The organism is Paenibacillus pedocola (assembly GCF_031599675.1).
GTDB lineage: Bacteria > Bacillota > Bacilli > Paenibacillales > Paenibacillaceae > Paenibacillus_AQ > Paenibacillus_AQ pedocola.
Map to the genome: position 1 here is coordinate 4,724,157 of NZ_CP134223.1, position 57,671 is coordinate 4,781,827.

The following is a 57,671-nucleotide window of genomic DNA, read 5'->3' on the forward strand; positions in this document are numbered from 1 at the left end:
GCTATTTCGCCTTCCCGGACCGTGTCGTCAAAATAATTCCCTGTCGGATGCTGGAGATTTACCGTTGTCCTCCATGTCCTGGCAAACGGATGAAAGTCCGTTAACATCAACCGGCCATTTGCGCCTAATCTTCTGCTGACCAAAGCAAAAATATCATTTAGATCTGTAAAATAATGCAAAATCCCAAACTCCATTAATACAATATCAAATTGGCCCAGCGTCTCTTCATCAGGGATATGCAATACATCTGAGCAGATATAGTTCAAAGGAATCCCCGCAGCAGCCGCAACCTCACCGGCATACTTACAGTTTTCCTCTGAAATATCGACCACGGTAACCTCAGCGCCCAACAGGGCTAACGCGATCGCCTTCTTGCCATGGGAACCCAGCAGATTGATTATTTTCTTTCCTGATGGATTACCAAGGTACTTTAACCAATAACGCAAAGGGTGCTGCGGGTCCATTTTTAATTTACTAGCCTGCTCTTCCGGAGATCCGTGATGCTCTACCCAAGCCTGATATGCCTTCGATTCCCAAGCCACCTTATTCGCACGTGCCAGTTGTTCCTGCATATAGTCCCCCTTGATAAAATATGGAATTATTTCCAGGCTACTAAGTTTACTACATTTTAGAGTCTTCATCCACAATCCCAAATCTGCTTAATATCACATCGTCTTATTTATACCATAAAAAAAGGCCAGCCCCGTAAGGATGACCTTGCCTGTTTCCATACTATTTTTACTTCACAGATCTTATTTCAAAAAAGTCCCCTGCCGGTACTCACTGAACGCCACCGTAATCTCTCTTTCCGTATTCATAACGAACGGTCCTCTGGCGACTACCGGTTCGCGGACAGGTTCACCTGCATATAACAGCACTCGCAGCTTCTCTCCCGCCGTAATTTCCACTTCACTTTCTCCGCTGCCGCCTTCACCAAGCCATAAGACATGGCCTTTAGAAGCCGCTGCTTTGTTGTTTCCAAAGGTTCCGTCGCCTTCAAGAACATAGATGAACCCGTTGTAGCTGCCCGGCAAATCCTGCGTGACTGTATAACCCGGCTCAATGGTCATCTCCACCATCGTTACCGGAACATAGTTGCGGGTTGGACCAGCCACTCCCTTGGAAGATCCGGAGAAAACTTTTATGGCTGCGCCAGCTTCCTGCCGTACAGGCATATCCCCGCTTTTCAAATTCTGATAACGCGGCGTAGTCATCTTGTGCACCTTCGGCAGATTCACCCAAAGCTGCAGGGAATGCGCAGTCATCCCTTCAGAGGGCACTTCATTATGCTCAACTCCGCTGCCTGCCGTCATCCACTGCACATCCCCCGGCCCGAGCACCCCGCCTTCCCCGCTGTGAGTGTCGTAATGTTCAATCTGTCCAGAGATCACATACGTTACCGTCTCCATTCCACGGTGCGGGTGGATGTCAAAGGATCCCTTCTGAAACTTATCCTCCATCATCAGCAGAAAAGGATCATGCTTCGCCCAATTTCCCGGTTCAAGTACCGGCCCTGCCGAATGGATTGCACTCACCTGGTTTAGAACAACCTTTCTGACTTCACTTATATCTCTTTTAACTGCAGATTGTTCCATAATGCTCTCCTCCTTAACGAGTTGTAGTTCAGCTCTATTCTTAACTATTATTTTTATATTTACTATATTTTATATAGTTAATTTAACACTTCTCTTTTTGTTTGTCAATTTCCCGGAAACAAAATGTGACCAAATCCCGTTCTTAATGGTGTTATAGGTAAAGGAGGGCAGAGCATCATGCAGCGATTCATGTCCCGGCCGGGGAATGATGTGATAAAGAGTTATGAAACCTACTCAAAAATGCTGTTCCGGATTGCCCTGGTTCATCTGGGCAGCCGCCAGGATGCCGAGGAAGCCACTCAGGACACCTTCATCAAGCTTATGGAGAAAGCGCCGGAGTTCAAGGATGCCGAACATCAAAAGGCATGGCTGATCCGTGTACTCACCAACACTTGCAAAACATCGCTGGGCAGAGGCTGGCGTAAGCGCGAGATTAAGCTGGAGGGTGCCGAGCCGCTTACAGCGGACAGCCCCGAGGATTTGGCAATGCTACAGCTGGTGCTGGCCCTGCCCGTAAAGTATAAGACTGTTATCCATCTGTATTATTACGAGGATTATCCCGTCCAGGAGATCAGCAAAATACTGCAGATCAGTGAGTCCGCCGTGAAGATGAGGTTAAAGCGAGGACGGCAGCTGTTAAAACTGGAGCTGGAAGGAGCGGAACCGCAGTGAACGAGGATCAGTTTCGATCAACCTATAAGAAAGCGGTGGATTCAATGAACCCCAGCGAAGAGATGAAAAAAGGACTGCTCGCCAAAATGGAGCAGCATCAGGAGACAAAACGTCCGCGTAAGACAATATTTATCGCAGCAAGCATCGTACTCGCCGCCGGAATCGGTCTGGCTTCACCTACTATTTGGAACCAGTTAAACGGGCCTGCGTCACCTGCAGAAGTGGCACAGGTGGACCCGGGGACATCAGGCACAGGCGGAGCCGCTTCGGCCGGCAGTGTCGTCATTCCCAAGCTGAAGCTGCCGGATTCAAGCTCGGGTGTTAAGGCAAGCATGATTGCGCTGGTTGTGTATAAGGGGAATATTTATACACAGTCTGCTACACGTATCGAAGCCGCTGATGCAGCCGCGCTGCGCGGTGACCGTCTGGGACGGACGACAGGCGGCATCGACGAATTGAGCGGTAAAGACGAATACACCGAGCTGTCCTCCAATATCGGTGAGACAGATATCTATACCGTGAAGGGATACGATTCCGGCTTCCTGATTATGTCCTATTCGGAAATCGACGGTCAGGTATTCGCTGAGCTGTATGAGCATACGAACGGCATAACTGTAAACAGCGGAGCCGATCTGATCGGCAAGCTGAATCTTGAAGGCCGGATCGCTTCCGCCCAGTGGGAGAGCTTCGACAGCTGGAATAACGGACTGCAACAGTACGCGCCGCTCAGCGGAAGTGAAACGCTTGACGGCTTCCTGTCAGCACTCCTGGCAGCGAAACCGCTCGCAGCAGAACCGCTGATCGCACAGGGCATCTATGACAGCGAAGACCGCAAGGTCATCTATCTGGAGCTCCAAGATAAGACTAGGGTTCAGCTGGTACTCTTTGGTCAAGGACTCGTTCGTTATGGCGATGCGCCGGTATTTTTCGAAGTCGAATCCGGTGCGTTCCAAGCGCTGTGGAACAGCATGGAACAGTAAAAAAGAAACCGGACCACCGCATGCCCCTCCGGGAGTGACCTTTTAACACAAAAATACAGCCCTGCCTTGTTGAGGCGGGGCTGTATTTTTACTTCACCAGCATTTTCACAGCAGCATTCACCCGTTTGATCGTCTCCGTGCCCACCCAGCCGCCTGCGCTTGCCAGAATAAAATTATGAAATATCTTATTCGCCAGAGCATATGTCACTGTCCCGATTATGATCTCTATCACAAAGAACCGCATAATATCGCCAGTGGTTATAATATACACTTTGAATTCCTGATGATGAAGCACAGGCTTAGCTCACTCCCCTTCGAAGGGTTATTATTAACCTTTATGCTTCGGGCGGATTGTCTAATGCCATTTCGAGCAACGATTTGCGTGACACATTAACGTATTTCAGCTGCTTCATACCACCCAGAAATTCGGGCTTCCGTTCGATCAGACACATACCGATATCCAGGAATTGCAGGTTCTTCAGCTGCTCCAGTTCAGGCGGCAGTTCACGGATCGAGGTGTATTGAATCGTCAGCTGCTCAAGATGTTCCAGTTCCCCGATCTCCGGCGGGATGCGGTTTAGGCCGATCTCCTCCCTGGGCTTGGCCTGATACCCGGGAGCCGGCCGGTCCGAACTTGCACACCGGATAGACAGCTCTTTCAGATTCTTTAGCTTGCCTATAGCTGCAGGAATGCCCCCCAGATCAGCAGATAAAATTTTCAGACATTCCAGCTTGCTTAATTCGAACAACCCTTCGGGCAGACGATATAGATCCTGTTCAAAAATCTCCAGCTCCCGCAGCTCGGTAAGCTCCCGGATTCGTTCAGGCAGCTCCGTCAGCCTATGTCCGCTTATATACAGCCAGTCGGTTTTATGCTTAATGGCATCGTCCAGCAGATGATCCAGATCACGGTGTGCTTTTAATTCCAAAAAGAGTCCCGTAACCTGCTCCATCAGCTCACCTGCTTCTTCCTCAGTAACATCCATCCCATACATATGTTCATGTACCACCGAGTACAGGTAATCTCCGCCGCCTTTTCTCAAGAAACACAAGTCCTCCGGCAGATTAGGGTACATCCAGTCCGACAACCGGTTTGCCATTTGCTTCAGCAGCTTCCCGCTTTCTTCACAGCATCGGTATAAATAATACGTCCCTGCGCTATAGAAGGCATGACTGTTATAGGTCTTCCTGATTCGCATACATTCATCCAAATTATTGTCCGGGATTATGATGGTCTTCAACAGATAAGGCTCCAGCGTCTCCAAAACACTTGTGTACCGGTCCCGCATTGCCATATCGGCTGGAATCTTCTCCCCCAGCACAAAACGTTCCGAATTCGATATCGCCAGATCAATTACCTGCTCATATGCTTCGCCTCTAGGGTCGGTATACATTCTCATCGTGTCCAGTCTCCATTTCCGTTCGGAGTAAATGCGGCCGCTGACATTAGCGTAGTGTTTTCACCATCTTAAAATTCACTAACTCGACACCTTTACGTTCAACCACCTGCTGCTGGATAACCCGGTATCCTAAACGTTCAAAAAATGGCCTGGCAGTTATACTTGCCTCTGTATCCATTTCATTAAGTCCTAACCGCCTTGCTTCAGCTTCAAGTGTGTTCACCAAAGCAGAAGCAACCCCCTGCCGCAGAAAATCCTTATCAACAAAAAGTCTTTCTAAATGCCCCTCTTGAGTCATATCAGAGAACCCAACGATTTCACCTTTGATTTCCGCAACATAGGTAAAATTGTGACTCAGCGCGTCTTTCCAAGTCTTCAGCTTGAGCGGCTCTTCATCTTTGGGTGCCCAGGCATGAAGCTGCTCCCCGGTGTAATCCCGTTTGTTCACGGAATGCACTGTTTCGTAGAATATAGAGACGATCTGATTAATATCCTCTTCCGTAAACTTTCTTAACTCCATTATGCATCCTCCCCTACACCCAGAGGGTATTTTGATAGCAAAAAACCGTCTGATCTAAGACGGCCTGCAGTTGCAATATGGGAAAAACGCTACCCTAACATCGTTTTCAAATCTATGATTAGAAATACGCCAGCTAAGATAAAAGAAAATACCGCAAGTCTTCTTAGTTTATTCCAATCCCGAACCCCAACAGCTACAAACAAAACAAATAACAACCCCGTCATTATTTCGTCATTCCGGCGGAAGACCATTAACAGAATGTAAGTCAGCATAATAAATGACCAGATTAATGTGAACCAGCGCGGATTTCCATTCCAAACTTTTTTAAGCATGTCCTGCCTCTATTCCCTTTAAGATTTGTATAGACTACATTCTCCTTACATGGGAGGAATTCCTTCCCAACAACCCTAAACATAGCAAAAACCCCTTGCTAGGCAAGGGGTTTAGTGAAGTGGGCCCTACAGGACTCGAACCTGTGACCAATCGGTTATGAGCCGACCGCTCTAACCAACTGAGCTAAGGGCCCGGATCTAAAGTATCCGAATGTACGATGGCTGTAGGAAAATAAATTGGTTGCGGGGGCAGGATTTGAACCTGCGGCCTTCGGGTTATGAGCCCGACGAGCTACCGGGCTGCTCCACCCCGCGTCAGTAATCATATTCAAACAGCGACAATAGTTAATATACATTAAATAAGGCCCTAAAGTCAAGGATGAAATTGTTAATTCGTCAGGGTAAGAATCGCACCCCGTAACGGCCTTTCCGTGAACGGTAAATCTCTACAAACCGCGGGTCATGATAGCCGTAAATCCAGCCGTCCTGCTCCAGTCTTTTTGCTAGGCAGCCTGCTTGAAATCTCGTCCTGAACAGCTTTGCAAAGTATATCCAGTTCATGATGGATGTCTCCCTTGAGGTTGTTGTTCAACGCTGCAATTATAGGATACCCCACTATGATAAAAAAATATGCGCGACTTCCGGATTTCATAACTGAAAAACCGGAACTCCCGCATGTTATGTACTCCCGGCGGCCAGTTGGGCACGCCGGACTCAAGCTTGTGTTAACTTAATCAGCCGTGCCTAGACTTACACTCCAAACGATGCCGGATCTTTACGCCACGATTGCAGCAGGGCTACATCGCCCTCGGCGATCTTTCCTTGGCTCAGGGCCACATCTATGAGGGTGGTGTAGTTGGACAGGCTTTGCAGGGGCACTCCGGCTGCAGCGAAGCCTTCAGTGGCACGGTCCAGCTCATAGCTGAAAATCGCCAATACTGCCAGCACTTCTCCGCCTGCTTCCTCTACTGCCTGCGCGGCTTTGATCGAGCTGCCACCGGTGGAGATCAGGTCCTCGATCACAATCACCTTTTGGCCGGGAGAGATGATGCCTTCGATCTGGTTCTGTTTGCCGTGGCCCTTGGCCTTGTCACGGATGTAAGCCATCGGCAGGTCCAGCTTGTCGGCCACCCAGGCCGCATGCGGAATACCCGCAGTCGCTGTACCCGCGATCACCTGAGCTTCGGGATAGCTGGATTTAATCAGCTCTGCGAAGCCATTTGCGATATAGTTACGCACTTCCGGGAAAGACAGGGTCAGACGATTGTCGCAATAGATCGGTGATTTGATGCCGGAAGTCCAGGTGAACGGTTCCTGCGGGCGCAGTGCAACCGCTCCAATCTCCAATAGATAAGCAGCGACCTGTTCGCTTGTATTCGATAATGTACTCATGCTTGAGTCATCTCCTCAATGATTGATAGTGCAGCTGCGCGCGGATCGGCTGCTGCGGTAATCGGGCGGCCCACTACAAGGAAGTGGCTGCCTTGCCGGATAGCTTGTCCCGGCGTCATAACCCGGGATTGATCGTCTAGAGAGGCGCCTGCCGGACGGATACCCGGAGTCACAGTAACGAACTCCGGACCGCAGGCGGCAGCGATTGCTGCAGACTCCTGCGGGGAAGCAACGACGCCGTGCAGGCCGGCTTCTGCCGCCAGACGGGCGTAGCGCACCACGGTATCCTCTACGTTCCCGGCAATGCCAATTTCTCCATTCATGACTTCCTGGCTGGTACTCGTAAGCTGTGTCACCGCGATAATCAGCGGAATATGCAGTGAAGGATGCAGGCTGACTGCCTTCGCTGCCCCCTCAAGAGCTGCTGTCATCATCGCCTTGCCGCCGGAAGCATGGACATTGAACATATCCACGCCGAGCCTTGTGATGCTCTCCGCTCCACCCCGGACGGTGTTCGGGATATCATGCATTTTGACATCAAGGAACACGGAATACCCGCGGTCCTTCAGCTCCCGGATAAAGTCCGGTCCAGCTGCATAGAACAGCTGCATGCCAACTTTCAGGTAGCACGGGATGCCTTCCAGCTTATCGATCAGTACCCTGGCCTCGGCTGCATCAGGATAGTCAAGGGGAATCATCAGCCTTCCGGCCATTTCATCCCGTTTGGTGATATGACCGATACTCTCATGTTGGGCCTGTTCTGGGGTCTGCTCCATACGTTGTTATCCATCTCCTCTATTTATCATTTACGGCTCCCGCCGTCATTAACGCTTTCTTGTCCAACTCCCGGGCACAGTTGAACGGTCTGCGATAACGCAAACCGTCCTCTGTAGAACCGCCAGCAGGCAGCCCTCTAAGTTTTATATTATTGTCCAACAAAGGCAGGCATCGACTGTGACGAGAAGTTGATCGTCTGCAGCATTCTCAGCAGCGCCGTTACTGTATCAAGCGATGTCATACATACGACCCCGTTCTCTACCGCTTCACGGCGGATACGGAAGCCGTCGCGCTCCGGCGTCTTGCCTTTGGTCAGCGTATTGAAGACGAAGTTCGCTTGACCGCTGCGGATCAGGTCGAGGATGGTAGGCTCGCCTTCATCCAGCTTGTTGACATTCATCACGTTCAGGCCCGCTTGCTCAAGCGCCTGTGCCGTGCCGCCGGTTGCAATGATTTTGTAACCCATGGCGTGGAAGCCCTTCATCAGCTCTACAGCCTCAGCTTTGTCTTTGTCAGCTACTGTAACGATGATCGCACCTGTTGCCGGGATTTTCATACCCGCACCGATCAGCCCTTTATACAGCGCCTTAGCGTACAGCTTGTCGCGACCCATGACTTCACCGGTTGATTTCATTTCAGGTCCCAGTGTAGGCTCTACTCTGCGCAGCTTGGCGAAGGAGAACACCGGCACTTTAACCGACACATAGTCGCTTTCCGGCCACAGGCCTTCTGTGTAACCATCTTCCTTCAGCTTGCCGCCGAGGATGATTTTGGTTGCCAGATTAGCCATCGGAATGCCGGTTACCTTGCTCAGGAAAGGAACCGTACGCGAGGAGCGCGGATTCACTTCGATAACATATACTTCATTCTGGTAAATAACAAACTGGATGTTGACCAGTCCGATTGTTTTCAGCTCTTTGGCAATCTTGATCGTAATTTCGCTAATCTTCTGCTTCAGGCCTTCATCCAGGTACTGCGGAGGGTATACGGCGATGGAGTCGCCGGAGTGAACGCCTGCACGCTCCACATGCTCCATGATGCCCGGAATAACAACCGTTTCGCCGTCGCAGATCGCATCAACCTCGACCTCTTTACCCAGCATATAACGGTCGATCAGCACCGGGTGCTCCGGATTAACCTTCACCGCTTCAACCATATAGCTCATCAGCTCGGCATCATTGTAGACAATTTCCATTGCGCGTCCGCCCAGTACATAAGAAGGACGTACAAGCACCGGATAGCCAAGAGATTGTGCAGTTTCTACAGCCTGACTGGCATCAGTTACCGTCTTGCCTTTCGGCTGGGCGATATCGAGACGGGCCAGCAGCGCTTCGAACCGCTTGCGGTCCTCAGCTTCATCAATGCTCTCCAGGCTCGTGCCGAGAATATTGACACCGGCTGCAGCCAGCGGCGCAGCAAGGTTAATAGCCGTTTGTCCGCCGAACTGGACGATTACCCCGATCGGATTCTCCTGTTCGATAACGTTCATTACATCTTCAAAGAACAGCGGTTCAAAATACAGCCGGTCAGAGGTATTAAAGTCCGTCGATACGGTCTCCGGATTGTTATTGATAATGACAGCTTCGTAGCCGGCGTTTTGAATGGCCCACACCGCATGCACGGTGGAGTAGTCAAATTCAATCCCCTGGCCGATCCGGATCGGACCGGATCCGAGCACTATTACTTTTTGCTTATCGGAATGGGTCACTTCATTTTCTGTCTCATAGGTTGAGTAGTAGTAAGGCGTTGAAGCTTCGAACTCAGCCGCACAGGTATCTACCATCTTGAAGACTGGCGTCAGGCCCTGCTGCAGGCGCATAATACGGACATCGGCTTCCTTTGTCTGTGCCCCGCCCGGACGCCCTTCTGCACGAATTTCGGCGATGGCCCGGTCAGTAAAGCCTTTGCGTTTGGCCTGGTAGAGTGTTTCTGCACTTAACGTTTCTTCACTGCGCAGCACATCCTCGAAGTTAATCAAGCCTTCAATCTTGGACAGGAACCACCAGTCTACGTTCGTAATATCCTGAATTTCCTGCAATCCGTAGCCGCGGCGGAACGCTTCTGCGATCAGGAACAATCGCTCGTCATCAGGCTTCGCGAGGCGGGTGCGCAGCACGCTGTCTTCCAGCAGCTCTGCGCCCGGCAGACGGAAGCGGTGTACACCGATTTCCAGGGAACGGATCGCTTTATGGATCGACTCTTCAAAGGTACGGCCAATCGCCATAACTTCTCCAGTCGCTTTCATCTGTGTGCCCAGCTTGCGGTTCGCGTAAATGAACTTGTCGAACGGCCAGCGCGGGATTTTGCTGACGATGTAATCCAGTGTCGGTTCGAAGCAGGCATATGTCTGTCCGGTAACCGGATTGACGATTTCATCCAGCGTGTAGCCGAGGGCGATTTTGGCCGCCATTTTGGCAATCGGATAACCGGTCGCCTTCGAGGCCAGTGCCGAGGAACGGCTTACCCGCGGGTTTACTTCAATGACATAATATTGGTAGCTCTGCGGATCAAGCGCGAACTGCACATTACAGCCGCCTTCGATATTGAGCGCACGGATAATCTTCAGCGAAGCGCTGCGCAGCATCTGGTATTCACGGTCAGAGAGTGTCTGGCTCGGTGCTACGACGATACTGTCTCCTGTATGCACACCAACAGGATCAAAGTTCTCCATGTTGCATACTACGATACAGTTGTCATTCGCATCACGCATTACTTCATATTCTACTTCCTTCATGCCGGCGATACTCTTCTCCACCAGACATTGGCCGATCGGGCTGTAACGGATCCCCGCTTTGACCGTCTCACGCAGCTCTTCCGCGTTGTCGCAAATTCCGCCGCCTGTCCCGCCCAGGGTATAAGCCGGACGGACAATCAGCGGAAAGCCGATTTCCTCTGCAAAGCTCATAGCTTCCTCAACCGTTGTAATGATCGTGCTTTCCGGTACCGGCTGTTCCAGCTCACGCATCAGCTCCCGGAACAAGTCGCGGTCTTCCGCTTTCTCGATGGATTCCAGCTGGGTACCCAGCAGCTTAACGTTCTCCGATTCAAGCACGCCGGCACGGGCCAGCTCAACTGCCATGTTCAGGCCGGTCTGGCCGCCCAGTGTCGGCAGCAGGCCGTCCGGACGCTCCTGGCGGATAATGGCCGTTACGAATTCAAGTGTAATCGGCTCGATGTAGACCTTATCAGCCATATTGGTATCCGTCATAATCGTAGCCGGGTTACTGTTGATCAGTACAACCTCAACACCTTCTTCTTTCAGCGCCTGGCAGGCCTGAGTTCCCGCATAGTCAAACTCAGCGGCTTGCCCGATCACGATCGGGCCGGAGCCGATGACGAGGATTTTTTTAAGCTTATCGTTCTTTGGCATGTTATAGAGCTCCTTTCACGGCTTCAAGCTTAGTAGTAGGTTTCGGTGCCGTGATTCTGGCATTTGCCGCAAGCTGGGCCTGGCGTGAGCCGGCAGGTGTCTTCGCTTTGTGGTCGGCAATCATTTGCAGGAAACGGTCGAACAAATAACTGCTGTCATGCGGTCCCGGCGCTGCTTCCGGATGGTATTGCACCGAAAATGCAGGGTAACGGGTATGTTTTAAACCTTCAATGGTCTTATCATTGTTGTTGATGTGTGTCACTTCCAGCTCCGTGCTCTGTACGGATTCTTCATTAACAGTATAGCCATGGTTCTGTGAAGTGATGAAGCAGCGTCCGCTTTCCAGCTCCTTGACCGGATGGTTCCCGCCGCGGTGGCCGAATTTCAGCTTCTCGGTGTCTGCACCGCAAGCCAGAGCGAACAATTGGTGGCCCAGGCAAATGCCGAAGATCGGATATTCACCGAGCAGCTCGGAGATCGTCTTCACCGCATAAGGCACATCCTTAGGGTCCCCAGGGCCGTTCGACAGCTGGATACCATCCGGGTTAAGACGGCGGATTTCGTCCGCTGTCACATCATGCGGCACCACAACCACGTCGCAGCCGCGGCTGTTCAGCTCGCGCAGGATACCGGTCTTTGCGCCGTAATCAACCAGCACGATCCGTTCTTTGGTTCCCGGACTGCTGTAAGTCTTAGTTGTAGAAGTACGGGCAACCTGGTTGCGCAGCTCTTCAATCGTTGTATCTCCCATCATTTCCATCAGTTCTTCCACACGTTTATTCGATGTGGTCAGGATGGCTTTCATGGTGCCGTAGTGGCGGATAATGCGGGTCAGCATCCGGGTGTCGATCTCGCTGATGCCGGGAATGCCATATTCCTTCAGCAGGTCGTCTACACTGTATTCAGCACGCCAGTTGCTTGGCACTTCCTCATGGCGGCGCACAACAAAGCCATGTACAAACGGACGCACAGATTCGAAATCATCGCGGGTGATGCCGTAGTTTCCGATCAGCGGATAGGTCATGGTTACGATCTGTCCACAATACGAAGGATCCGACAGCACCTCCTGATATCCTGTAATCCCTGTGTTAAATACAACCTCGCCTGTCATTTCGCCTTCAGCGCCAAATGCGGTGCCTGTAAAAAGCGTTCCGTCCTGTAGCAGCAATCTCGCCTGCATTCCCTTCCACTCCTTCTTGTTTCTGTAGTCTGATTCTATGCCTTGCATCACTAGCGGAGTGTACGCGCCAAAATGCCGCCGTAGGTTCACCTGCTCCATACAGCCGGCATTTTCGTCCCACCAGTTCGTTAATTACGCTTTAGTCCATACCTCTTTGCCGTCAACCCAAGTCTTAACCGGCCAGCCCTTCAGCTTCCAGCCGGTGAAAGGAGTATTGCGTCCTTTGCTGGCAAAAGCAGCCGGGTCTACCACTTGCTCTTCGTTCAGATCAATCAGTGTTAAATCAGCAGGTGCTCCTACCGCAAGACTGCCTGTATTCAGCCGGAACACGCGGGCCGGATCAGCAGTCATCCGCTGTACCAGCAGTGACAGATCCCATTTGCCTGTAGCCACAAAAGCGGTATACAGCAGCGGGAAGGCTGTCTCGAAGCCGACGATGCCAAACGGGGCAAGCTGCATGCCCTTTGCCTTCTCTTCTTCACTGTGCGGCGCATGGTCGGTTACGATGATATCCAGTGTGCCGTCCAGTAACCCTTCAATGCAGGCTTCCACATCGCGGCGCGAGCGTAGCGGCGGGTTCATTTTCCAGTTGGCATCAAGCCCTGGAATATCTTCCTCTGAGAGCAGCAAATGATGCGGACACACCTCAGCGGTCACTTTGATGCCGATTTGCTTAGCCTGGCGGATCAGCCGCACCGATTGCTCCGTGCTGACATGGCACACATGGTAGTGAACCCCTGTCGCTTCGGCGAGCAGAATATCGCGTCCGACATGAATGGCTTCCGACTCATTGGGAATCCCCTTCAGTCCGTGCTTCGTTGCGAAGGTGCCTTCGTTGACCGCACATCCTTCTACCAGTGAATCATCCTCACAGTGGGCGATGACCGGCATATCTAAGTCTGCTGCCAGCTTCATTGCATTCTTCATCATTTGGGCAGTCTGTACGCCTACACCGTCATCGGTAAAGCCAATCGCTCCGGCTTCCTTCAATGCGGCAAAGTCCGTCAGCTCGCGGCCAAGCTCATTTTTGGTGATCGCCGCATAAGGCAGCACTTTAACGAGTCCGGCTTCGCGCGCTTTGTCTTTAACAAGCTCCACGATCTCCGGGGTGTCTGTCACCGGGCGGGTGTTCGGCATGCAGGCGATCGTGGTAAATCCGCCCTTGGCCGCCGATAAAGCACCGGTTGCAATCGTTTCTTTATGCTCAAAGCCAGGCTCGCGCAGATGCACATGCATGTCAATCAGGCCGGGAGTCAGCAGCTTGCCTTCAGCTTCTACAATCTCTGCAGATGCATCAGCAGCCGGCAGGTCACTTTCGATCGCTGTAATCATTCCGTCCTGAACTACGATATGCTTGATTTCCAGTTCGCCTTCTTTGTTCAATACGCTGGCGTTTCTAATGATCACTGTCATGATTCTCCTTTTGCCCGCAAGCCGCAGCTGCAAGCTCTCTCGTTATTATATAATAAAAATTCATCTTTGTGTATATTTATTAATACATTTATGTCAGGTTTTTATGAGTTCCCTTCCGGTTACAGAAGCGCACGTTCCATCACGGCCATTCTGACCGGCACCCCGTTTGCCATCTGTGGGAAAATCCGCGACTGGCTGCTCTCCACTACTGCATCGTCAATTTCCACATTGCGGTTAACCGGCGCCGGATGCATGATGATGGTATTCTTGTCCAGTTTCGCCGCGCGTTCCTCGGTAAGTCCATACTGCTTGCGGTATTCTTCGGCTGACTGCAGGATGCCCGTGGCATGGCGTTCCAGCTGCACGCGCAGCATCATAACCACATCGGCCTTCAGTGCCTCCTCCATTGTTACATAAGGTGCGTACTGTGCCAGTTCCGGGGCCTTCATACTGTCTGGTGCACAGAACTGCACCTTCGCGCCCATCTTCGTTAGTCCCCAGAGGTTCGAGCGCGCTACGCGACTATGCATAATGTCTCCTATAATTGAAACTTTCAGGCCCTTCAGCTCGCCAAAATTTTTGGTCATCGTATACATGTCCAGCAGCGCCTGCGTCGGATGCTCGTTGTTCCCGTCCCCTGCATTAACCAGCGGTATGGATACCTTCTCCGACAGCTGCTGCAGGACACCTGCAGGCTTCAAACGCACAACTCCGGCGTCGATCCCCATCGATTCCAGCGTACGGACTGTATCGTAGATCGACTCGCCTTTTTCTACACTGGAAGCCGCCGCTGTGAAGTTCAGCACCTGAACCCCCAGGCGTTTCTCGGCCATTTCAAAGGAAAAGCGGGTTCGCGTGCTATTCTCAAAAAACATATTGGCTACAAAGTGCGACTTCAGCACCGGGTTCAGCTTCTCGCTCTGATTGTCCCAGTAGGCCGTTCTGTTCAAAAGCTGTAGAATCTCTGTCCGGTCCAGCTCCTTAATCCCCAGCAGACTGCGTTCCTTCACCTTGGTTGCTGTCATCATTGTTATCGTTCCTCCCGGTTCGAAATAATGTAAACCTCGTCTCTGCCGTCATATTCCGTCAGCGCCACTTCGATTTGCTCATGTCTGGAGGTCGGTACGTTTTTGCCGATGTAGTCCGGCCGGATCGGCAGCTCGCGGTGTCCGCGGTCGGCCAGCACAGCTAGCTGGATCATCCGCGGCCGTCCGCAATCCATCAGCGCATCCATTGCAGCGCGGATCGTACGGCCGGTGTAGAGCACATCGTCGAACAAAATCACTTTTTTGTCACGGATGCCGCTGGTGCCGGTGGGTAGTGTCACATTGCTCTCCACGACCGCCCGGTCCATTGCTTCCCGGTTGTCGCCGCCTTCGCGGTCATCCCTGTAATGCGTAATGTCGAGCTCTCCCCAAGGGATATCAACACCCTCGATCTCTTTGATTCGTTCCGCGATCCGCTGTGCCAGGTACACCCCGCGTGTGCGGATGCCGATCAGCAGGCAATTCTCAATCCCTTTGTTCTTCTCCAAAATTTCATGTGCAATGCGCGACAGCGCCCGGCGGATTGCCGTCTCATCCATAATTACATTCTTCTCGGTATACATTATCCAGCCATCCTCTCGCTTGTACGCCCGTTCAAGCTCCCGGAAATCAAAAAACTCCTTGCCCGAAGCAGGCAAGGAGTGAAATCCGCAGATTACTAAAGATGGCGTGTCCGCGCGCATAAAAAGGCCCTCCGTACTCATACGGATTCCTTCCTAAGTCGCGAACCTCGATTCACGTTACCTTGCCAGCCTCACGGGACTGAATTAAAGGCGCATATTCATTTAAGAGAATTATGACAGATGTTGAGGCGGGTGTCAAACTGGGAAAGATTTCTTTGGATTGTTGGGGCGCGGTTAGGTGATGGGCGCTGCTGCGGGGATTTTGGACTTCCGGCCGCTGTTGTCTCCAGATTTATTTGAATTGATCCGCATAGCGGATTAAATCTGGAGACAAAGGCGGACGCTACCGCTCCTACAGTTCCAAAATCCCCTCCGCGCTTCCACCTAACCGAAACCTTTCCCAGTTCGAAGGAGAGGGGCAGCAGGTTATAACGGCTGGGCTGGGCTACCAGCGTTACCGGCAAAAAAGCAAAAATCAAAAAGCAAAAATCAAAAAGCAAAAATCAAAAAGCAAAAATCAAAAACAAAAAGCAAAAAGCAAAAAGCAAAAGCAAACGATATCAGCGGCAAAAAGCACGCCAGCTTTTTTTATCTTGCTTGCCGAACAGGATGCCGCAGAATTGTCTTCAGCTTGGCAGTCTCTGTTTTACGGGGGTCAGAGAGGTATATTTCATGATGCCGTCTGACATCTGACAGATCGCACAGCAGATCATGCTCTGCGATATAGCGGTTCATTTTGGCAACAGTTGCAGGCTCGTCATCAAAGCTTCCGATATGCATACACTGCACGCATAGTCCCTCTGTGAATGTAACAAGTCCAGCCTTGGAGACATCAACCTGCGGCTTTTTACGTTTCACTGCTTCAACCGCGGCGGCAAATACTTGTTCATTCACGAAATCTGGCTGGCGGATCATAGCTGTCCAGCTGAAGGTGTCCTTGCTCATGAGGTCTACTCCCCGGAGACCCTCCTGCCACCACAGCCCTTCCAGCGGGGGCACCACATACTCGAAGTAGCCGTGCGGCGCTGGCCCATTTTTGGGTGACATTTTAATCGTATAGGATAGGGCATATAGCGTCTCCACTGCCTTTTGATATTCACCCTCCGGATCATTCGGGTTGCCGTACCCGTTCACCTGAATAAAGGTCATCGCCGGAACGTCAATGATGCCGGGTTCAGTCTTTGGCTGATATAGCTCTTTATTGGATTTTTTATAATCAATTTTGTCCATATTTACTCCCCTTTGTATATGTTTAGATTGCTTTATATTTCTATTCTATCAGCCCTAAATAGACATCTGTATGTCATATTCCAAGGAGGCGGAAATTCAGTTTTCACTTTTTTACTCTTCCCATCCCGGTCTGTTATGATGAAATTGGAGGCGACTGATGATGAACATGGAGCTAATAACAATTACACATTGGGATGATAAGCTGTGGAGATCCATCGAGCCGGTATACCGGGAGGCTTTTCCCAGCGGGGCGAAACCGGAAGGCATCCTGCGCAGTATGCTGGACCGGGGAATTGCCCATATCCATGCAGGCCTTATAGATGGTCAAGCAGCCGCAATGGCTGTAACGGGAATGGTTGATGGAGCGGAAGGGAAACGTCTTATTATAGATTATCTGGCGGTTAGCCGGGAGCTGCGCGGCCGGGGGGCCGGGACGGTGTTTCTGGATCTGATCATAGACTGGGCAAAACAAACTAATAACGTACTTGGCGTCATTATAGAGGCAGAATCGGGGAGCTCGGAGACTCATGCACAGCGTATTCACTTCTGGGAGAAAAACGGGTTCATCCTAACCCCTTATGTACATCAGTATATCTGGGTGCCTGAGCCTTATCAGGCCATGCTGAAGCCGCTGGAGCAGAGCGTACAGGTGGAGGATAATGGTGAGTCCCTGTTCCGCTATATTAATAATTTCCACAAAAAAGCCTACCGGCCGCCCGCAAAATAAAACGGTACAGCAGTGGGATTTTCTCCATCTAAATTTTTCCAGAAGGAAGGAAGGGAGAAGCTAGTTAGATATTCTCCCACTAATACCTCACATGAAGGCTCATATCAGCATTTCCAGTGAGATTAGCGTGACTTTTCCCACTATATTAATTGAACCTAAAAATAAATAGTTAAGGACAAGTGGCTGAAGGATTTGCTGATCCCACAATTGCACGTGGTAATTCAGCTAATCAATAGACGAAGCGTTCACTTTCTGCAGCAGATCTCCAAGTTTAATATACCAAGCCGCAAAAAAAGCCGCCGCAGTGAAAACTGCGGCGGCTTTAGTATTAAAATTCGAATTCAACGTCGCTCAGACGTCTTTGAATTTCGGAGATTACACGTTTCTCTTCTTCCTCGCCTTTGGCTACGAAAGTAACGGAGAAGCGTACGAATGGGCCGGCATCGTCCCAAGGCACGGTGGAGATCAGCTTCTCGCGGATCAGGAACTGCGAGAAATCTTCGCCGGATTCAAAGCGGCGTCCGCCTTTAACACCTTTAGGTGCAGCTACATACAGGAAGAACGAGCCCTTCGGCTTCTCAGCTTTGAAGCCCAGGCTGTTCAGCGCATCCACCAGCATGTTGTGGCGGCGGGAATACTTGGCGGCAATGGCTTCGGTGATCTGCGGATTCGCCAGACCGTAAGCAGCAGCCTTTTGAATGGCAATGAACTGACCGGAGTCATTATTATCCTTCACGTCACTGAATGCCTTCACAACCAGCGGATTGCCGGCTACGAATCCGATTCTCCAGCCAGTCATGTTATAGGACTTGGAAAGGGAGTGCAGTTCTACGCCGACATCCTTCGCGCCCGGTACGGACAGGAAGCTCAGCGGCTTCACGCCATCATAAGTCAAGGCTGCGTAAGGAGCGTCATGGATGACTACGACATTATATTTTTTGGCCCAGTCTACAACGGCGCTGAAAAATTCAGGCGTTGCGCTTGCGCCGGTAGGGTTGTTCGGATAGTTCAGATAGAGCAGCTTTGCCTTACGGGCGATGTCTTCCGGAATGGAGTTCAGGTCAGGCAGGAAATTGTTTTCCTTCTTAAGTTCCACTGTATAGACTTGTCCGCCTAGGTATTTGGTGTGGGTGCCCAGCACCGGATAACCCGGAATGGTCATGATTGTGATATCGCCCGGATTGATGAAGCAGGATGGCAGCATCGCCAAAGCCGGCTTCGAACCGATGGAGTGAACCACTTCGTTTACTGGATCAATGCCGTCAACCTGGAATACTTCCTTCAGGTAAGCGGCAGCCGCTGCTTTGAATTCAGGAATACCGTTATCGGAATAACCGCGGTTTTCTTCTTTGGCAGCTTCGAGGGCAAGCTTGGCGACAATGCCTTCATCAGCCATTTCGTCAGGTTCGCCTACGCCCATGTCAATCAGTTCAATGTTAGGAAAATCCTGCTTCGCCGAAGCCTTAGCGCGTTTGATTTTCTCAAATTTATAAATGTTAGTATCTTTGCCGTAGTTCGCGCCGCCGATGCGGTCTGCAAAATTAGTCTGAATGAAGGTGTTCTGATATTGTTCAATACTCATAATCTCGTTCTCATCTCCTGGCATTTTTTGTAACCCATGATTGATTATCTTTACATCTTATATCCTAAATATGAAGGAAAGCCGCCTTCAAAACCATGGATTTATCATCACTTCATTTGTACTTATCTGCTGCGCAGTGTAAACAGCACTTCTTCCATATCTGCAGGAATCGGTCTGCTATATTCCATATACTGTCCTGTCGAAGGATGCACGAAGCCCAGTACAGCGGCATGCAGAGCCTGTCCATTCATGGTGATCCCTTTACTGCGCCCGTATACCGGATCTCCGACCAGCGGATGACCGATAAACTTCATATGCACGCGGATCTGGTGTGTACGCCCCGTCTCCAGCTGCAGCTCCAGCAGGGTACAATCGCCAAAGCGCTCCAGCACGGTAAAATGCGTCACCGACCGCTTGCTGTTCTTCTCGGTTACCGTATACAACTTGCGGTCATGGGGATCGCGGCCGATCGGCGCGTCCACAGTTCCCTTGTCATGCGAAAGGTTGCCGTGCACTACAGCGATATAGCGGCGCGTTACGCTGTGCTCTTTGAGCTGGGCGGCAAGCGAGGCATGACTGGCGTCATTCTTGGCTGCCATAATCAGGCCTGAGGTGTCCTTATCGATGCGGTGCACAATGCCCGGGCGGATCTCACCGTTAATGCCGGACAGATCCTTGCAGTGATGCATCAGCGCATTGACCAGGGTGCCCGAAGGATGCCCTGCTGCCGGATGGACAACCATGCCGCGCGGCTTGTTGACAACAATGACATCGCTGTCCTCGTAAACGACGTCAAGCGGAATATCTTCCGCCACCAGATCGGTCACTTCCGCCTCTGGAACGGTAACCGCCACAACATCGCCTTCAGTCAGCTTATAATTCGCTTTTACAGGAGCGCCGTTTACCGTAACATGTCCGCTGCTGATCCACAGCTGCACCTGAGAACGGGAAATATCTTCTTCCCAGGACTCGGTGATATATTTATCGATCCGTTCCTTGGCATTTTCTGCAATAACCGTCCATTCGGTGACGTCCTTATCTTCTTCGGAGGCGGCCCCAGCCGCCATCTCTTTGACGTCCTTATTCAAATCATTCATTCCCTTCTTTGACTTCCTTGGATTCCTTGACCTCGATGATATCTTCTCCGCCCTTCATGTCACGCAGCGTATCGAGAATAATCAGCGCTACCCCAATCACGATGCAGGAGTCGGCCACATTGAAAATCGGGAAGGTATAGCTGCCGAAATTGAACATCAGGAAGTCTACAACTTCGCCGTTCAGTAAACGGTCCAAAAAGTTGCCAACCGCTCCGCCAAGCACAAGTGCCAGCGCAGTAGGCAGCAGTTTGCGGGTCTTCCGGGCTTTGTTCAGGTACCAGACGATACCGACAACAACAATAACCGTAATCAAAATGAAGAACCACTGCTGTCCTTCAAGAATTCCGAAAGCGGCTCCACGATTGCGGTGAGAGGTAATAATAAAGAAATCCTTAATAACCGGAATCTGCTCAGCGATCTCCAGCCGGGTAGCAATGACATATTTGGTACCCTGGTCAATCAAAAATACAATAAGCGCAATCAGAAAGTACACCACAGAAGTTGTCACTCCGTTCTTATTTTTCCCGCAGACGCGGTACGAATACTGAATAAAGACTTGTATATTGTAGCACAGGCCTCAAGAACCCGTCCATCGCAGGCCTTTAGCAATCGGGCTCTTGCTCAGAACTATTTTCCAGCGGTAAAATAACGTTCCTCAGGTCAAGCTATCAAAGGAAGAACCGGTGAAAGCTGCCGGTAAGCATCAGCACCTGAAAGGAGCATAGGGCCCTATGAGCCGACTGACACCACAGCAGCTTGGAGAGCTGCATACCGCACTGCTTCAGCAGCAGCAGGAAATCAGCCACCGTCTGCAAAACAACGGGCATTATGGACTGCAGGAATCACTGCGGGATAACACTGGAGAGCTGTCCACCAACGACAATCATCCCGGCGATGCCGCAACGGAGCTGTATCACCGATCCATGGACATTTCCCTTGTGGAACGGGATGAACATGAGCTCGAGGAAATCGATGATGCCCTGAAAGCGATGGATGAGGGCAGCTACGGCAGCTGCGCCGTCTGTGGGCAGGACATTCCATATGAACGCTTGTCCGTTGTCCCTGCAACCCGGTATTGCAAAGAGCATAATCCCCGCCAGTTTTCCCCGTTCACACGGCCGGCGGAAGAAGAATTTCTGTCGCCTCCATATGGACGGACCAGCCTCGATGAACGGGACGAGCAAAACGGCTTCGACGGCGAAGACGCCTGGCAGATTGTTGAAAGCTATGGCAGCTCAAACTCCCCGGCCATGGCCGAAGATAATGAGATCCGCTCGTATAATGACATGGAGATCGAAGCCGATGAGACCGAAGGCTTTGTAGAACCATGGGAAAATTTTGTCGCCACGGATATTGCCGGCAATCATCTCACCATAATCAAAGGAAACAGCTACCGTCACTATATGGATTCCGAGGAAGGCAGCTATCTCCTGGATCCGAATCGAAAAACAGACAGGGAGTAGCCATGGGCTGCTCCTTTTTCTCACAAATAACTCATAAGACTGCCCCGTTAAAAGGTCTTCAGCTCCAGCTGGTGCTGGACGATCCGGACAATGTCAGCAATATAATCCCCGATGATCGGCAGATTGAGCGCGCCAAGCACCTGCAGGACATAAATAATGGTCGCCGCAAAAAAAGTAAACCCGAGCGCAATCCCCACCCCGCGGGCCGTTCCCGCCAGAATATTGAGCCAGATTAAACGAAAAGGGGAGTGCAGCAGCTCCGTATAATCAGCGATCCGCGACTTCTCCATCTGCTGGGCCAGTCCGGTAGTCAGCCGGTAGACGGCATTCAGCTTTTCTTCCTGCGTAATTTGCGGCTCCTCCTTCGTATCCGGCTGCCTCTCCCTCTCCTGTTCCGAATTGAGGTTTGCCCGCGATGTCTTAATGGATATTCTCCCGTTATAAATGGATTTGTTGTGCTCCTGCTCCCTACCCGCCACCATTGATAGCCCCTTCCACGGCATTCTCACCCCGTCCTGCCTGCCCTTTGCCGCAAATAAAAAGTCCGGCCCTGATAGAGAGGATCTCTCCAGGAACACGGACTCGTTATTGTACGCGAAAGATAAAGATGTTCTGCCCGGTATCTCTATCATCTCGCAGTAACGGCATCCTGCAAGCGGCACGGGGTACCGCTCACTAAGGGAAAGCACACGCCCTTGGTTCAGGGCTGCCTGGACGTTTCTTCTTATGCCGCTAGTATATGCCATTTAGGGACGGGTAATGCACAGCCGCCGCTTAAGGCTTACGCTCCGATAAAGATCCCGATGGATCTGCCGCCGGCATCCACGGTTTCAAAGCTGTGATCGCCGTCAAAATCAACCGTAGTCACCAGGACATTCTCACGCAGCACATGCTCAAATGCGGTGACGGCTGCTTTCAGCTCGTCGTCCAGCTGCAGTGAAAGGGCGATCCGTTTTTCAATCGCCAGATCCTGACGTTTGCGGGTATCCTGCACGGCACGGATGATTTCACGCACCCAGCCCTCTTGCTCAAGTTCCGGCGTGATCTCGGTATTCAGCGCCACGGTCAGACCATACCCCGAGGCGGCAGCAAATCCGGCTTTTGCCTGCTTCTCAACCAGCAGCTCTTCGGCAGTAATCTGCAGCTCTTCGCCTTCCGGTGATACAATCGCTACGATGCCTTCACTCACAGCTTTGCGGGTGGCTTCGCTGTCCATACCTTTCAGGAAGCCCTGCAGGAAGCCGACGTTTTTACCGTATTTCTTACCTGCTACCTTGAGGTTCAGCTTCAGGGTGAAGTCTACAAAGCCGCTGTCGCTGTTCTCAAGGACAATATGCTTAACGTTGATCTCATCCTTGATGATCTCCTCATAGTCTGCAATATCCAAATTGCGGTCCAGGGAAACAATCAGTTCAGACAATGGCTGACGGTTCTTGATGCCGGTCTCGTTGCGCACGTTACGGGCTAGCTCCACAATCCCTCTGGCACTTTCCATATCGCGTTCCAGCTCAAGGTCGATCAGGTTTTCATCAGCCTTAGGATAATCCGCCAGATGCACACTTTCCCCGCCGCCCAGGTTCGTGAAGATGTCCTCGGACAGCATTGGTGTGAACGGAGCCATCAGTGTAGCTGTAGTAAGCAGCACATGCGTCAGTGTCCGGTAAGCATCCAGCTTTTCTTCGCCAAGACCGCTGCCCCAGAACCGGTCACGGGAACGCCGGATGTACCAGTTGCTCAGCTCATCCACAAAGTTCTCGATCGCTTTGGACGTATTGACGAAGTCATTGACGGCAAGGCCCTTATCCACCAGCAGAATCAGGCTGTTCAGGCGGGAGAGAATCCAGCGGTCCAGCTTATGCTCCGAGACCTTGAACGGATGATCCGCAGGATCATAGCCGTCAATGCCGGCGTACAGCGTCAAGAATGCATGGGTATTAACCAGTGTATCTACGACCTTGGATTTGGTCTCGCCGACCAGACCGCGTGAGAAGCGTTTGTTATTCCATGGCGCACTGTCGGACAGGATCGCCCAACGGAAGGCGTCGGTGCCGTATTCGTTCATGATTTCCCAAGGGTCAATTACATTGCCTTTGGATTTGGACATTTTTTGGCCGTTCTCATCGAAGATATGGCCGTGGGCGATAACGGCTTTGTAAGGCGCCTTGCCCTTGAACAGTGTCGATACCGCAAGCAGGCTGTAGAACCAGCCGCGTGTCTGGTCGATTCCTTCGCAGATCATATCCGCCGGATACTGATCCTCGAAGGTATCATTGTTTTCGAACGGATAGTGGCTCTGTGCAAACGGCATCGAGCCGCTGTCGAACCAGACGTCGATGACTTCCGGTGTGCGCACCATCACTCCGCCTTCGCTGAACGGGCTGCGCAGTTTGATATTATCCACATACGGCTTATGCAGCTCGATGTCCTCTGCAACTTCGCCGATGGCCATCGAACGCAGCTCAGCGATGCTGTGCGGTGCGAATTCCTTGCCGGTGTCCTGGCAGACCCACACGTTCAGCGGTGTGCCCCAGTAGCGGTTACGGCTGATATTCCAGTCTACCAGTTCTTCCAGGAACTTGCCGAAGCGACCTTCACGCACGTGATCCGGGTACCAGTCCACGGTGTTATTGTTAGCGATCAGCTGATCTTTGATTGCTGTCGTCTGGATGAACCAGCTGTCTGTTGCATAATAGAGCAGCGGTGTATCGCAGCGCCAGCAGAACGGATAGCTGTGCTCGTATTTCTCTTTATTGTAGAGCAGTCCTTTTTCGGACAGCACCTTGATGATATCCAGATCAACATCTTTGACGAACCGTCCGGCAAAATCGCTAACCACACCGGTGTATTTACCGGAAGTATCCACGACATTGACAAAGCTGATGCCGTTCTCACGGCAGCTCTTATAGTCATCTTCACCATGCGCCGGAGCCATGTGCACGATCCCGGTACCGCTGGAATCAGTAACAAAGGACGCCCCTACGATTACATTGTGCTTCTCAGCCTGGATATAATTGAACGGCGGAGTGTAGCTCTGGCCGATAAAATCGGCACCTGTGTGGGTAGAAAGGATAGTGTAGTCGCCTTTCAGCACTTCTTCCACCAGGTTCTTAGCTAAGATATATACGCCGTCTTCCTGCTGGGCACGCACATATTCCATCTCCGGGTTCATGGCCAGCGCCATATGCGCCGGAAGCGTCCAAGGTGTGGTCGTCCAGGCAAGTACATAGTCTCCGCTGCCTTCCAGCTTGAACTTAGCTGTAGCACTCAGGTCTTTAACTGTCTTATAGCCCTGCGCCACTTCATGGGAGCTCAGCGTCGTCTGGCAGCTAGGGCAATAAGGGCTCACACGGTGTCCGCGGTACATCAGGCCTTTCTCGTGCACTGTAGCCAGGATGTTCCAAACGCTCTCGATGTAGGTATTGTCCAGTGTTACATAAGGATTATCCAGATCAGTCCAGTAGCCGATCGCCTCCGTGAACTCACGCCACTGCTTCTCGTAGCCGAATACACTTTCCTTACATTCCTTGATGAATTTCTCTACACCGTATTCTTCGATATCCTGCTTGCCGGAAATGCCAAGCTTCTTCTGCACGCCGAGTTCAACCGGCAGGCCGTGGGTATCCCAGCCAGCCTTGCGCACAACGCGGAAGCCCTTCATCGTCTGGTAGCGGCCGATAAAGTCCTTGATGACCCGGCCCAGCACGTGCCCGATATGTGGCACGCCGTTCGCCGTCGGAGGTCCTTCATAGAACACATAGTTCGGGCGTCCCGCACGGTTCTCCATGGATCTGCGGAACGTATTTTCGTCGCTCCATTTCTTTAATATGCGGACATCTCTGGCCCGCGCCTTTTCTTTGACATCTACCTTTTGCATGAGGGTCAATCCTTTCGTGGGTTTAGTCTTTAAACCATTTCGATCCCCCTAAATCCCCCTTAGCCAAGGGGGACCCCGAGGGCTCCGCCCTCTGGACACCCGGAATATTGGCTAATTCCGGGACAGAGGCGGTGTGATTGGTGGTTTGGGTTGTAGTCCCCGCTTGTCGCCGCAAGCGGCCCGCTCTACCTCAGGCACGCTGGTCGCGAAGCCGCCGCCGGCCCGTAGCTCTTGGGGCACCCGCCCCGCGATCCCGTAGGGCAGCGCTGGGCGGGTCGCCAGCGGCGGCGGGCGAAGCCGCCGCAGGTCCGTTGCTCTTGGGGCACCCGCCCCGCGATCCCGTTAGGGCAGTGCTGGGCGGGTCGCCTCGGCGGCGGGGCGAAGCCGCCGCCGGCCTGTAGCTCTTGGGGCACCCGCCCCGCGATCCCGTTAGGGCAGCGCTGGGCGGGTCGCCTCGGCGGCGGGGCGCAGCCGCCGCAGGCCTGTAGCTCTTGGGGCACCCGCCCCGCGATCCCGTAGGGCAGCGCTGGGCGGGTCGCCCTGCTTTTGCCGCCGTTAGTCTTTCGCCTTTGGCTCTTGCCTTAAGGCAAGGCCCCGCAGGCGTTCCCGCCAGGGGAGCCTAAGAAGGGCCGCTCCCCCCGCCGAAGTAATCCCTCCCGTCCGCTGCCGCCGCTCTCTGCTTGGAGCCCTTGTTGCGGGTGTCCAGAGGGCGGCGAGCCCTTGGGGTCCCCCTTGGAAGGGGGATTTAGGGGGATAAGACGCAAACGAGCGCCACCCCGCCCCCAAAGGGGCGAGACGACGCTCGCGATACCACCCTAATTCTGCGCTTCACGCACATCCTTAAGGGGAGTGTATTCAGCACAATCTCAGTTCCGCACATAATTGTACTGTACGGGTCCGGGGTAACGTCCGGCAGACGGCTGCACCTACGCACGAATACATCGCTTCAGCTTAGCTTCTAGGGGAAGATCTTCCGGCAAGGCGTGAACAATCGGCTCGCAGCAACCGCCGACTCTCTGGAGAACAATACCTTATCGTACTTTGTCCCGTCATCGAATAATTATGAACATGACACAGATATGTTCTAGTTATAGACGTTTTAAGAAAAAATGTCAACACCCTCAGCACCGCAGGCAACGGGCTTATTCATCCGTTAGCAGCTTGCCCACTCCGGCTTGCTGCTATACCGTCTCCCTTGCCTGAGCGAATCCAGTCCCGACTGAAGCACAAAATCAGAGCAGATTCTCGCTGGTTTCGCGGCTTTCGAGCGCGTTCCAGTCATCCTGGGAGAGCAGCTCCAGCTGCGCTTCTACTAGTGTACGGAAGCGGGTACGGTAGATGGAGGCCTGCTTACGCAGCTCTTCCGTCTCAATCGCTACCTTGCGGGATTTGGACAACGCTTCATTGATAATGCGGTCGGCGTTCTTTTCTGCTTCTTTAATGATTAGCTGTGATTCTTTCTTGGAATTGTTCTTCACATCATCAGCCGCTTCCTGAGCGACAAGGATAGTCTTCGATAAACTTTCCTCGATATTCACAAAATGGTCGAGACGCTCTTGAATGGTCAGAAGCTGATTATGCAGCTCTTTGTTCTCACGAATGACGCTTTCATAATCCTTGATTACCTGATCAAGAAATTCATTGACCTCGTCCTCATCATAACCACGGATTCTCCGGGAGAACTCCTTGTTATGTATATCGAGCGGCGTTAATGGCATGCTGTGCACCTCCTAGAAATTTCGGACCTTTTATGTCCCTGAACTATGAATCATAGGGTGTCCCGGCAGACATAGAAGAAAGACTGTACTGTAAAAAGAATCGGATGCATCGTCCCATCTGACGGAGGCAACCGGTTCTTCGAGAAAATAAGGATGGTATCTGATCTATGCATCCTTACATTTTCAATGATAAGGCGCAAGTTGGAATTCATCTTGAATTGCCGCTTCAGGAACCGCCCCTTCTAAGAGTATCGGCGCCCGGCTTTCAAAATGTTTGCTTCCCTAGAGATAATCAATTTCGACAAGCACTTGCAGATTCCTGCTAGGGATTCACACAAATTTACCGATCCGGACCCGGTACCGGCCTTTTTTCGTCAGGCTGCCAATCTCCAGAACCTTGAACCGGCCAAAACCCTGGATGGATACCATGTCCCCATCCTTGAGTCCGCAGGAAGGGTCCTCCTCTACTTTCCAGTTCACCCGGACGCGTCCGGCTTTGATCGGAATCAATATTTTGCTCCGGCTGAGCCGGGTAACATCTGCAGCAATACCATCAAGCCGCAGGGAAGCAACCGTTAATTCCATCGTCTCAAGCTTAACCTCACTGCTGCGTAAGCCGGATAACGGCAAAAGCTCCGTACGGACATTAATCCGGTGCACTCCCGTCAGATTCATCGCCAGATAATCTGCGATATCTGCCGCCACGACAACATGACACCCATCCTCAAGCACATGAATATCGCCGATTTTCCCTCTTTTGATACCTAGTCCAAGGATAGCACCCATATAATCGCCATGCTCCAGAGAGAGGAATTTCTGCTCCCCGGAGGAAATTGCGAGAACCTTAAGCTCCATGTCTTCGTCTGATAGATCCCGGTAATCGGGAGCCACCAGTGCACGTTTCCGCTCGGCACTTTCAGAACCGCCCTCCCATCGTACTTCAACATCGGGATGGCGGTTCACAAGACTCTGCAGAATATATCCTTGGCGCGGATCAAGAAATTCGGTCAGCTTAGTCTCATGATATTCTCCTGCATGGGTGACCCATTCCCAGGCCTTGTCCACAAATTGCCGTTCGTCAGGATGAAAATGCCCGTAAATTTCATTCTTCATCTTCTTAGCCGAATATCAGGGCCACAATGGAATGAAGCCCGCCGACAGCAAAGCGCAGCACGATAATCGCAATGATTGGGGAAATGTCTATCGTGCCAAAAAGCGGGGGAATAATCCTCCGGAACGGGCTAAGGTACGGCTCCACAAGCTTGCCGAGCAGCTCACCAATAAAGTTCTCGCGCAGATTAGGTAACCAGGACATGAGAATGTATATAAGAATCATGTAATAGTAAATCTGAAATAGGATGTTGATAATAGAAGATACTTCGTTCAAAACCTGTTCACCTCATTCTGTTGTAATCTTGATCGTCACCAAGGATTTCTGTAATGGAGCCTTGAATTTCAACTGTATCCGGTGTGCACATAAATATATTGCCCCCAATCTTGGAGATTCCTCCACCCAGGGCATAAACAGTTCCACTGAGAAAATCAATAATCCGCATCGCCTGGTCGTTGCGCACACGCTGCAGATTAATGACGACCGTGCGGTGCGAGCGAAGGTGGTCAGCGATTTCCTGAGCCTCCTCGTAGGAACGGGGTTCATACAGTACAACCTTCACATTTTTTTGCGAATGGATACTGACGACGTTGGCCCGCTGATTTTTGCGGGTTTCTACAGGGGCAGGCTCATATTCATCCTCATCACGGGAGATTTGCTCCCGCTCCACAACTTCCTCTTCCTCCTGCAAGCCCAAAAAACTCATAAACCGGTTCATCACGCCCATCAAGCTCCCTCCTCGTGACCTACTAATACCGTCCCCAGGCGCACCTGGGTGGCTCCTTCCTGTATCGCCACTTCAAAATCATTCGACATTCCCATCGACAGCTCTTGTATAGGCTCAGGTGTCAAAGCTAGCAGATTCAGCTCATCACGCAGCTCGCGCAGTCCGCGGAATACCGGACGGGTAAGCTCCGGATCGCCTTCATGAGGCGCCATCGTCATCAGTCCGATTACTTTTACCCGGTGCAGAGAAGCGATTTCCCGCAGAAATCCCGGCACCGCTTCAGGCGGCAAACCAAACTTCGTATCTTCTCCCGAAATGTTCACCTGGAGGAAGACCTTCACGGTAATTCCCGCGGCATCGGCCTTTTTGTGCAGTTCCTTTGCCAATGATAACCGGTCTAAAGAGTGTATATATTCAAATTTGCCGATAACGTCCTTAACCTTATTGGTCTGCAAATGGCCGATAAAATGCCATGTACCCTTGTCTCCCAGCGCTTTCCACTTATGCTCGGCATCCTGCCAGCGGCTCTCGGCAATGTCCTCTAAACCTGCCTCCAGCACAGCAGCCACCGTCTTCAGCGATACATATTTCGTCACTGCGATAACCTTGACGTCACTTACATCCCGGCCGCTTGCCGCGCAGGCACGTGCTACACGTCCCTCTACATCGGCGATTCTGTCCTGCAGTGTCAAAACCAACGTTCAACTCTCCTTTATTCCGATCCAGCTCGTCATTCTCCCTGTAATCCCCTGTTCCTTCCGGTAAGAAAAGAACAGATTTGTGTTACAGCTTGTACACCAAGTTGTACATTCGATATGAGTCGGCAAAATTCCTGCTTTAATCATAATGCGTTGATTCAATTCTTTCAAGTTCAGCATACTTTTGCTGTCATCAGATAGCGATTTGCTGTATAAGTCCTGCTCTGTCCCGGAGGAAGCGGTGAGAGCCAATGTTTCTTCTAGCTGAAGAACATGTTTCATTACATAATCATCGACCTCGTAGCAGCATTCTCCAATAGAAGGCCCTATGGCAGCTACAATATGCTGCGGCTTACTTCCGAAAACCTCCGCCATTTTACTGACCATGGCCCCGGCAATTTCCGCTACGGTCCCTTTCCATCCCGCATGGGCCAATCCTGCTACACGCTCCACCGGATCATAAAAGTACAGCGGTACACAATCTGCATAAAAAGAAGTAAGCAGCACTCCCGGCACATTGGTCAGCAGCCCATCTGTCGACTGAAAGGCCGAAGCTCTTGTCCGGCTGCCGCGTCCGCGGTCTGCCTCTGTCACTACCGCTATATGTTTACCGTGGGTCTGCTCCCCGCAGGTCCAGGCATCCAAACTAAACCCCAGACTCTCTGCAAGCTTTTCCCGGTTGCTGAGCACATCCTCCGGATTATCGCCGACATGAAAGGCACAGTTGAAGCTGTCATAAGGCGGCTTGCCGGCTCCGCCCTGTCTTCCTGTGAAGCCGGCGGTTATCTCTCTATACCCGCGCCACGGCTCCAGCTCCAGCAGCACAGGCATCCCCTGTTTTTGCACAAATGGTTCCATTCTCTCACCTCCGCTTAAGTGTACCACAAGATTTCCCCACAAAGTGGTGTTAGGACTACGAAGCCTATTCAAGTACTTTGCGGGGACCCCATAACCCTTTTTTTTACTCAAGCGCGTCCTTTCCAGGACAGCTGCGTTTCTGCGCGAAATATAAGGATAAAGCTTAAAGCGAAGCTTAGCTTTCTTATATTTCAAGAGAACCCCACAATGTGAGGTTAGGACTCTGAAGCTGACTCAGGGTCTTTACCACAAACCGTTAAATAACCCCACAAAGTGGGGACTTTACATGGAAGCTGATTCAGATACTTTGCGGGGACCCCGAATAAAAAAGACGCACCCGGTTAATAAGTGCGCCGTTCATTGCGGTCCCCCCGTTCCAGATACATCGTTTCCCGCTCTTCCTGTCCTTGCGGCAGTCTGGATTCCTCAATCTTAACGAGCACGACATCCGCGCCAATCTTAACAATATTCCGCCAGGGAATAATCAGATCGGCGCCGCCTCCGAAAAGCCCCATAAAGCGGGTGAACCCGGGAACGATGATAGCATCAATCACACCACGGCGCAGGTCAAGCTCCAGATCGCTGATCTGTCCCAGCCGTTTTCCATCCACGATATTAATGACATCCTTTGTCTGAAAATCGGAAATCTTCATTTTTTTGCCTGAGCCTAAAGAATCCTCGTTCACCTCGCCACCCCTGTACAATCAGACATATAGCTGAGTATATGATCTAAAGGCTTGGCAACATGCAAAGTTAATTGCAGTCGGGCTATTTTGCATTACAAAGGGGTATCCTCCGGCTGCTAATACAAGCCTGAACTGGATACCCCTGCATTTTTAACGTCAGCTTTAAGACTTCACATGCTTCTGCATCTGCTGGATGGCCGACTTCTCAAGCCTTGAAACCTGGGCCTGTGAAATACCGATCTCATCCGCAACTTCCATCTGGGTCTTGCCTTCGAAGAACCGCATGGAAAGAATCCGCTTTTCCCGCTGCCCCAGCTTGCGCATCGCTTCCCGCAGGGCAATTTCTTCAATCCACGAGACATCCTTGTTTTTGTCATCGCTGATCTGATCCATCACGTAAATCGGGTCCCCGCCGTCATGGTAGATCGGCTCGAACAAGGAGACCGGGTCCTGGATCGCATCCAGTGCGAAAACAACATCCTCTTTTGGTACACCCAGCGCCTGGGAAATTTCAAAAATTGTCGGCTCCCGCGAATTCTGATTCGTCAGGCTGTCACGGACCTGAAGCGCTTTATAGGCGATATCCCGCAGCGAACGCGACACCCGGATCGGATTATTATCCCTGAGGTACCTGCGGATTTCACCGATGATCATCGGTACTGCATAGGTGGAGAACTTCACATTTTGCGATAAATCAAAATTATCGATGGCTTTCATCAGACCGATGCAGCCTACCTGGAACAGATCGTCAACGAACTCTCCCCGATTGTTGAACCGTTGAATAACGCTAAGAACGAGTCTGAGGTTACCGTTAACTAATTTCTCTCTGGCGGATCGCTCGCCCTGCTGCTGCAGCGAAGTGAACAGCTCCCGCATTTCCACGTTTGTCAGAACGGGCAGCTTGGAAGTATCCACACCGCAAATCTCGACTTTGTTTCGGGTCATGATGATTTACCTCCCAAGGAGAAACATTACTGTACATTATCTCCCCGGCCCGGCATTTTATTCCTTGGTTTTTTCCGCTCACACCATCTTGTTGAACTCCTTGCGCAGCCGTTTGATGATTCTCTTTTCCAGACGCGAGATATAAGATTGAGAGATACCCAGCAGATCAGCAACGTCTTTTTGTGTTTTCTCCTCGCCCCCGCGCAGTCCGAACCGCAGCTCCATTATCAGCCGCTCCCGCTCGCTGAGCTTTTCCAGCGCCTTTTGCAGCAGCTTTCGGTCGACCTGTTCCTCAATATTGCGGTAAATGGTATCATTTTCCGTACCCAGCACATCCGATAGCAGCAGCTCATTGCCGTCCCAGTCGATATTCAGCGGCTCATCAAAGGATACCTCGCTGCGTGTCTTGCTGTTGCGCCGCAGATACATCAGAATCTCATTCTCGATGCACCGTGAGGCGTATGTCGCCAGCTTAATTTTCTTCTCCGGATCAAATGTATTTACTGCTTTAATAAGCCCAATGGCACCAATGGAGACAAGATCTTCGATATTGATGCCTGTATTCTCAAATTTGCGGGCAATGTAGACAACCAGGCGCAGGTTACGCTCAATTAGCATCGCCCGGACTGCAGCATCACCGGTGGACAGCCGCTGCAGCAAATATTCCTCTTCTTCCCGGGTCAAGGGAGGAGGCAAAGCCTCACTTCCGCCGATATAATAAATTTCCTGGCTTTTCAGACCCAGCAGAAACAGCATGCGGTAGTACTGCAGCTGCAGCGCAAGCTTCCATTTGACCATTATTGTTCCTCCTCCAAGAAGTACACGGTTCCCCCGGATGTTCCTTATCTCATCCTCTTCAATCATTATCAACAAGGCACTGCCGCGTCAGCGGTGTGCTCTTTTTGGGCTAAGTCAGGGTGTATGACCGCCCGGTACGCCCCGTCTCCCGACAGTGTCCCGCCATCCAGCCCGATGAGCACTCTTTTACTGCAGAAGATCTCCTCACCAAGCTTTATCTTCACCAGATCAGGCTTCAGCGCGAGCATAAACGCCGCCCCGCGGTTAATTCCCCGGTAGGGTACAAGCCGCATCCGGTCCTGCCAAGCAAAAGACTGCCCGTCCGTTTCCAGCAGAAGTTTGTCCGCACTCATCTGCGTCAGCTTGCCTTTCCAGGCGGCCGGCAGATGGGTTTCCCATAGTGAAGCCTCCATAACCATCACCGGAATCCGCGTCAATGGATCATTCAGCCGGTTTCCCGTATCCAGCAGGCCCGGACAGACAACGGTTACGCCCTCAATCTCCACAGACACCTCACCGATATAGGAATCCAGTTGTTCTCTGCGGATCCGCGAAGAATGGACTAGCTTGAAGAGCAGCAGAATCAGCGGAAGTGCAGCAAGCACGAACCAGAAACCGATTTTTAGCCGGTAAGCTTGACCTCCCGAAGAGGTAAACAGAATACCGTTCCAGATGTCGCCGGAGCTTTGCAGCAAATAGTGAACACCAACAATACCGCCGGCTGCTGCAAAATTAATCACATAAAAAGCTCCCAATGCGCGCAGATAGCTTTGCAGACTCTTGAACCCGAAAGCAATCCATAGCATCAGTAACGACAATCCGAACTTAATCAGGAAGGTATAGAGAAAAGAGAGCTCCGGTACGAACATCATAACCACATACAATGCGCCAACCAGCGCGGAGAGAGCCAGCCTCCACCAGGGGACTTTTACTTTAACCAGCCAGCCTGTCAGCCATAAAAGAACTCCGTCGATCAGCAGATTGGCAGCAAAAATCAAGTCAATATAAACTACCAGTGCATTCACCTGCCTATCCGGAGCCGGAAGCAGGCTCTCTTTTTTGGACGATATGATTAGTATAGAAAGTCTCGCATTCAAAGTCTGTCTAAACATGGGGGGCATTCTGGAGGTTTTTTTGTCGAGTTATAGCACGGCGCACGCAAAAAAGCCAACCTTAAAAGGCTGGCTTCAAATGAGCGGTATTCAATTAATAGACTTCAGTTCTTCTTCCGTCAGTCCGGTCGCCGTCTGTATAGCTGGGAGATCCAATCCCATTTGAAGCAATTTCCGGGCTATCTCCAGTTTGGCTTCTTTCATTCCTTCTTTCATTCCCTTAGCAAAACCTTCTCTTTGAGCGCCGTCTCTTTGTGAAGCCTCATCGTGCAGAAATTTCTGGCGGTCTTCATATTTACGGCGGGCTTCGGAATCCTGACTTAAAAATTCCAGCGTTTCCATTGCTTTTCTTAATGCCGGTTCGTTCATCCGCAATACCTCCCAATTCGAATTATCGTTTCCCTTCAAAAACAGCAGCCAGTTGACCAGCCCTTCTTCACCAGGGACGGCAGTTGTATTCAGCTTAGGCAGCTCCAGAAAATGAATTTCTATATCGTCAGTAAGCGTTGCACCGCTGCTGCCCTCCCGCAGATGGAACACACTATGGGTATGCTCATTAGGCAAAACACTATAATTTAAAATATTGATCGTTATGCATTTCTTGAGTTCTGTATATTTACCGCCGGTCTGAAGCTGACTTGAATACCGCTTGCTCCAGTAATACAAGGTCCGCTTCTCCATGTCGTACCGGTTAAACAGCTGCATTTCGATATTGATTAGCCTGCCATCAACCGTCTTAGCCCAAATATCAAAGATCGACAGCTTATCCAGCGGGTCGTCTTTGTCCGTATACGGATTGAGCAGCACTACTTCCTGCAGCGGCGGGTCGCCGGCATCGAGCAGTACTCGATTCAGAAAAGCCAGCAGAACATCCTTATTGCTTTCGCTTGCAAAAATTCTTTTAAACACAAAATCCACCCGGGGATCAAGCAGCTCCATCTTACGTATCCACTCCCGTTATCCGTATTATATCAGCTGAAAAAGCAAAAAAACACCGTATCCGGTCCCAGCATTCGGCTAGGTGGATACGGTGCTTCCGTAAAGGTATTCTATTGTGGCTAATGATTAATCGTTATTCCCGCGTGTGCGGTTGCGCAGGAAGGTCGGAATATCCAGCTGATCAGAGGCAGTCTGATTCCCGAACGGACGCAGATTAGCACTTTTGTCCGCTGCAGGCTCGCTGCTTGCCGCAGGACGGCGTGCTGGTGCAACTGGTGAAGGCTTATGCTCAAAGCCGGTAGCAATAACCGTAACTTTGATTTCATCCTTCATGCTCTCTTCGATGATGGCACCGAAGATCATATTCACTTCAGGGTCCGAAGCTGAGGTAACGATCTCAGCTGCCTCATTCACCTCATACAGGGAGAGGTTGGAACCGCCTGTAATATTCATAATAACACCGCGCGCACCCTCAATAGAAGTCTCGAGGAGCGGGCTCATGATGGCTTTGCGGGCTGCTTCAGAGGCACGGTTCTCACCAGTGGCAATACCGATACCCATAAGCGCAGAGCCGCGTTCTGTCATGATTGTCTTTACATCGGCAAAGTCGAGGTTGATAAGTCCCGGAACAGCGATAAGGTCCGAAATACCCTGTACAGCCTGGCGGAGTACATTATCCGCTTCGCGGAATGCCTCCAGCATCGGTGTTTTCTTATCGACGATTTCAAGCAGGCGGTCATTAGGAATGACAATTAAGGTATCCACTTTTTCTTTCAAAGCCTCGATACCCAGCTCAGCCTGGTTCGAACGTTTTCTTCCTTCAAATGTAAACGGGCGGGTAACAACCCCCACAGTGAGTGCTCCGCACTCTCTGGCAATTTCGGCAATCACAGGTGCTGCGCCAGTACCGGTACCTCCGCCCATTCCTGCGGTAACAAAGACCATGTCGGCACCCTTAAGCGTATTCGAAATCAGATCGCGGGACTCCTCGGCCGCTTTCTTGCCTACTTCAGGATTGGCTCCTGCGCCAAGTCCCCGGGTAAGCTTGTCCCCGATTTGCAATTTATGCTCCGATTTGGCCATATGCAGCGCTTGGGCATCTGTATTAACCGTGATGAATTCAACACCCTGAACGCCATTTTCGATCATCCGGTTAACAGCATTGCTTCCGCCGCCGCCCACGCCGATGACCTTTATTTGCGCCAAGCTCTCCATTTCAAAATCAAATTCCAACATATTGATTCCATCTCCCCCTCGAATAGTGCTTGGATGGCCAGTCCAAGTATATCTGGACTTACACTTATATGAACTCGCTAAACATATTTTTTAGACGCTCCACCAAGCCTGGCTTCTTATCAATCTCCTGGTTAGGAGCGGCGCTCTGCTTGCTTCGGTTGACCGTCTTCTTGTTGGCGCTTCCGCCATTGGTTCCCCGACTGCGGAAGCGGCGGACGACGTTATGCAGAATGCCTACGCCGCCGGTAAATCCGGGGTCTCGGACTCCGATATAATCAGGAACAGCAATCCGCACAGAAGCAGATAGCTCAGTCTGGGCTGCTTTTAATACACCCGGCATGGATACAGTACCACCCGTAAGTATATAACCTCCAGGAAGCTCATTGTAACCTAACCGCTTCACTTCCTGACGAATCAAGTGGAAGATTTCCTGGACTCTCGGTTCAATAATAGCTGCCAAATCTTCCTGATTGAATTCTTTTTCCACATTACTGCCGATGCGGAGCACTTTAAACACAACATCCGCGGCAGCATCGTCTATCCAGGCGCAGCCGTATTTCAGCTTTACCTTTTCCGCTTGATCTGTAAGTGTACGGAGTCCGTACGCGATATCATTGGTTACGAATTCTCCGCCGATCGGGATCGTGGAGGTAGCACAAAGGGAACCCTCTTCATATACGGCTATCGTCGTAGAGCCGGCACCGATGTCAACCAGTACGGCTCCCATAGATTTCTCATCTTTGGAAAGCGCCAATCCGCCGGCTCCCAGAGACATCAGCACAAGATCCTTAACTTTCAGCCCTGATTTCTCTACACAGCGAAGCAGATTATGTATTGGCGTCTTAGCCCCCGTAATAATCGTCGCCTCTACTTCCAGACGAACACCGATCATTCCGCGGGGATCCTGGATTCCTTCAAGGCCGTCGACGATATATTGCTTGGCGACAACATCGATAACTTCACGCTCAGGCGGCAGAGCAATGACCTCTGCTGCTTTGATTACGCGATCGATATCATCTTCGCCGATTTCACGGTCCTCATTCTGAACGGCCACGACGCCATGGCTGGATTGCAGGCCGATATGATTGCCGGATATTCCGACATAGACCTCGGATATTTGAATACCGACCATTTGCTCCGCATGTTCTACGGCACTCTTGATCGATTGCACAGTCTGATCGATATCTACAATCGCACCTTTGCGTATTCCTTCCGAATCAGCAGATCCAACGCCAATAATATTAAAGGTTCCATTAGTTACTTCCCCAATAATTGCCCGAACTTTGGATGTACCGATGTCCAAACTAACAATGATGTCATTGTTGCTCAAGCCCTATGGCACCTCCTGTTATAATCAAAATAAAATATGATGCTGACGAAACAAACGATTTCCGGTTCCGGAAAGCTTCTTTGTACATATTCAACATCCCTATTCCTTTCCCTCTTTTTTCTACAATTTTTTTGAATGGGATAATATGGTTTAAACCCTGTGAGTATAGAGGTATCTGCCAAAAAACAGGATACGAAGCAATATCACAAGTAAAATAAGGTTAATAAAGGAAAAACATCCATATTTCGGCCTTGCTTTCAAAAAAACCGCAGAAAAAAGAGGGATACAGCTTATTGCCCGTAAAACAGATTGTAGCATTTTTTCCGCATTATTAGTAGGGACTATTTACTCTTGTATGACCTCTTTGTCCTCATTTTCGGCAATGAAAGGAACATAAGTATCAGCTTCAAGCATCTTGATCAGCCCGGGCTGTTCTGTCTCTATCACCTGATTCAGATATTCCACTTTATCTTTCAGCAGGGAGATCGCCGTAATAACTTCAAAATGCGAACGTGTGTACAGTTTAATCCGGTCCGGGAAGGATAAGGTTGGTGAGGGTACAATCTCGGAAATGTCACTGGTCAGTTCATTCGGAATGTCGGCTAATGCTTGGCAAAGCTTGGCCTTGAACGGGTCATCTGCCTGCCAGTTAGTCAAAATAGGCTTCTCCACCGCAATCCCAGTCTCATTCACCTTGACCGCAGCTCCGCTGGACAGAATAGCTTCCAGAGTGCCTTGCTGATCTAACTCGTAAGCTACTGCCGGGAACTCTGCGACGGTGATGTTGACGACTCCGGGGAAATCCTTCTCCACGGTGGCTTCCCGGACGGTCTTAAGCTCTTTCAGCGCTTCTTCTACAGACTGAGCCGAAGCTGCGAAAAACTGGCCGCCGACCACAAGTCCGCTCTGGGCAAGGAGCTCCTCCCGGGTAGAATATTTATTTCCTTGAATATTAATCTCCGTAATACGGCTGACTGACGAGCGGAAAAAGATAACCGCCAGCAGTGCGAGGAACAGCAGCAGCAGTATAACGGTGATTTTACGGCTCATTTTTTTTAAAGGCTTGTCCTCTTTTAGAAGAGGTAAACGGGTTTTAGGCATTCTCATATCTCCGTAGTAAGGCCCTGTCTCCTTCCCTTACAGTAAGCCGAAGGAGACAGGGAGCTTTAATTGGCCAAATCAACAGGACCCGGTACAGGTGCTTTGCGGCTGATGCGTGCACCCAGCTTCTGAAACAGCTTCTCGATACCGTCATAGCCCCGGTCAATATGGTGCGCCTGCTCGACTACAGTAGTTCCCTGGGCTGCGAGTCCGGCAATTACCAGAGCGGCTCCTGCCCGCAGATCGGTTGCTTCCACTGTTGCTCCATACAATCGCTGCACACCGCGGATAAACGCCCGGTTTAAATCAATGGAGATATCCGCACCCATCCGGGCCATCTCCTCCACATGCTTAAAGCGTCCCTCGAATACCGTCTCTTTAATGACACTGAAACCGTCGGCCAAAGACAGCAGCACCATCACCTGAGACTGCAGATCCGTTGGAAAGGAGGGATACGGTGAAGTTACTATTCTCTCTACCGCACGTGGACGTCCTATGCAACTGATATTAATTATATCATTGCAAACTGTAATTTGAACACCTGCCCGCCTCAGCACATGGATGAGCGAAGTTAAATGCCCTGCATTCGTATGGGTCAGCGTAACACTGCCGCGTGTGGCTGCTGCGGCAATCATTACCGTTCCGGCTACAATCCGGTCCGGAATAACCTCATACGTGCAGGGGTACAGCTTATTCACGCCTTGGACCGTAATGGTATCGGTACCAGCACCGATAATCTGAGCGCCCATCGCATTCAGGAAATTCTGCAGATCCTGAATTTCCGGCTCTCTGGCCGCCCCCGATATTGTGGTCGTTCCCACTGCCTTAGCAGCGGCCATCATAATGTTTTCTGTCGCCCCAACACTGGGATAGTCAAGATGGATGTCACTTCCAGTCAGCTTTGCAGCCCGGCAGGTAATTCGTCCATTACTCTCCTCAATCTCCGCTCCAAGCAGCTTAAGGCCCTGGAGATGAAGGTCTATCTTGCGTTCCCCAATCGCACAGCCTCCCGGCTGATAAATCGTCACTTCTCCAAATCTGGATAATAATGGCCCCATCAAAAAAATAGAAGATCGCATTTGCCGCATTAGATCCTCTGGAACATGGGAAGTGCTTAAGGAAGACGTATCCATCGTCACAGTCTCCGCCTCATGCGCAGTCACGCAGCCCAGCCGTTCCAGGATATTCAGCATCGTCTCGATGTCCAGCAGCTTCGGCACATTGTGCAGTGAGTGAACTCCTTCGGCCAGCAGGCTTGCCGCCAGGATCGGCAGCGCCGCATTTTTTGCTCCATGGATACGTATGGTGCCTGACAGGGGATTTCCACCCTCAATCACCAATTTGTCCAATGTATCACCTCCGAGATTACCGCTCACCCACCACTGGCACTTCCCATATAAGGACCATGAAATGTGCGGGACAGCCTTTCCCGCTTTCTCATTTCACAAACCGGTAGTGCCCTGGGTGATTGTCACGATTATAGGATTATCCTATGTTCATAACCCCGGGTGTGTGACAGAAGGAGGTCAACAAGAACCGTATGCGCCTAATCCGGCTTGACGGCCCTGTAAGGACAAGAACAGCGGCCTATTTTTTGCGCTTGGCTACAAGCCGCCGCAATTCGCTGACGACCAGCGCGGCAGAATCTCTTTTGCCCAGACGCCTGGACGATTCTGCCATGCTGCTCCGCAGAGACTGCGACCCGATAATCTGCTGGACGGCCTCATGCAGCGCCTGCCCCGTTAAATCCTTCTCCAGCAGCACGACAGCCGCACCTTCCCGTTCCAGCTGCCTTGCATTCGCTTCCTGATGATTGTTCGTCACATTCGGGGACGGAATAAGGACGGAGGGAATGCCCAGTGCCGTGATCTCAGCCAGAAAAGAGGCGCCCGCCCGGTTCACAATCAGTGAGGTGCAGGCCAGAACCTCCGGCATATTGTGCACATATGGGAGAATATGCAGCCAGCTTGGTTCTCCTCCAAGCTTTTGGCGCAGGGCCTTGCGGGTTTCCTCAAAATAAGACTCGCCGGTTACATACACATAATGAACACCATTACCCTTACCCACAAACGGGGTCATTTCAATCATCGCCCGGTTAATGGCCTTGGCTCCGCCGCTGCCTCCGACCACAAGCACCACTGTGCTCCCGTCCGGGATGCCAAGTGAGGCATAGCCGCGCTTCGGACTGGCGGCTGTCACTGTTGTAGCCCGGGGGTTACCGGTGTAAATAACGTTTTTGCCGCTCGGAAAGGCTGATTCAGTGCCTTCAAAGCTTACTGCCACTGTATCGGCATAGCGGCTCAGAAACTTGTTGGTAAGACCGGGAATGGCATTCTGCTCATGAATAAGTGTCGGAATTCCCAGACGGGAAGCTGCGTACACTACCGGTCCGCATACATACCCGCCGGTACCGATGACTACATCCGGTTTGAACTCTCTAAGCATTTCTTTGGAGGCTTTGACCCCCCTTAGAAAACGCATCACCGTCTTCACATTGTCCATGGAGAGCTTCCGGCGGAAGCCGGTAATGTCGATGGCTTTAAAAGGAAGGTTCTCCTGCGGAACAAGCCTGCTCTCTAGACCGCGTTTACCGCCGATATAGAGAAAGGCTGATCCGCTTTCTTCTGCTTCCAGCTGCCTGGCGACGGCAACGGCGGGATAAATATGTCCCCCCGTACCACCGCCGCTTAATACGATACGCATGTCTTTCACCTCGCATAACGGGATAAATTCAGTAAAATGCCGAGAGCTGTGAGCATCAGGGTAAGTGATGAACCGCCGTAGCTGATCAGCGGAAGCGTAATGCCCGTAACGGGCATCAGGCCGATCACTACGCCGATGTTGATGATGACCTGAACGGCCACCATGCTGACAATTCCGACGGCCAGATAGCTCCCAAACCGGTCAGGCAGGCTCATGGCAACCTTCATCCCCCGCCAGATCAGAATCAGGAACAGGCTCAGCACTGCGAGCCCCCCGATGAACCCCAACTCCTCAGCCAGGATGGAAAAAATAAAATCAGTCTGCGGCTCCGGTACATAGCTGTACTTCTGCCGGCTCATGCCCAGACCAAGACCGCCAAGACCGCCGGGACCAATCGCATAGAGGGACTGGATAATCTGATAACCGGCGCCGAGCGGATCGGACCAGGGGTCCAGGAAGGCCGTGATCCGCTGCAGCCGGTAAGGGGCGGCGGCGACCAGGCCGGCAAATCCCGCGGCCCCAAGCGCGCCGAGCGAGAGCAGATGCTTCATCCGGGCTCCCGCCGTAAAGACCATCATCAGAGCCGCACCGAACATTACAGTACCTGTACCGAGATCCGGCTGGAGCATGATCAGCGCAAACGCAGAACCGATCAGCGCAAGCGGAGGCAGCAGGCCACGCGTGAAGGTGGAAATATCATATTCCTCCTTACCCAGCCAGTTGGCCAGGAACAGGATCATCCCCATCTTCATGAATTCGGAGGGCTGAATACCGAAGCTGCTGATTCCCAGCCAGCTGCGCGCCCCGCCCCGGACCACTCCGATACCCGGCACCAGTACCAGAACGAGCAGAATAAAGCAGAGAATCAGCGCAGGTCTGGCGAATTTCTTCAGCACGATGTAATCCGTGTTAGCGGTAAAGAACATCGCGCCTAAGCCTAGTCCGGCGAATAACAGCTGTCTTTTGACAAAATAAAACGAATCGCCATAATTGCGGAAGCCCAGAACCGATCCGGCGCTGTATACCATTACCATGCCGATAACCAGCAAAGCAAGGATGGGAATCAGCAGCCAGATGTCAGGCGCATGACGCGATTTGTTCATCAGGAGCACACCTCTTGCATCCGTAGTAGGGGCTTATCCACCCCCCTACTTAAAGGTTATGCACCGCCTCTTTAAAAATACGCCCGCGCTCCTCATAGGAGGTAAACATATCCCAGCTGGCACAGGCAGGAGACAGGAGAACAACATCTCCCGCTTCCGCTATGGCGGAAGCCTCCCGCACAGCCTCTTGCAGCACGGCAGCGGCACTCTCCCCATTATCGACGGAGATGACATGCTTTACTCCTGCCAGGCTGGCGACCTTTGCCAGCTTGTCCTTTGTCTCTCCCAGCAGAACTACACCTTTCACCCCGCCGAGGACAGGCAGCAGCTCCATATAATCGGAACCGCGGTCAAGGCCTCCTGCAATCAGTACTACCGGCTGTTTAAAGGAGCCCAGGGCCATCGTAGTCGCCTTAGAATTGGTAGCTTTGGAGTTATTGAAATAAGCTGCCCCGGCCTTATCCGCCACATATTCCAGCCTGTGCTCGACTCCGCGGAAGGAGGCTAATACCTCGCCTAACACAGCAGGATCAGCTCCTGCGGCAATGGCAATACCGCAGGCAGCCAGTGCATTCTCCACGTTGAAGCGGCCCGGCAAGCCGATAGTATCTACTTTGGCAATCTCTGTCTCGCTTTCGGAATAGTCGCGGTAGATGATAACCCGCTCCAGCTCATCCTCGGTATCTGGTACATAAGATGGCCGGACAAAGATACCCTGGACCAGTTCCTCGGTCATGGAGAAGGGAAGGATACCTGCTTTGATATAAGGAACGAGCTCACGGCAGACCGGGTCATCCCAGTTTAACACCGCTGTATCACTTGGCCCCTGGTTGGCAAACAGCTTGGCTTTGGAGGCCACATAATCCTCCATGCCGCCATGATAGTCCAAATGGGTCTCCGCCACATTCAGCAGTGCCCCTACCTTAGGACGGAACGTCTCGGTTCCTTTGAGCTGAAAGCTGCTTAGCTCCACCACCATCCAATTGTCCTCATCTGCTTCCTGCGCGGCCTGACAGAGCGGCGTACCGATATTGCCGGCGACAATCGGTCTCATTCCGGCAGCATCGAGCATACGCCCGACCCAAGTGGTTGTGGTCGTCTTACCGTTAGAACCAGTGATGCCGATCATCGGTGCCGCACAAATACGGTAAGCCACCTCTACCTCGGTTACAACTTCAATGCCAAGCTCCAGCGCTTTTTGTACAGGAGGCACCGAATAAGCGATACCCGGATTTTTAACTACAAGGCTCACGCCTTCATGAATCAGCCCGTCCGGATGTCCGCCGCATATAACAGAAATTCCCAAAGATTCCAGTTCGGAAGCTTCGGGACTTTGATCTCTTTCCTTTTTATCATTGACCGTTACAACCGCGCCGCGTTCATGCAGCACCTTGGCCACCTGGACGCCGCTTTTCGCGAGCCCCAGGACGACCACTTGCTTACCCCGGTATTCATCTGGATGCTTCATTCCTTACAACCCCTTGCTCAAGATTAGTCCCACTGCCGCCAGCACCAGACTTACCGCCCAAAAGGTGGTGACGACTCTCCATTCCGACCAGCCACCCAGCTCAAAGTGATGATGAATCGGGCTCATTCTGAAAATGCGCTTGCCGCGCGTCTTAAAGGAGGCCACCTGCAGAACAACAGACAGCATCTCAATGACAAACACGCCGCCGATTACCACAAAGAGCAGTTCACTTTTGGTCACAATGGCAATTGCCCCAATCGCACCGCCGATACCGAAGGAACCAAAGTCTCCCATAAATACTTTGGCCGGATGTGCATTGAACACAAGAAAGCCGAGTACTGCACCAATCATAGCCGCTGCGCACACCCCTGCTGCAATCGATGTAGCCTGCATGGCCACTACGGCAAAGGCGGCAAGTGCAATGGCACTCACACCGGACAACAATCCGTCTACGCCATCTGTAAAATTCACGGCGTTCGTGACTGCCATCATCATGATCACAATGAACGGATAGTAGAACCACCCGCCCCAGTCAAAGCTGATGTCTGTACCCGGAATGCTAATTCCAGTATTGTGGCCGGCATTATTCAGCAGGATACATAACACGATGCCCACCAGAAGCTGACCCGCCAGCTTCTGGCGTGCGGTAAGTCCGAGTGAACGTTTAAAGGCAATCTTAATATAGTCATCCAGAAACCCGATCAGCCCGTAGCCGAGCGTAGCCACCAGAAGGACATAAAAGTCCGAATTCACCACGGAAAATTTCAAAAAAGATAACGTGAACGCCACCATGATGATAATTCCGCCCATTGTAGGCGTGCCCGCTTTTTTCAAGTGGGATTGCGGTCCGTCGTCACGTACTTGCTGTCCGAATTTCATCCTGCGCAGCAGCGGAATGATGAGCGGAGCGGCAATGACCGCAAGGATAAAGGATACAGCAATTGTCAGCAGCAGAAGTTGATAATCCATGGGTACACCCCCTCCATTAATTTAGGTCTGATTAAAATGTTCATTCAGGCTGTGCAGCACCTCTTCCAGGCGCATGCCCCTGGAGGCTTTGAACAGCACAATATCCTTGGCACTGCATTTACTGTTCAGGACCGAAGACAGCTCTGCCTTGTCTGTAAAGGCAAACACCCGTTCAGGGCCGAATTTCTCCGTAGCGGCCTCAGCTAGCCGGGCAGCAAGCGGACCATAGGCAAACACCAGATCGGTTAATGCCGGATCAAGATATTCACCGATTTCCCGGTGGAAATCCACTTCCTCCGGACCCAGTTCCAGCATGTCCCCCAGCACAGCGATCCTGCTGCCGCCGGTTTTCATAGACTGCAGCACATCAATCGCCGCTTTCATCGAGGTTGGACTCGCATTATAGGCATCATTCAACAGTGTCAGGCCGGATGCGGTCATCATCACTTCAATCCGCATGCCGGTCAGCTTGAGCCGTTTCAGCCCCTCTTCAATGTTTGCCTCGGTTACCCCATAATGGCGGGCAACTGCCAGTGCGGCCAACGCGTTGATGACATTATGGCGTCCGGGAAGCGGCAATGTAAAGGCACGCTCCTCAGCGAGATAGCGGGTTGTAAACGTCATACCTCCGGGATGCGTCATCATCCCGGTAGGATAATTATCGTTATCTGCACTCAAACCGAAACGTAGCGTCTGCATACGTGCAGGGGCGTAGAAAGATGGCTCTGCCATCACTTCCGCGAGTAAAGGTTCATCGCCGTTGTAGATAAGCAGTCCTCCCGGCTTTAGCCCTTCAGCGATTTCCAGCTTAGCCCGGGCAATTTCCTTACGCGAGCCAAGCTGCAGCAGATGCGATTCGCCTATGTTGGTGATAACCGCTACATCAGGAGCAGCAAGCGAAGCGAGCAGGGCAATTTCCCCCCGGGAGCTCATGCCCATCTCCAGAATAGCAATTTCAGTGTTCTCGCTCATCGAGAGTACAGTAAGCGGCAAGCCGATATGATTATTGAAATTCCCCTGGGTTTTGTGAACCTTATACTGGCCCTCCAAAAGAGCAGTAATCATATCCTTCGTTGTCGTTTTGCCGTTGCTGCCCGTGATCGCCACAACCTGCGGGGCTGCTTCATTTAAATATGCAGCAGCCAGCTTCTGCAGCGCAGCCAGCGTATCCTCAACCAGAATGACAGCACCGCCATCCGGTGAAGGTCCCTTGTCATGCTGCCACAACGTGGCAGCAGCTCCGGCAGCCAAAGCCGCCGCACTGTAATGATGCCCGTCAAAGTTGTCTCCGGCCAGCGGCACAAACAGGCAGCCTGTCGTAATTTTACGTGAGTCGGTAACGACCCCAGCAATCTCCATATCCGTATCTACAGCGGAAACCAGTTCTCCTCCGCACATGGCAGCGATTCTTTGCAGCGTTCTTGTAATCAATAGCTTCGGCCCCTTATAACATCTTTGGCAACAAGACGGTCATCGAAATCATGAACCACTCCGCCAATCAGCTGATAGGTCTCATGACCTTTCCCCGCAATCAATACTACATCTCCGGGGCTTGCCATTTCAATAGCTTTTGTGATCGCCTCCCGGCGGTCCGGTATCATCTCATAGCTGTCCTGTGCCACGCCGTCTTCTGTCAGCCCGGCCTCGATATCCTGCAGAATCAAGAGCGGATCCTCCGTCCGGGGATTATCGGAAGTAACAAAGACATGATCGCTGTACTTCGCGGCAATCTTGCCCATGAGCGGCCGTTTGGTCTTATCTCTGTCTCCGCCGCATCCGAACACAGTCAGCACCTTGCCGCCGGCAAATTCGCTGACCGCTCTCAGTACATTCTCCAGGCCATCCGGTGTATGGGCATAGTCAACAATGACTGCATAATCCTGGCCTGCATCGACTGACTCCACACGTCCATCCACACCGGCTACAGATTCCAGACTGGTCTTGATCTCTTCCAGCGGAACATCTTCAAGCAGTGCGGCTGTAATTGCAGCAAGTGCATTGTAGACATTAAACTTACCGACCATACGCAGCGAAATGTCAGCCTCTCCCTTAAACGTATCCACATGGAAAAAAGTTCCCTTTGACGTGATCGATATCTGCGAAGCTCTAACATTCGCTTTGCTGTCAATACCGTATGTAATCACTTCCGCTGCGGTTTGGGCGGCAAAATAAGCAGTCGCCTCATCATCGGCATTCAGCACGGCATATTTGCGTTCTTCTTTCCATGGCGAAATCACATTTCCAAGACGTGAGAAGAACAGCCCTTTTGCTGCTCGGTACTCCTCCATCGTATGATGGTAATCCAGGTGGTCCTGGGTTAAATTCGTGAAAATAGCTGTGCGGTAATCTGTACCTTTCACCCGTCCCTGATGGAGCGCATGGGAAGATACTTCCATCACGCAGCACTCCACACCCTTCAGAGCCATATCATTCAGCGTGCGCTGCAGCTCCAGCGACTCTTGTGTAGTACCTGACGCCGTGTAGGTCTGGCCGTCATAACGCAGCTGGATCGTACCGATCAGCCCTGTCTTTACTCCATGATCCGCCATAATCCGTTCGATCAGATAGGTGGTCGTTGTTTTACCGTTCGTTCCGGTCACACCAATCATCTTCATCCGGCTGCTCGGCGAGCCGAAAAAGGCATTGGACAATACGGACATCGCAAACCGGCAGTCATCTACGATTAGCTGCGGCAGATCAATATCCAGCTTCCGTTCGCAGACAAGAGCAGAAGCGCCTTTTGCCGCTGCCTGCGGTGCGAACTCGTGACCATCCACCGTAAAACCCGGGAGACAGATAAACAGGTCACCCGGTTTAACTTTGCGGGAATCCGCCTGAATATCTGAAATCTCAGTTTCCCCATCCCCGTACAAACGCGAAGCCGCGAGACAAGAAGATAATTCTTTAATTTTCATAACTAATCCCTCACTCTGCAATTTCGGATAAGAAGATATACTTACCACTATCATTCACTGGAAGTACCCATATAAATCCTGATGGTTGATCCCTGTTCAACTCTTGCCCCCGGCTTGGGAGCCTGATTAATTACAGTATTGCCAGTCCCGGAACGGGCAAGCGTAAAGTTCATATTCAGATCCTCATAAATATCTTGTACTGTCGCCCCTGTAAGATCGGGAACCGTAACAATCGGAGTTTCTCCATACTTATAGGTTTTGGGAAGCTGGTCTTTCCGCTCCGGCACCTTTAAATAATGCAGGGAATCCTCCAGGATATTCTGTACGATCGGCGCGGCTACAACGCCCCCGAACTGTATTCCCTTGGGATTGTCAACCGCGGTGTACACCACGATCTGCGGATCATCCGCAGGCGCAAAGCCGACAAAAGAAACAATATGCTCCGTCGGAGAATAACGTCCGTTGATCACTTTTTGTGCCGTCCCCGTCTTACCTCCCACCCGGTAGCCGTCAATAAATGCCGGCCGCCCGGTGCCTTTGGCAACCACGCTCTCGAGGGCAGCCCGCACTTTCTTCGACGTTTCCTCCGATATCACTTGCCGCACTTCCGTAGGCTTAACCTCCGAAACCGTCTCACCCGTTTCCGGATTTATCCAGGCCTTTGCGACATGGGGGGTAAACAGCTTGCCTCCGTTAATGGCTGCCGACACTGCTGCGATCTGCTGAATAGGTGTAACCGAGACCCCTTGGCCAAAAGCAGTAGTTGCCAGTTCCACCGGCCCGACCTGGGAAGGCTTGAACAGAATTCCGCTCGCTTCTCCGTTCAAATCAATGCCTGTCTTCGTTCCGAAGCCGAAATCACGAATATATTTAAACAAGGTATCTTTACCAAGCCGCTGCCCCAGTGCCACAAACCCGGGGTTGCATGAATTTTCGACCACTTCAAGGAAGGTCTGGCTGCCATGGCCGCCCTTTTTCCAGCAGCGCAGCTTCGCACCTCCGACCTCAATATATCCCGGATCAAAGAAATGCTCATTCTGCAAATCAACTTTATTCTCTTCCAGCGCAGCAGCCAAGGTAATAATCTTGAAAGTTGACCCCGGCTCATAAGTCATCCATATCGGCAGATTGCGGTTATAGACCTCTGCATTATATTCCTTGTAAGCGCCAGGTTCATAACCCGGCCTGCTGGCCATGGCCAGAATTTCACCGTTCTTCGGATTCATCGCGATTGACCAGGCGCCCTGTGCCTGATACTTGACCATTGCCTGATCCAGCTCGCGTTCCATGATCGATTGAATTTGCTTATCAATCGTCAGCTGCAAGCTCAAGCCTTCCTGAGGTTCGGAATATTTCTCTGAGGAGCCTGGCATTAGCCGTCCGCCCGCATCGGACAAATAAGACACATTGCCTTCTATTCCTTTAAGAAGCTTATCGTATATGCTTTCTACTCCGGTAATTCCCTGATTATCAATCCCGGTGAACCCGAGAATATGTGCTGCCAAATCTCCGAAAGGATAGTAACGCTTGTTATCCTCAGCCACAACGATGCCCGGCAGCTGCAAATCACGGATGCTAGCGGCAAGCTCCATCGTAATTTTGCGGCCGCCGGGCTGTAGCTTCACCGACATCTCACGTTTGGACATTAAAGCGACCAGCTTCTCTTCGGTCATGCCAAGAAGCGGAGCCAGCTGCTGTGCCGTCTTTTGCTTATCCTTCACCTGTACGGGAACAGCATAAACCGTAGGCGAGCTGACATTGTAGGCCAGTGCGACTCCTTCGCGGTCTAATATTTCACCGCGCTTTGCGGTATACGGAATATTACGACGCCACGACTCCTCTGCCTTAGCGCTCAGCTTCTCACCTTGATAGAGCTGCACATAGGCAAGACGTACGGCCAGCGAACCGAACAATACAGCCAGTCCCAGCAGTGTCCACAGCATTCTCCGCCGAGTTACGACTTTCGAAACCTTCATTCCGTTCTCCCCGCTTTCGCTCGTATAGACATGATCTCTTATCTTCATGACTATTCGGGACAAACAGGGCTTAGAACAAGCCTCACGAAACTGCAAGAATTACTATAGATTAAATTTGTGCTTTTTTATGCTAGCCTCCGCTATCCTCAGAACCCGCTGCATCCTCATCTGCGGCAGCAACAGGAATTTCTTCCCCGTGTTCATTTAATGGATTGAGCTTCAGGGTCACCAGCTTTTTGCCATTCTGATCTGATTCGGTCTGCTCTGTGACATACCCTTCACCTTCAACCGCAATGCCGACCTTCAGCAGATTCAGAACCTCCAGCGCATCACGCAGTGACTGCCCGCGCAAATCAGGGATGGCCGTCTGATCCCCCTGCTGGCTAAGCAAATAGATCCGCTGGCCCGAAGCGAGCAGGGTGCCCTTCTCCGGATACTGGCTTACTACATTTGCCCCTCCGCCGACCGTTTCAAAATCATATCCCTGATCGAGCAAGAGCTCCCGTGCTTCCTTGATCGTTTTACCGGCTAAGTCCGGTGTAGAACGCTGCGGCACTGCAGCAGTTTGGCTCACCTTCGTCCCCGTTTCCTTCGCACTCTCAACCGTTTTGGGTACGCCCATATATTGGAGGGACTGCGAAACGATCTCTTTGAAGACCGGCGCTGCTGCGGTACCGCCGCCTACCTCCACATTTGGTTCATCGATAATGACGATAACCGCGATCTTCGGATCATTAACCGGGGCATAACCGATAAATGATACAAGCACCTTGGACTTCACGTAATCCTGACCCTCTACCTTGATCGCTGTACCCGTCTTACCTGCTACTCGGTAGCCTTCAATGTAGGCATGACGTCCGGTACCGATACTCTGATCCGATACAACCTGCTCCAGATAGCTGCCGGTCTCCCGTGCACTTTCCTCCGAGATAACCTGACGGACAACCTCTGGCTGGGTGACCGTTGTTTTTCCGGTATTCGGATCGGTCACTTCCTTGACGACATGCGGAACCATCAGCTTACCGCCATTTGCGATGGCTGCTACAGCCGTAAGCTGCTCGATTGGTGTTACCTGCACCTTCCCGTGTCCGTAAGCCAGTGTGGCATACTCGACAGAATATTGCGGCGTTACCCGGCCGGAGACTTCTCCCGGCAGATCGATGCCAGTCTTCTCTTCAAACCCAAAATCATGGATATATTGGGTCAGCCGTTCCTGTCCCAGCATCTCATAACCCAGCTTTACAAAAGCAACGTTACTGGAGCGTTTTACACCTTCAAGAAATGAAATCTCACCCCAACCGGAGCGGTTGATGTCATGGAGCGCTTTACTGTAGCCCTTGATCCGGATCGAACCTGACTTAAAGGTGGCATCGGGATTAAACAGCTTCTCCTGCACCGTCCCGGCCAGTGTTACAATTTTAAAGGTGGAACCCGGCTCATAGATCGATTTAATCGCATGATTCAGAAAATCCCCCTGATCTGTTGTCTTCCAGAATTCATTGGGATTAAACGTAGGCATGTTCGCCATACCGAGAATATCCATCGTGTTCGGATCCGCGGCAATAACAGTCATACTCTTCGGTTTGTACTGGTCATAAGCCTTCTGCATCGCATCTTCAATATAACGTTGAATCATACTGTCAATGGTCAGCTTGAAATTACTCCCGTTTACCGCGGGCTTATAGGTGTCCTGAGAATCAGGAAGCTTAATCCCCTTACCGTCACTCTGATAATTGAGCTCGCCGTTGATTCCTTTAAGCTTCTCGTCAAAATATTTTTCCAGCCCCATGATGGCAACGCCGTCCCGGTTGGTATAGCCCAAAATATGCGCAGCCAAAGAGTCCTTCGGATAATAGCGTTTCTGCTCCGTGATCAGTCCGACCCCGGTCTCGAGAATATCATGTTCTTCTTCAAGACCTTCGTAGAATTCCTTCACCTTATCCGCAAGCTCTTTGTCAATCTTCCAGCCTTCATTGCGGATTTCGCGGTTCTTGAGGTAGTTCCCGTTCTTATCCTTGGCTTCGACCAGCGCCTTCAGTTCATTCTCCGGTTTGCCCAGCAGTTCGTGCAGCCCCTGAATCACCTCTTCACCGAGCCCCTGCTCGGCTATGACCTCAGGGTTCACAACAACCGTGTAAGCCGGAACATCGCTGGCCAGAACACTGCCATTGCGGTCTTCGATCGTTCCCCGCTTAGCTTTGATGACTGAGGTATGCGCCCATTGGGCGATTGCCTTTTCATGCCAGAAATCATTTTGCAGCACCTGAATCCAGAATACCCTGGCAACTAAAACAAGAAAAAAGAGGGTAATACACCCTCCTATAAACAGCGTGCGAAGTTTGATTCTCTTTACCATAAGGAAACCTCACAAACTCTATTATTGCAGCTGCTGTCAGCCGCTAATTGTCGTTTCCGTCAGATGCCGTACCTTTAGCCGATACATAAATTGTAGAATCTTCAGGCGGCTGAATATAGCCCAGCTTTTCAGCTTTCACGGCCACCAGCTGCTCTAAAGACTGCTTCTCCATTTGATAAGTGGCAATTTGCTTTTGAGTTTCAGCGATCTTGCTGTCCAGCTTCTGAGCCTGCATGTTCAAATCATAAATATGGACGTAACGCCAAATCAGGGCGACAGCTACCAGCACAAATGCTCCCAGTGTCAGCATATACAAAAGCTTCTCCTGTGTCGGCAGCACCATCCGTCTGGTGACAACTTTCGTCTTCTCGCGGTAAAGCGGGTTTACCTCTTGTTTTCTCTTGGGTTGAACTGCTAAATTGCCGCGGGTATAGGCCATCTCTGACTCTCCTTTATCGTCGTATTTTACAATTTCTCTGCAACGCGCAATTTCGCTGAACGGGCGCGCGGGTTAAGCTCAAGTTCTTCCTCGGAAGGAATCAGCGGCTTACGGTTTATTAACTTGAGCGTGCCTTCAGCGCCGCAAACGCAAAATGGAAAGTCAGGCGGACAAGTACATCTGCTCAAATAGCTGCTGAAAATCTGCTTGCAAATCCGGTCCTCCAGCGAGTGAAAAGTAATGACCGACACTCTTCCTTCCGGCGCCAGACAGCGCACAGCTCCATGCAGTCCTTCTTCAAACGCTCCCAGCTCATCATTAACCGCAATCCTGAGTCCTTGAAAACTGCGTTTCGCAGGATGTCCTCCCGTTCTTCGCGCGGCTGCGGGAATGCCTTCCTTGATCAGCTCGGCCAATTCTCCGGTACTCTCTACCGGCCGCTCCTCACGCCTCTCCACAATTTTCCGGGCAATCCGCCGTGAGAACTTCTCTTCTCCATATTGGAAAAGCACTCGGGCGATTTCCTGCTCGGGCCATGTGTTAACAATTTCTGCTGCGGTCAAGTCTGCGGACTGATCCATCCGCATATCAAGCGGGGCATCGTGATTATAGCTGAACCCGCGCTCCCCTTCATCAAACTGGGGTGAAGATACGCCAAGATCAAACAGTATGCCGTCTACCTGGGGTACACCGTCTTTTTGCGGAACAAACGGAAGGTTCTTCAGGACCTGTTCAAGGTCGCGGAAGTTGGTCTTGACCAGAACCACCTTCTCACCGTATTCAGCCAGACGTTCTCTGGCATTCTCCAGGGCCCAATCATCCTGATCCAGACAGATCAGCCGGCCGTTGCCGCTAAGCTTGGACGCAATAAGAGAACTGTGTCCCGCTCCCCCAAGTGTACAGTCGACATAAATGCCGTCCTTCTTGATGTGCAGCCCTTCTGTCGCTTCTTCTTTAAGCACCGTGATGTGGTGAAACAAGCTGCATCCCTCCAGGGCAGTATTCGAATTGTGTATGTTTTATAGATCAAAATTGAAATCAACCAATTTTTCGGCAATCTCGTTGAACGATTCCTCTGACTGTTCGAAGTACTGTTCCCATAGCTCCTTGTTCCAGATCTCCACCCGGTTCGAAACGCCCAGAATAACACAGTCCTTGTCCAGCTTGGCATATTGCCGCAAATTCCCCGGCAGATTTACCCTGCCCTGCTTGTCCCAGACGCATTCGGTCGCTCCCGAGAAAAAAAAGCGGCTGAATGCACGGGCATCCGATTTCATCAGTGAAAGGCTTTTGAGCTTTTGCTCCATGATTCCCCATTCTTCCATGGGATAAACAAACAGGCAGGAGTCAAGGCCGCGGGTCGCAACGAAAGAGGTTCCGAGCAATTCACGGAACTTAGCCGGGATAATGATCCGGCCTTTGTCGTCAATGCTATGCTGGAATTCCCCCATAAACATCGTTTTACCCACTCCTTGTTACCGATTCCCCACTTTACCCCACTTCACACCACCTAAGCATAATAGATTCGCCATTAAAAATCAAAAACCTTTTTCACACGTGAGGTAATTTTTTCTTATTTGTCAAGTCTCCATAAAAATAACCTGGGCCGATTGTCGGCACCAGGCTTTAGTGTTTAAACTGTACCGCTTAACCGTTCAAATTCCAGCTGTCCAGATAATCGATCTGCGCCGGAGTTAGACTGTCGATGGCAATTCCCAAGCTTTCCAGCTTGTAACGCGCCACCTGTTCATCCAGATCATAGGGAACGTTCTCCACTTTGACACCGATATTCTTGTAGTTGTCATTTACATATTTGAGGGACAGTGCCTGCAGTGCAAAGGTGGTATCCATAATTTCCGCCGGATGACCGTCTGCCGCGCCCAGATTGACCAGTCTGCCTTCTGCCAGGAGATAGAGCTTACGGCCGTCCTTCAGCTGATATTCTTCGATGTTTTTGCGCACCGTCCGCTGGGAAACCGAACGTTCAGCCAGCTCCGGCTTGTTCACTTCCACATCAAAATGCCCCGCGTTGCAGAGGATGGCTCCGTCCTTCATCACATCGTAGTGCTCGCCGCGGATCACATAACGGTTGCCCGTAACAGTCACGAAGAAATCACCGCGTTTAGCCGCTTCCAGCATCGGCATTACATGGAAGCCGTCCATGTGAGCTTCAACAGCTTTGATGGCATCGACTTCGGTCACGATGACATTAGCGCCAAGGCCTTTGGCCCGCATAGCTACACCCTTGCCGCACCAGCCGTAACCGACTACAACCACTGTTTTGCCGGCTACAATCAGGTTGGTTGTACGGACGATGCCGTCCCAGGCGGATTGGCCTGTGCCATAACGGTTATCGAACAAATATTTGCAGTAAGCGTCATTGACTGCTACCATCGGGAACTTCAGGATGCCTTGCTTCTGCAGGGCTTTAAGCCGGATAATTCCGGTTGTGGTCTCCTCTGCCCCGCCGCGGATATTCTCCATCAGGTCGGGCCGCTCTGAATGCAGCAGCGTTGCAAAATCTCCGCCATCGTCAATGATCAGATCAGGCTTGCTCTCAAGCGCCTTAATATTCAGTGCTTTGAACTCCTCCGGAGAAGGATTGTATTTGGCGAATACTGTAATCCCGTCTTCGACAAGCGCCGCACAGACATCGTCCTGTGTCGAGAGCGGATTGGAGCCGGTAATCGTAACTTCAGCGCCGCCAGCTTGCACTACCTTCGCCAGATAGGCAGTTTTCGCCTCCAGATGCAGTGTAATCGACACCTTCAGCCCCTTGAACGGCTGCTCAGCTTCAAATTGCTCACGGATGCGGTTCAGCACAGGCATATGCTGGCGGACCCAGTCGATTTTGAGATGCCCCTCAGGTGCTAGCGACATATCTGCAACAATACTATTTTCTTTCGACAATGGACTCATTTGAAAACCTCCTGAAAATATTGTATATTAATCTCTTCTATTTTGGGATTAGTTGTAACTCCAGAGAATATTCGGACTTCCGGCCGCTGCCCGCCTGCAGATTTCTTGATTTATACCCTTTTCACGGTTTAAATCCGCAGACTAAGGCGAACGCTGCCGCTCCTACAGTTCCAAAATTCTCCTCCGTCACTTTCCCTTAATATATATTTAAATATCTTTTTTCCTACATATAAATAATCCGGTGCGTTCCGCTGTAATCCGCCGGGATTGTCATCAGCTCATCCAGCCAGGACAGGCCATACCGATTCAAGTAGTACATAATATTGTATACCCTCTCCTGGAGCTTACCTGCAGGCATAAGCGACAGCTCAATCCGTTCCCACTGGCGGAGCGCTGCTTCGTTCTGCTTTTCCATGGCATCCATGGCTTTTCCTTGCAGAAAGGCAATCTGATCGAGAATTTTCTCTTTATTGTTGTTGCCGAGTTTCAGCAGTCCGGCCTGAATGTTGCCGAGCTGTTCGATCAGCGGTTCATACATTGCGGAGAAGGCTTCTTTAGCCTCCTCGAACCGCCGTCCAAGCTCAAGTTCATCCTGGGCCGCCAGCCATTCCTTCCGCTTCCCCTCAAGACCGGAGCGGACATCCGCGAAGGAAAGTCCGTATTTATCCATATGTTTGTGGAGTGTACCTTCTATTACCGTAAAGGACATCCGCGGGAGAATCAGTGGCATCTGTCCGCCAACCACATGAAACGCATCGCGCGGAATCGCCCAGTAAGCCATTTCCCCTTGTCCGAGTACGGTTGCCAGAACCGGCAGGATATAGTCCTGCATCAGCGGGCGGGTCAGAACATTGTTGCTGAACCGTTCCGGATGCTCGTCCAGGATCAGCAGCAGCTCCTCCCGTGAAAAAGAGACCTCTCCTTTGCGGTCGCTGAATCTTCCTTCCGATTTATGCAGCAGCAGCCGCGCTCCTTCATGTATATAGAAAAGATTGGCATTGCCCGGCGTCACATCCGCCTGCAGATCATAACCTGCGGCAATAATATTGGCAGCTGTGTCCTTATAGGCGGCTTCGAGCTCATCATTCCGTTCAATCAGTGCCTTGAAGAATGGACGCTCCAGCCTGCGCAGCGACGGATCGGCAGAGTCAAGCAGAATAAGGCCGAATTTGCCGAACAAAGAACCCATTAACTTAGCAAAAGCATCACTCATACTGCATGCTGCATCTGAGGAAGTACGGATAAACTCCATGATTTGCGGTTTAAATTCACTTTCCTGCAGCATGCCCTCCAGCAGTTCAGTCACCTGCTGCCAGCTCTGCTCTTCTACCGTGATACCGCTAACTGAAGCGCGCGGCCCTTCCGGTTTGTCCAGCTTGATTTTGGCAATCTCACCCGTCCGGTTCAAAACATAGGTATGATTCACCTCATCCCAGTCATGATCCTCTCCGGCGATCCAGAATAGCGGAACGACAGGCCGCCCCAGCCGGGCTGCGGCTTCTCTAGCCGCCAGAATTGTTGTCATCGCCTTATACACAACGAAGAGTGGTCCTGTGAACAGGCCGCTTTGCTGCCCGCCGGTAATCACCAGTGTTCCAGGCTGCTCAAGCAGCGCAAGTGATGCCATCACCTCAGGAGAGGAATTATGACGTTCATTATAAAGGCGCAACACTGAAGCTACCTCAGCCCGGCTGGCACGCTGATCCTCATTGCCATCCAGCCACTCCGCCCGTTTCCTTCTGCTCTCTTCATTTCTGAAATCTCCGCCGTACAAATGGCCTACCGATTCATAGCGGTCTATATAATCGCGTGCGAGCGCAGATCCGCCCGGTAGCGGTTCCGGTGCTACATTCATGTGCAATTGCCTCCCGTTCTTGTATTCCTGCTGTATGTAAACATTAGGTCCATAAACTCTATATGATTGTATCCAAAGTAAGGGGCGCCGTCAAAGAAATCCCGCTGACGCATAAGAGGCGGGAGCTGAACGCTCCCGCCTACATGAATTAATACTGATGATTATGCAAATTGTTTGGCGACAAAGTGACCCTTGGATACTTCCACAAGTTCGAAGTCGCTGTCATTCGATTTCGAGCCAGCCGCAAAAATCGGGCTGCCGAGCTCATCATGCAGGTGAATACGCTTTTTGTTAACTTCGATTTCCGGGTCCGGAACCGGGATCGCCGACAACAGCGATTTGGTATACGGATGGATCGGGTTAGCATACAGCTCTTCGCTCTCTGCCAGTTCAACCATTCTGCCCAGGTACATAACCGCTACGCGGTCACTGATGT

General features: G+C 51.5%; 51 protein-coding genes, 2 tRNA genes and 1 other annotated feature (2 of these 54 cut by a window edge). Of the genes, 4 read left to right on the plus strand and 49 right to left on the minus strand.

Annotated elements, in window-relative coordinates; all coding sequences use genetic code 11:
- Both QU597_RS21005 and QU597_RS21010 read right to left on the minus strand, forming a co-directional pair.
- A protein-coding gene (locus tag QU597_RS21005; protein WP_310833371.1) for a class I SAM-dependent methyltransferase crosses the window boundary here: on the minus strand, positions 1-641 show its 5' portion. The gene continues 232 nt to the left of window position 1, outside the view; the window shows 641 of its 873 coding nt (coding positions 1-641); it begins with the start codon at positions 639-641; its stop codon lies off the left edge, out of view.
- A 111-nt stretch (positions 642-752) separates the two neighbouring features.
- Positions 753-1,595 (minus strand): pirin family protein, encoded by an 843-nt coding sequence (locus tag QU597_RS21010; protein WP_310829693.1) that lies wholly within the window; start codon positions 1,593-1,595, stop codon positions 753-755.
- A gap of 177 nt (positions 1,596-1,772) precedes the next feature.
- Between QU597_RS21010 and QU597_RS21015 the strand changes: the two genes are divergently transcribed.
- Both QU597_RS21015 and QU597_RS21020 read left to right on the plus strand, forming a co-directional pair.
- A complete protein-coding gene (locus QU597_RS21015) occupies positions 1,773-2,267 on the plus strand; it encodes an RNA polymerase sigma factor (RefSeq protein ID WP_310829694.1) in 495 nt (164 codons plus the stop codon).
- The gene (locus tag QU597_RS21020; protein ID WP_310829695.1) at positions 2,264-3,247 is read left to right on the plus strand and encodes a hypothetical protein; all 984 of its coding nucleotides are present in this window, start codon (positions 2,264-2,266) and stop codon (positions 3,245-3,247) included. The genes QU597_RS21015 and QU597_RS21020 overlap by 4 nt, the downstream gene beginning before the upstream one ends.
- Positions 3,248-3,335: 88 nt before the next feature.
- Here QU597_RS21020 and QU597_RS21025 read toward each other — a convergent pair whose 3' ends face one another.
- From QU597_RS21025 to QU597_RS21085, 13 genes are all read right to left on the minus strand, one after another.
- A complete protein-coding gene (locus QU597_RS21025) occupies positions 3,336-3,542 on the minus strand; it encodes a hypothetical protein (protein WP_310829696.1) in 207 nt (68 codons plus the stop codon).
- Positions 3,543-3,582: 40 nt separating this feature from the next.
- Complete coding sequence (locus tag QU597_RS21030; protein ID WP_310829697.1) at positions 3,583-4,647, minus strand: leucine-rich repeat domain-containing protein; 1,065 nt, start codon at positions 4,645-4,647, stop codon at positions 3,583-3,585.
- Positions 4,648-4,693: 46 nt separating this feature from the next.
- The gene (locus QU597_RS21035) at positions 4,694-5,167 is read right to left on the minus strand and encodes a GNAT family N-acetyltransferase (RefSeq protein WP_310829698.1); all 474 of its coding nucleotides are present in this window, start codon (positions 5,165-5,167) and stop codon (positions 4,694-4,696) included.
- A 452-nt stretch (positions 5,168-5,619) separates the two neighbouring features.
- Positions 5,620-5,693 (minus strand) — tRNA-Ile (locus QU597_RS21040).
- 44 nt (positions 5,694-5,737) lie between these two features.
- Positions 5,738-5,814: transfer RNA gene (locus QU597_RS21045), tRNA-Met, on the minus strand.
- 435 nt (positions 5,815-6,249) lie between these two features.
- Positions 6,250-6,891: an orotate phosphoribosyltransferase gene (gene pyrE / locus QU597_RS21050; RefSeq protein ID WP_310829699.1), complete on the minus strand. Its 642-nt coding sequence runs from the start codon at positions 6,889-6,891 to the stop codon at positions 6,250-6,252.
- Complete coding sequence (gene pyrF, locus QU597_RS21055; RefSeq protein ID WP_310829700.1) at positions 6,888-7,667, minus strand: orotidine-5'-phosphate decarboxylase; 780 nt, start codon at positions 7,665-7,667, stop codon at positions 6,888-6,890. Before pyrF ends, pyrE begins: the two co-directional genes overlap by 4 nt.
- A 149-nt stretch (positions 7,668-7,816) precedes the next feature.
- Positions 7,817-11,038, minus strand: coding sequence for a carbamoyl-phosphate synthase large subunit (gene carB, locus QU597_RS21060; protein ID WP_310829701.1), 3,222 nt, complete (start codon positions 11,036-11,038; stop codon positions 7,817-7,819).
- Between the two features lies 1 nt (position 11,039).
- On the minus strand, positions 11,040-12,218 hold the full coding sequence (gene carA, locus QU597_RS21065) for a glutamine-hydrolyzing carbamoyl-phosphate synthase small subunit (RefSeq protein ID WP_310829702.1): 1,179 nt from the start codon (positions 12,216-12,218) through the stop codon (positions 11,040-11,042).
- 132 nt (positions 12,219-12,350) lie between these two features.
- Complete coding sequence (pyrC, locus tag QU597_RS21070) at positions 12,351-13,631, minus strand: dihydroorotase (protein WP_310829703.1); 1,281 nt, start codon at positions 13,629-13,631, stop codon at positions 12,351-12,353.
- A 119-nt stretch (positions 13,632-13,750) separates the two neighbouring features.
- On the minus strand, positions 13,751-14,659 hold the full coding sequence (locus QU597_RS21075) for an aspartate carbamoyltransferase catalytic subunit (protein ID WP_236332617.1): 909 nt from the start codon (positions 14,657-14,659) through the stop codon (positions 13,751-13,753).
- 2 nt (positions 14,660-14,661) lie between these two features.
- Complete coding sequence (gene pyrR, locus QU597_RS21080) at positions 14,662-15,240, minus strand: bifunctional pyr operon transcriptional regulator/uracil phosphoribosyltransferase PyrR (protein WP_310833372.1); 579 nt, start codon at positions 15,238-15,240, stop codon at positions 14,662-14,664.
- 648 nt (positions 15,241-15,888) lie between these two features.
- Positions 15,889-16,530, minus strand: a complete 642-nt coding sequence (locus QU597_RS21085; RefSeq protein WP_310829704.1) for a GyrI-like domain-containing protein — start codon at positions 16,528-16,530, stop codon at positions 15,889-15,891.
- A gap of 157 nt (positions 16,531-16,687) precedes the next feature.
- Here QU597_RS21085 and QU597_RS21090 point away from each other — a divergent pair, with 157 nt between their 5' ends.
- Positions 16,688-17,257 carry a GNAT family N-acetyltransferase gene (locus tag QU597_RS21090; RefSeq protein ID WP_310829705.1) on the plus strand — a complete coding sequence of 190 codons (570 nt, stop codon included), beginning with the start codon at positions 16,688-16,690 and terminating at the stop codon, positions 17,255-17,257.
- A 328-nt stretch (positions 17,258-17,585) separates the two neighbouring features.
- On the opposite strand, the gene QU597_RS21095 is transcribed toward QU597_RS21090, so the two are convergent.
- The 3 genes from QU597_RS21095 to lspA all read right to left on the minus strand — a co-directional run bounded on the left by QU597_RS21095 (position 17,586) and on the right by lspA (position 20,432).
- On the minus strand, positions 17,586-18,839 hold the full coding sequence (locus tag QU597_RS21095; protein WP_310829706.1) for an LL-diaminopimelate aminotransferase: 1,254 nt from the start codon (positions 18,837-18,839) through the stop codon (positions 17,586-17,588).
- A gap of 122 nt (positions 18,840-18,961) precedes the next feature.
- The gene (locus QU597_RS21100; RefSeq protein ID WP_310829707.1) at positions 18,962-19,936 is read right to left on the minus strand and encodes an RluA family pseudouridine synthase; all 975 of its coding nucleotides are present in this window, start codon (positions 19,934-19,936) and stop codon (positions 18,962-18,964) included.
- Positions 19,929-20,432 carry a signal peptidase II gene (gene lspA / locus QU597_RS21105; RefSeq protein WP_310833373.1) on the minus strand — a complete coding sequence of 168 codons (504 nt, stop codon included), beginning with the start codon at positions 20,430-20,432 and terminating at the stop codon, positions 19,929-19,931. The genes QU597_RS21100 and lspA overlap by 8 nt, the downstream gene beginning before the upstream one ends.
- 235 nt (positions 20,433-20,667) lie before the next feature.
- Between lspA and QU597_RS21110 the strand changes: the two genes are divergently transcribed.
- Positions 20,668-21,399, plus strand: a complete 732-nt coding sequence (locus QU597_RS21110) for a TraR/DksA C4-type zinc finger protein (protein WP_310829708.1) — start codon at positions 20,668-20,670, stop codon at positions 21,397-21,399.
- Between the two features lie 47 nt (positions 21,400-21,446).
- On the opposite strand, the gene QU597_RS21115 is transcribed toward QU597_RS21110, so the two are convergent.
- From QU597_RS21115 to QU597_RS21265, 31 genes are all read right to left on the minus strand, one after another.
- Entirely contained in the window at positions 21,447-21,749 is a 303-nt protein-coding gene (locus QU597_RS21115) for a DUF5665 domain-containing protein (RefSeq protein ID WP_310833374.1), read from the minus strand.
- Between the two features lie 431 nt (positions 21,750-22,180).
- Positions 22,181-25,273, minus strand: a complete 3,093-nt coding sequence (ileS, locus tag QU597_RS21120) for an isoleucine--tRNA ligase (RefSeq protein WP_310829709.1) — start codon at positions 25,271-25,273, stop codon at positions 22,181-22,183.
- Between the two features lie 783 nt (positions 25,274-26,056).
- Positions 26,057-26,335 (minus strand) — a binding site (T-box leader).
- A 170-nt stretch (positions 26,336-26,505) separates the two neighbouring features.
- Positions 26,506-26,991, minus strand: coding sequence for a DivIVA domain-containing protein (locus tag QU597_RS21125; protein WP_054941738.1), 486 nt, complete (start codon positions 26,989-26,991; stop codon positions 26,506-26,508).
- Between the two features lie 330 nt (positions 26,992-27,321).
- Entirely contained in the window at positions 27,322-28,104 is a 783-nt protein-coding gene (locus QU597_RS21130) for a YlmH family RNA-binding protein (RefSeq protein WP_310829710.1), read from the minus strand.
- A gap of 4 nt (positions 28,105-28,108) precedes the next feature.
- Positions 28,109-28,378, minus strand: coding sequence for a YggT family protein (locus tag QU597_RS21135; RefSeq protein ID WP_082451904.1), 270 nt, complete (start codon positions 28,376-28,378; stop codon positions 28,109-28,111).
- Between the two features lie 7 nt (positions 28,379-28,385).
- A complete protein-coding gene (locus QU597_RS21140; protein ID WP_206101465.1) occupies positions 28,386-28,829 on the minus strand; it encodes a cell division protein SepF in 444 nt (147 codons plus the stop codon).
- Positions 28,829-29,521: a YggS family pyridoxal phosphate-dependent enzyme gene (locus QU597_RS21145; protein ID WP_310833375.1), complete on the minus strand. Its 693-nt coding sequence runs from the start codon at positions 29,519-29,521 to the stop codon at positions 28,829-28,831. Before QU597_RS21145 ends, QU597_RS21140 begins: the two co-directional genes overlap by 1 nt.
- Before the next feature lie 9 nt (positions 29,522-29,530).
- Positions 29,531-30,385, minus strand: coding sequence for a peptidoglycan editing factor PgeF (gene pgeF, locus QU597_RS21150; protein WP_310829711.1), 855 nt, complete (start codon positions 30,383-30,385; stop codon positions 29,531-29,533).
- A gap of 341 nt (positions 30,386-30,726) precedes the next feature.
- A complete protein-coding gene (locus tag QU597_RS21155; protein ID WP_054942163.1) occupies positions 30,727-31,038 on the minus strand; it encodes a YlmC/YmxH family sporulation protein in 312 nt (103 codons plus the stop codon).
- Between the two features lie 195 nt (positions 31,039-31,233).
- Positions 31,234-32,016, minus strand: coding sequence for an RNA polymerase sporulation sigma factor SigG (gene sigG, locus QU597_RS21160; RefSeq protein ID WP_039875939.1), 783 nt, complete (start codon positions 32,014-32,016; stop codon positions 31,234-31,236).
- A 78-nt stretch (positions 32,017-32,094) separates the two neighbouring features.
- Complete coding sequence (gene sigE, locus QU597_RS21165) at positions 32,095-32,817, minus strand: RNA polymerase sporulation sigma factor SigE (RefSeq protein WP_054942164.1); 723 nt, start codon at positions 32,815-32,817, stop codon at positions 32,095-32,097.
- A 65-nt stretch (positions 32,818-32,882) separates the two neighbouring features.
- On the minus strand, positions 32,883-33,830 hold the full coding sequence (gene spoIIGA / locus QU597_RS21170) for a sigma-E processing peptidase SpoIIGA (protein ID WP_310833376.1): 948 nt from the start codon (positions 33,828-33,830) through the stop codon (positions 32,883-32,885).
- A 186-nt stretch (positions 33,831-34,016) separates the two neighbouring features.
- Positions 34,017-34,865, minus strand: coding sequence for an Rpn family recombination-promoting nuclease/putative transposase (locus QU597_RS21175; protein WP_310829712.1), 849 nt, complete (start codon positions 34,863-34,865; stop codon positions 34,017-34,019).
- A 126-nt stretch (positions 34,866-34,991) separates the two neighbouring features.
- Entirely contained in the window at positions 34,992-36,101 is a 1,110-nt protein-coding gene (gene ftsZ, locus QU597_RS21180; RefSeq protein WP_054941744.1) for a cell division protein FtsZ, read from the minus strand.
- Positions 36,102-36,165: 64 nt separating this feature from the next.
- A complete protein-coding gene (ftsA, locus tag QU597_RS21185) occupies positions 36,166-37,431 on the minus strand; it encodes a cell division protein FtsA (RefSeq protein WP_310829713.1) in 1,266 nt (421 codons plus the stop codon).
- A gap of 345 nt (positions 37,432-37,776) precedes the next feature.
- On the minus strand, positions 37,777-38,532 hold the full coding sequence (locus QU597_RS21190) for a cell division protein FtsQ/DivIB (RefSeq protein WP_310829714.1): 756 nt from the start codon (positions 38,530-38,532) through the stop codon (positions 37,777-37,779).
- A gap of 65 nt (positions 38,533-38,597) precedes the next feature.
- On the minus strand, positions 38,598-39,881 hold the full coding sequence (gene murA / locus QU597_RS21195) for a UDP-N-acetylglucosamine 1-carboxyvinyltransferase (protein ID WP_310829715.1): 1,284 nt from the start codon (positions 39,879-39,881) through the stop codon (positions 38,598-38,600).
- Between the two features lie 238 nt (positions 39,882-40,119).
- A complete protein-coding gene (gene murG / locus QU597_RS21200) occupies positions 40,120-41,235 on the minus strand; it encodes an undecaprenyldiphospho-muramoylpentapeptide beta-N-acetylglucosaminyltransferase (RefSeq protein WP_310829716.1) in 1,116 nt (371 codons plus the stop codon).
- A 5-nt stretch (positions 41,236-41,240) separates the two neighbouring features.
- Entirely contained in the window at positions 41,241-42,338 is a 1,098-nt protein-coding gene (gene spoVE / locus QU597_RS21205; protein ID WP_310829717.1) for a stage V sporulation protein E, read from the minus strand.
- A gap of 49 nt (positions 42,339-42,387) precedes the next feature.
- Positions 42,388-43,806, minus strand: coding sequence for a UDP-N-acetylmuramoyl-L-alanine--D-glutamate ligase (gene murD, locus QU597_RS21210; RefSeq protein WP_310829718.1), 1,419 nt, complete (start codon positions 43,804-43,806; stop codon positions 42,388-42,390).
- Between the two features lie 3 nt (positions 43,807-43,809).
- Positions 43,810-44,775 carry a phospho-N-acetylmuramoyl-pentapeptide-transferase gene (mraY, locus tag QU597_RS21215; RefSeq protein WP_206101475.1) on the minus strand — a complete coding sequence of 322 codons (966 nt, stop codon included), beginning with the start codon at positions 44,773-44,775 and terminating at the stop codon, positions 43,810-43,812.
- A 21-nt stretch (positions 44,776-44,796) separates the two neighbouring features.
- The gene (locus QU597_RS21220; protein WP_310829719.1) at positions 44,797-46,206 is read right to left on the minus strand and encodes a UDP-N-acetylmuramoyl-tripeptide--D-alanyl-D-alanine ligase; all 1,410 of its coding nucleotides are present in this window, start codon (positions 46,204-46,206) and stop codon (positions 44,797-44,799) included.
- Positions 46,203-47,690 carry a UDP-N-acetylmuramoyl-L-alanyl-D-glutamate--2,6-diaminopimelate ligase gene (locus tag QU597_RS21225; protein ID WP_310829720.1) on the minus strand — a complete coding sequence of 496 codons (1,488 nt, stop codon included), beginning with the start codon at positions 47,688-47,690 and terminating at the stop codon, positions 46,203-46,205. The genes QU597_RS21220 and QU597_RS21225 overlap by 4 nt, the downstream gene beginning before the upstream one ends.
- A gap of 50 nt (positions 47,691-47,740) precedes the next feature.
- Positions 47,741-49,666: a stage V sporulation protein D gene (locus tag QU597_RS21230; protein WP_310829721.1), complete on the minus strand. Its 1,926-nt coding sequence runs from the start codon at positions 49,664-49,666 to the stop codon at positions 47,741-47,743.
- Positions 49,667-49,796: 130 nt separating this feature from the next.
- Positions 49,797-52,022 carry a penicillin-binding transpeptidase domain-containing protein gene (locus tag QU597_RS21235; protein ID WP_310829722.1) on the minus strand — a complete coding sequence of 742 codons (2,226 nt, stop codon included), beginning with the start codon at positions 52,020-52,022 and terminating at the stop codon, positions 49,797-49,799.
- Between the two features lie 43 nt (positions 52,023-52,065).
- The gene (locus QU597_RS21240) at positions 52,066-52,461 is read right to left on the minus strand and encodes a hypothetical protein (protein ID WP_310829723.1); all 396 of its coding nucleotides are present in this window, start codon (positions 52,459-52,461) and stop codon (positions 52,066-52,068) included.
- 26 nt (positions 52,462-52,487) lie between these two features.
- Positions 52,488-53,441, minus strand: coding sequence for a 16S rRNA (cytosine(1402)-N(4))-methyltransferase RsmH (gene rsmH, locus QU597_RS21245; RefSeq protein WP_310829724.1), 954 nt, complete (start codon positions 53,439-53,441; stop codon positions 52,488-52,490).
- A gap of 39 nt (positions 53,442-53,480) precedes the next feature.
- Entirely contained in the window at positions 53,481-53,918 is a 438-nt protein-coding gene (gene mraZ / locus QU597_RS21250) for a division/cell wall cluster transcriptional repressor MraZ (protein WP_038595376.1), read from the minus strand.
- Positions 53,919-54,108: 190 nt separating this feature from the next.
- Positions 54,109-55,380, minus strand: coding sequence for an adenosylhomocysteinase (locus tag QU597_RS21255; RefSeq protein ID WP_206101482.1), 1,272 nt, complete (start codon positions 55,378-55,380; stop codon positions 54,109-54,111).
- A gap of 223 nt (positions 55,381-55,603) precedes the next feature.
- Entirely contained in the window at positions 55,604-57,235 is a 1,632-nt protein-coding gene (gene bshC, locus QU597_RS21260; protein WP_310829725.1) for a bacillithiol biosynthesis cysteine-adding enzyme BshC, read from the minus strand.
- Between the two features lie 161 nt (positions 57,236-57,396).
- A protein-coding gene (locus QU597_RS21265; protein ID WP_206101484.1) for an ABC transporter ATP-binding protein crosses the window boundary here: on the minus strand, positions 57,397-57,671 show its 3' portion. 646 nt of this gene lie beyond the right edge of the window; only the last 275 of its 921 coding nucleotides appear in the window; its start codon lies off the right edge, out of view — the gene reads right to left on this strand; its stop codon occupies positions 57,397-57,399.

What these genes read in the sequence shown, in the direction of transcription:
- ftsZ (WP_054941744.1), bottom strand. Translation starts at nt 36,101, where the DNA reads ATGTTGGAATTTGATTTTGAAATGGAGAGCTTGGCGCAAATAAAGGTC.
- QU597_RS21125 (WP_054941738.1), bottom strand. Translation starts at nt 26,991, where the DNA reads ATGCCATTAACGCCGCTCGATATACATAACAAGGAGTTCTCCCGGAGA.
- mraZ (WP_038595376.1), bottom strand. Translation starts at nt 53,918, where the DNA reads ATGTTTATGGGGGAATTCCAGCATAGCATTGACGACAAAGGCCGGATC.
- pyrR (WP_310833372.1), bottom strand. Translation starts at nt 15,240, where the DNA reads ATGTATACCGAGAAGAATGTAATTATGGATGAGACGGCAATCCGCCGG.
- pgeF (WP_310829711.1), bottom strand. Translation starts at nt 30,385, where the DNA reads ATGGAACCATTTGTGCAAAAACAGGGGATGCCTGTGCTGCTGGAGCTG.
- QU597_RS21235 (WP_310829722.1), bottom strand. Translation starts at nt 52,022, where the DNA reads ATGGTAAAGAGAATCAAACTTCGCACGCTGTTTATAGGAGGGTGTATT.
- murG (WP_310829716.1), bottom strand. Translation starts at nt 41,235, where the DNA reads ATGCGTATCGTATTAAGCGGCGGTGGTACGGGGGGACATATTTATCCC.
- QU597_RS21140 (WP_206101465.1), bottom strand. Translation starts at nt 28,829, where the DNA reads ATGGGCGTGATGAACCGGTTTATGAGTTTTTTGGGCTTGCAGGAGGAA.
- QU597_RS21100 (WP_310829707.1), bottom strand. Translation starts at nt 19,936, where the DNA reads ATGAATGATTTGAATAAGGACGTCAAAGAGATGGCGGCTGGGGCCGCC.
- sigG (WP_039875939.1), bottom strand. Translation starts at nt 32,016, where the DNA reads ATGACCCGAAACAAAGTCGAGATTTGCGGTGTGGATACTTCCAAGCTG.
- QU597_RS21010 (WP_310829693.1), bottom strand. Translation starts at nt 1,595, where the DNA reads ATGGAACAATCTGCAGTTAAAAGAGATATAAGTGAAGTCAGAAAGGTT.
- ileS (WP_310829709.1), bottom strand. Translation starts at nt 25,273, where the DNA reads ATGCAAAAGGTAGATGTCAAAGAAAAGGCGCGGGCCAGAGATGTCCGC.
- QU597_RS21225 (WP_310829720.1), bottom strand. Translation starts at nt 47,690, where the DNA reads ATGAAAATTAAAGAATTATCTTCTTGTCTCGCGGCTTCGCGTTTGTAC.
- QU597_RS21255 (WP_206101482.1), bottom strand. Translation starts at nt 55,380, where the DNA reads ATGAGTCCATTGTCGAAAGAAAATAGTATTGTTGCAGATATGTCGCTA.
- QU597_RS21090 (WP_310829705.1), top strand. Translation starts at nt 16,688, where the DNA reads ATGATGAACATGGAGCTAATAACAATTACACATTGGGATGATAAGCTG.
- pyrF (WP_310829700.1), bottom strand. Translation starts at nt 7,667, where the DNA reads ATGGAGCAGACCCCAGAACAGGCCCAACATGAGAGTATCGGTCATATC.
- murD (WP_310829718.1), bottom strand. Translation starts at nt 43,806, where the DNA reads ATGAAGCATCCAGATGAATACCGGGGTAAGCAAGTGGTCGTCCTGGGG.
- QU597_RS21030 (WP_310829697.1), bottom strand. Translation starts at nt 4,647, where the DNA reads ATGAGAATGTATACCGACCCTAGAGGCGAAGCATATGAGCAGGTAATT.
- spoVE (WP_310829717.1), bottom strand. Translation starts at nt 42,338, where the DNA reads ATGAACAAATCGCGTCATGCGCCTGACATCTGGCTGCTGATTCCCATC.
- QU597_RS21240 (WP_310829723.1), bottom strand. Translation starts at nt 52,461, where the DNA reads ATGGCCTATACCCGCGGCAATTTAGCAGTTCAACCCAAGAGAAAACAA.
- QU597_RS21230 (WP_310829721.1), bottom strand. Translation starts at nt 49,666, where the DNA reads ATGAAGGTTTCGAAAGTCGTAACTCGGCGGAGAATGCTGTGGACACTG.
- bshC (WP_310829725.1), bottom strand. Translation starts at nt 57,235, where the DNA reads ATGAATGTAGCACCGGAACCGCTACCGGGCGGATCTGCGCTCGCACGC.
- QU597_RS21075 (WP_236332617.1), bottom strand. Translation starts at nt 14,659, where the DNA reads ATGATGACAGCAACCAAGGTGAAGGAACGCAGTCTGCTGGGGATTAAG.
- QU597_RS21155 (WP_054942163.1), bottom strand. Translation starts at nt 31,038, where the DNA reads ATGAAGATTTCCGATTTTCAGACAAAGGATGTCATTAATATCGTGGAT.
- mraY (WP_206101475.1), bottom strand. Translation starts at nt 44,775, where the DNA reads ATGGATTATCAACTTCTGCTGCTGACAATTGCTGTATCCTTTATCCTT.
- carB (WP_310829701.1), bottom strand. Translation starts at nt 11,038, where the DNA reads ATGCCAAAGAACGATAAGCTTAAAAAAATCCTCGTCATCGGCTCCGGC.
- pyrE (WP_310829699.1), bottom strand. Translation starts at nt 6,891, where the DNA reads ATGAGTACATTATCGAATACAAGCGAACAGGTCGCTGCTTATCTATTG.
- QU597_RS21085 (WP_310829704.1), bottom strand. Translation starts at nt 16,530, where the DNA reads ATGGACAAAATTGATTATAAAAAATCCAATAAAGAGCTATATCAGCCA.
- QU597_RS21175 (WP_310829712.1), bottom strand. Translation starts at nt 34,865, where the DNA reads ATGGAGCTGCTTGATCCCCGGGTGGATTTTGTGTTTAAAAGAATTTTT.
- QU597_RS21095 (WP_310829706.1), bottom strand. Translation starts at nt 18,839, where the DNA reads ATGAGTATTGAACAATATCAGAACACCTTCATTCAGACTAATTTTGCA.
- pyrC (WP_310829703.1), bottom strand. Translation starts at nt 13,631, where the DNA reads ATGACAGTGATCATTAGAAACGCCAGCGTATTGAACAAAGAAGGCGAA.
- QU597_RS21015 (WP_310829694.1), top strand. Translation starts at nt 1,773, where the DNA reads ATGCAGCGATTCATGTCCCGGCCGGGGAATGATGTGATAAAGAGTTAT.
- QU597_RS21190 (WP_310829714.1), bottom strand. Translation starts at nt 38,532, where the DNA reads ATGCCTAAAACCCGTTTACCTCTTCTAAAAGAGGACAAGCCTTTAAAA.
- QU597_RS21035 (WP_310829698.1), bottom strand. Translation starts at nt 5,167, where the DNA reads ATGGAGTTAAGAAAGTTTACGGAAGAGGATATTAATCAGATCGTCTCT.
- QU597_RS21130 (WP_310829710.1), bottom strand. Translation starts at nt 28,104, where the DNA reads ATGAAGAATGAAATTTACGGGCATTTTCATCCTGACGAACGGCAATTT.
- carA (WP_310829702.1), bottom strand. Translation starts at nt 12,218, where the DNA reads ATGCAGGCGAGATTGCTGCTACAGGACGGAACGCTTTTTACAGGCACC.
- QU597_RS21110 (WP_310829708.1), top strand. Translation starts at nt 20,668, where the DNA reads ATGAGCCGACTGACACCACAGCAGCTTGGAGAGCTGCATACCGCACTG.